The organism is uncultured Marivita sp. (assembly GCF_947488135.1).
Lineage (GTDB): Bacteria > Pseudomonadota > Alphaproteobacteria > Rhodobacterales > Rhodobacteraceae > Marivita.
The window spans coordinates 167,661-222,777 of record NZ_CANKYW010000005.1; the positions used below are offsets into that span (position 1 = coordinate 167,661).

At 63.8% G+C, this 55,117-nt stretch carries 57 protein-coding genes, 5 pseudogenes and 1 other annotated feature (2 of these 63 only partly in view); of the genes and pseudogenes, 28 read left to right on the plus strand and 34 right to left on the minus strand.

From position 1 onward, the window contains the following. The 4 genes in view from Q1B16_RS14990 to Q1B16_RS15005 are tightly spaced (each overlapping or abutting the next) and all read right to left on the minus strand, a layout consistent with a single transcriptional unit that may run on beyond the window. Positions 1-209, minus strand: the 5' portion of a protein-coding gene (locus tag Q1B16_RS14990; RefSeq protein WP_299790413.1) for a CoA transferase. Its footprint begins 1,006 nt before the window's first position; the window shows 209 of its 1,215 coding nt (coding positions 1-209); it begins with the start codon at positions 207-209; its stop codon lies beyond the left edge, outside the window. Further along, complete coding sequence (locus Q1B16_RS14995) at positions 206-991, minus strand: IclR family transcriptional regulator (protein ID WP_299790415.1); 786 nt, start codon at positions 989-991, stop codon at positions 206-208. The genes Q1B16_RS14990 and Q1B16_RS14995 overlap by 4 nt, the downstream gene beginning before the upstream one ends. Beyond that, positions 988-2,136 carry a thiolase family protein gene (locus tag Q1B16_RS15000; RefSeq protein ID WP_299790418.1) on the minus strand — a complete coding sequence of 383 codons (1,149 nt, stop codon included), beginning with the start codon at positions 2,134-2,136 and terminating at the stop codon, positions 988-990. The genes Q1B16_RS14995 and Q1B16_RS15000 overlap by 4 nt, the downstream gene beginning before the upstream one ends. Continuing rightward, entirely contained in the window at positions 2,133-2,552 is a 420-nt protein-coding gene (locus tag Q1B16_RS15005; RefSeq protein ID WP_299790421.1) for an OB-fold domain-containing protein, read from the minus strand. The genes Q1B16_RS15000 and Q1B16_RS15005 overlap by 4 nt, the downstream gene beginning before the upstream one ends. A gap of 178 nt (positions 2,553-2,730) precedes the next feature. On the opposite strand from Q1B16_RS15005, the gene Q1B16_RS15010 reads away from it, so the two are divergent. From Q1B16_RS15010 to Q1B16_RS15040, 7 genes are all read left to right on the plus strand, one after another. Beyond that, the gene (locus Q1B16_RS15010; RefSeq protein WP_299790424.1) at positions 2,731-3,786 is read left to right on the plus strand and encodes a C4-dicarboxylate ABC transporter; all 1,056 of its coding nucleotides are present in this window, start codon (positions 2,731-2,733) and stop codon (positions 3,784-3,786) included. Positions 3,787-3,849: 63 nt separating this feature from the next. Continuing rightward, a complete protein-coding gene (locus Q1B16_RS15015) occupies positions 3,850-4,407 on the plus strand; it encodes a TRAP transporter small permease subunit (protein ID WP_299790427.1) in 558 nt (185 codons plus the stop codon). Then, positions 4,400-5,854, plus strand: coding sequence for a TRAP transporter large permease subunit (locus Q1B16_RS15020; RefSeq protein ID WP_299790430.1), 1,455 nt, complete (start codon positions 4,400-4,402; stop codon positions 5,852-5,854). Before Q1B16_RS15015 ends, Q1B16_RS15020 begins: the two co-directional genes overlap by 8 nt. A gap of 8 nt (positions 5,855-5,862) precedes the next feature. Continuing rightward, entirely contained in the window at positions 5,863-6,624 is a 762-nt protein-coding gene (locus Q1B16_RS15025; RefSeq protein ID WP_299790433.1) for an alpha/beta hydrolase, read from the plus strand. Further along, positions 6,621-7,367, plus strand: a complete 747-nt coding sequence (locus Q1B16_RS15030) for a glucose 1-dehydrogenase (RefSeq protein ID WP_299790436.1) — start codon at positions 6,621-6,623, stop codon at positions 7,365-7,367. The genes Q1B16_RS15025 and Q1B16_RS15030 overlap by 4 nt, the downstream gene beginning before the upstream one ends. Beyond that, the gene (locus tag Q1B16_RS15035; protein ID WP_299790439.1) at positions 7,367-8,083 is read left to right on the plus strand and encodes an SDR family oxidoreductase; all 717 of its coding nucleotides are present in this window, start codon (positions 7,367-7,369) and stop codon (positions 8,081-8,083) included. Before Q1B16_RS15030 ends, Q1B16_RS15035 begins: the two co-directional genes overlap by 1 nt. Continuing rightward, entirely contained in the window at positions 8,080-8,826 is a 747-nt protein-coding gene (locus tag Q1B16_RS15040) for an SDR family NAD(P)-dependent oxidoreductase (RefSeq protein ID WP_299790442.1), read from the plus strand. Before Q1B16_RS15035 ends, Q1B16_RS15040 begins: the two co-directional genes overlap by 4 nt. Here the strand turns inward: Q1B16_RS15040 and Q1B16_RS15045 are convergent. Genes Q1B16_RS15045 through Q1B16_RS15075 form a run of 7 tightly spaced genes read right to left on the minus strand, consistent with a single transcriptional unit; the run spans position 8,765 to position 15,881 of the window. Then, on the minus strand, positions 8,765-9,625 hold the full coding sequence (locus Q1B16_RS15045) for an aldolase/citrate lyase family protein (RefSeq protein ID WP_299790445.1): 861 nt from the start codon (positions 9,623-9,625) through the stop codon (positions 8,765-8,767). The genes Q1B16_RS15040 and Q1B16_RS15045 overlap by 62 nt on opposite strands. Beyond that, a complete protein-coding gene (locus tag Q1B16_RS15050; RefSeq protein WP_299790448.1) occupies positions 9,622-10,026 on the minus strand; it encodes a RidA family protein in 405 nt (134 codons plus the stop codon). Before Q1B16_RS15050 ends, Q1B16_RS15045 begins: the two co-directional genes overlap by 4 nt. 5 nt (positions 10,027-10,031) lie before the next feature. Beyond that, positions 10,032-12,059 carry a dehydrogenase E1 component subunit alpha/beta gene (locus Q1B16_RS15055; RefSeq protein ID WP_299790451.1) on the minus strand — a complete coding sequence of 676 codons (2,028 nt, stop codon included), beginning with the start codon at positions 12,057-12,059 and terminating at the stop codon, positions 10,032-10,034. A 5-nt stretch (positions 12,060-12,064) separates the two neighbouring features. Continuing rightward, positions 12,065-13,381, minus strand: coding sequence for a TRAP transporter large permease subunit (locus tag Q1B16_RS15060; protein ID WP_299790454.1), 1,317 nt, complete (start codon positions 13,379-13,381; stop codon positions 12,065-12,067). Continuing rightward, the gene (locus tag Q1B16_RS15065) at positions 13,381-13,887 is read right to left on the minus strand and encodes a TRAP transporter small permease (RefSeq protein WP_299790457.1); all 507 of its coding nucleotides are present in this window, start codon (positions 13,885-13,887) and stop codon (positions 13,381-13,383) included. Before Q1B16_RS15065 ends, Q1B16_RS15060 begins: the two co-directional genes overlap by 1 nt. Positions 13,888-13,942: 55 nt before the next feature. Continuing rightward, positions 13,943-14,950, minus strand: a complete 1,008-nt coding sequence (dctP, locus tag Q1B16_RS15070; RefSeq protein WP_299790461.1) for a TRAP transporter substrate-binding protein DctP — start codon at positions 14,948-14,950, stop codon at positions 13,943-13,945. A 31-nt stretch (positions 14,951-14,981) separates the two neighbouring features. Then, positions 14,982-15,881: a 3-keto-5-aminohexanoate cleavage protein gene (locus tag Q1B16_RS15075; protein ID WP_299790464.1), complete on the minus strand. Its 900-nt coding sequence runs from the start codon at positions 15,879-15,881 to the stop codon at positions 14,982-14,984. Between the two features lie 115 nt (positions 15,882-15,996). On the opposite strand from Q1B16_RS15075, the gene Q1B16_RS15080 reads away from it, so the two are divergent. The 6 genes from Q1B16_RS15080 to Q1B16_RS15105 all read left to right on the plus strand — a co-directional run bounded on the left by Q1B16_RS15080 (position 15,997) and on the right by Q1B16_RS15105 (position 20,422). Continuing rightward, positions 15,997-16,860: a LuxR C-terminal-related transcriptional regulator gene (locus Q1B16_RS15080; RefSeq protein ID WP_299790467.1), complete on the plus strand. Its 864-nt coding sequence runs from the start codon at positions 15,997-15,999 to the stop codon at positions 16,858-16,860. 271 nt (positions 16,861-17,131) lie between these two features. After that, positions 17,132-17,356, plus strand: a complete 225-nt coding sequence (locus Q1B16_RS15085; RefSeq protein ID WP_299790469.1) for a hypothetical protein — start codon at positions 17,132-17,134, stop codon at positions 17,354-17,356. 79 nt (positions 17,357-17,435) lie between these two features. Next, positions 17,436-17,606, plus strand: coding sequence for a hypothetical protein (locus Q1B16_RS15090; RefSeq protein ID WP_299790472.1), 171 nt, complete (start codon positions 17,436-17,438; stop codon positions 17,604-17,606). Beyond that, entirely contained in the window at positions 17,607-18,869 is a 1,263-nt protein-coding gene (locus Q1B16_RS15095) for an ISKra4 family transposase (RefSeq protein ID WP_299790475.1), read from the plus strand. It begins immediately after the preceding gene. After that, complete coding sequence (locus Q1B16_RS15100; protein WP_299790477.1) at positions 18,790-19,173, plus strand: MarR family winged helix-turn-helix transcriptional regulator; 384 nt, start codon at positions 18,790-18,792, stop codon at positions 19,171-19,173. Before Q1B16_RS15095 ends, Q1B16_RS15100 begins: the two co-directional genes overlap by 80 nt. Positions 19,174-20,182: 1,009 nt before the next feature. Continuing rightward, on the plus strand, positions 20,183-20,422 hold the full coding sequence (locus tag Q1B16_RS15105; protein WP_299790480.1) for a hypothetical protein: 240 nt from the start codon (positions 20,183-20,185) through the stop codon (positions 20,420-20,422). On the opposite strand, the gene Q1B16_RS15110 is transcribed toward Q1B16_RS15105, so the two are convergent. After that, a protein-coding gene (locus Q1B16_RS15110) for an IS3 family transposase (protein ID WP_299790483.1) occupies positions 20,423-21,657 on the minus strand; the annotation gives its coding sequence in 2 pieces (ribosomal slippage) (positions 20,423-21,357 and positions 21,357-21,657; 1,236 coding nt in all). It lies immediately after the preceding gene. Continuing rightward, positions 21,254-21,370, minus strand: a sequence feature (AL1L pseudoknot). Its footprint overlaps the gene before it by 117 nt. Positions 21,658-21,673: 16 nt before the next feature. On the opposite strand from Q1B16_RS15110, the gene dctP (Q1B16_RS15115) reads away from it, so the two are divergent. The 4 genes from dctP (Q1B16_RS15115) (at position 21,674) to Q1B16_RS15130 (ending at position 25,831) form a co-directional block, all read left to right on the plus strand. Further along, positions 21,674-22,525: a TRAP transporter substrate-binding protein DctP gene (gene dctP / locus Q1B16_RS15115; RefSeq protein ID WP_299790486.1), complete on the plus strand. Its 852-nt coding sequence runs from the start codon at positions 21,674-21,676 to the stop codon at positions 22,523-22,525. Positions 22,526-22,586: 61 nt separating this feature from the next. Next, complete coding sequence (locus Q1B16_RS15120) at positions 22,587-23,132, plus strand: TRAP transporter small permease subunit (RefSeq protein ID WP_299790489.1); 546 nt, start codon at positions 22,587-22,589, stop codon at positions 23,130-23,132. After that, positions 23,129-24,427 carry a TRAP transporter large permease gene (locus Q1B16_RS15125; protein ID WP_299790492.1) on the plus strand — a complete coding sequence of 433 codons (1,299 nt, stop codon included), beginning with the start codon at positions 23,129-23,131 and terminating at the stop codon, positions 24,425-24,427. Before Q1B16_RS15120 ends, Q1B16_RS15125 begins: the two co-directional genes overlap by 4 nt. 3 nt (positions 24,428-24,430) lie before the next feature. Next, the gene (locus Q1B16_RS15130; RefSeq protein ID WP_299790495.1) at positions 24,431-25,831 is read left to right on the plus strand and encodes a DUF4038 domain-containing protein; all 1,401 of its coding nucleotides are present in this window, start codon (positions 24,431-24,433) and stop codon (positions 25,829-25,831) included. Positions 25,832-25,872: 41 nt separating this feature from the next. Here Q1B16_RS15130 and Q1B16_RS15135 read toward each other — a convergent pair whose 3' ends face one another. Both Q1B16_RS15135 and Q1B16_RS15140 read right to left on the minus strand, forming a co-directional pair. Beyond that, entirely contained in the window at positions 25,873-26,367 is a 495-nt protein-coding gene (locus Q1B16_RS15135) for an aldo/keto reductase (RefSeq protein ID WP_299790498.1), read from the minus strand. Next, positions 26,274-27,631, minus strand: a pseudogene (locus Q1B16_RS15140) (ISKra4 family transposase). Before Q1B16_RS15140 ends, Q1B16_RS15135 begins: the two are co-directional and overlap by 94 nt. Before the next feature lie 171 nt (positions 27,632-27,802). On the opposite strand from Q1B16_RS15140, the gene Q1B16_RS15145 reads away from it, so the two are divergent. Next, positions 27,803-28,123, plus strand: a complete 321-nt coding sequence (locus tag Q1B16_RS15145; RefSeq protein WP_299790501.1) for a hypothetical protein — start codon at positions 27,803-27,805, stop codon at positions 28,121-28,123. A 37-nt stretch (positions 28,124-28,160) separates the two neighbouring features. Here the strand turns inward: Q1B16_RS15145 and Q1B16_RS15150 are convergent. Together Q1B16_RS15150 and Q1B16_RS15155 are read right to left on the minus strand one after the other, a co-directional pair. Continuing rightward, positions 28,161-28,612, minus strand: a pseudogene (locus Q1B16_RS15150) (integrase core domain-containing protein); the annotation flags it as partial. 461 nt (positions 28,613-29,073) lie between these two features. After that, positions 29,074-29,214, minus strand: a pseudogene (locus Q1B16_RS15155) (integrase core domain-containing protein); the annotation flags it as partial. Positions 29,215-29,358: 144 nt separating this feature from the next. Between Q1B16_RS15155 and Q1B16_RS15160 the strand changes: the two are divergent. Further along, positions 29,359-29,511: pseudogene (locus Q1B16_RS15160) on the plus strand (IS110 family transposase); the annotation flags it as partial. 12 nt (positions 29,512-29,523) lie between these two features. Here Q1B16_RS15160 and Q1B16_RS15165 read toward each other — a convergent pair. The 17 genes from Q1B16_RS15165 to Q1B16_RS15245 are packed head-to-tail and all read right to left on the minus strand — an operon-like array spanning position 29,524 to position 45,122. Beyond that, positions 29,524-29,886, minus strand: coding sequence for a Rid family hydrolase (locus tag Q1B16_RS15165; protein ID WP_299790504.1), 363 nt, complete (start codon positions 29,884-29,886; stop codon positions 29,524-29,526). Next, positions 29,879-30,640 carry an MBL fold metallo-hydrolase gene (locus Q1B16_RS15170; RefSeq protein ID WP_299790507.1) on the minus strand — a complete coding sequence of 254 codons (762 nt, stop codon included), beginning with the start codon at positions 30,638-30,640 and terminating at the stop codon, positions 29,879-29,881. The genes Q1B16_RS15165 and Q1B16_RS15170 overlap by 8 nt, the downstream gene beginning before the upstream one ends. Continuing rightward, positions 30,637-32,064: an amidohydrolase family protein gene (locus Q1B16_RS15175; protein WP_299790510.1), complete on the minus strand. Its 1,428-nt coding sequence runs from the start codon at positions 32,062-32,064 to the stop codon at positions 30,637-30,639. Before Q1B16_RS15175 ends, Q1B16_RS15170 begins: the two co-directional genes overlap by 4 nt. Before the next feature lie 2 nt (positions 32,065-32,066). Next, the gene (locus Q1B16_RS15180) at positions 32,067-32,798 is read right to left on the minus strand and encodes an amidohydrolase family protein (protein WP_299790513.1); all 732 of its coding nucleotides are present in this window, start codon (positions 32,796-32,798) and stop codon (positions 32,067-32,069) included. Between the two features lie 22 nt (positions 32,799-32,820). After that, entirely contained in the window at positions 32,821-33,798 is a 978-nt protein-coding gene (locus tag Q1B16_RS15185) for an ABC transporter ATP-binding protein (protein WP_299790516.1), read from the minus strand. After that, positions 33,795-34,766 (minus strand): ABC transporter ATP-binding protein, encoded by a 972-nt coding sequence (locus Q1B16_RS15190; protein WP_299790519.1) that lies wholly within the window; start codon positions 34,764-34,766, stop codon positions 33,795-33,797. Before Q1B16_RS15190 ends, Q1B16_RS15185 begins: the two co-directional genes overlap by 4 nt. Continuing rightward, positions 34,763-35,773 (minus strand): ABC transporter permease, encoded by a 1,011-nt coding sequence (locus Q1B16_RS15195; RefSeq protein WP_299790522.1) that lies wholly within the window; start codon positions 35,771-35,773, stop codon positions 34,763-34,765. Before Q1B16_RS15195 ends, Q1B16_RS15190 begins: the two co-directional genes overlap by 4 nt. Next, the gene (locus Q1B16_RS15200) at positions 35,773-36,612 is read right to left on the minus strand and encodes an ABC transporter permease (protein WP_299790525.1); all 840 of its coding nucleotides are present in this window, start codon (positions 36,610-36,612) and stop codon (positions 35,773-35,775) included. Before Q1B16_RS15200 ends, Q1B16_RS15195 begins: the two co-directional genes overlap by 1 nt. A 56-nt stretch (positions 36,613-36,668) precedes the next feature. Beyond that, positions 36,669-38,252, minus strand: coding sequence for an ABC transporter substrate-binding protein (locus Q1B16_RS15205; protein WP_299790528.1), 1,584 nt, complete (start codon positions 38,250-38,252; stop codon positions 36,669-36,671). A gap of 38 nt (positions 38,253-38,290) precedes the next feature. Continuing rightward, positions 38,291-38,692, minus strand: a complete 402-nt coding sequence (hpxZ, locus tag Q1B16_RS15210; RefSeq protein WP_299790542.1) for an oxalurate catabolism protein HpxZ — start codon at positions 38,690-38,692, stop codon at positions 38,291-38,293. Next, entirely contained in the window at positions 38,685-40,031 is a 1,347-nt protein-coding gene (locus Q1B16_RS15215; protein ID WP_299790545.1) for an AtzE family amidohydrolase, read from the minus strand. Before Q1B16_RS15215 ends, hpxZ begins: the two co-directional genes overlap by 8 nt. Next, positions 40,028-40,249, minus strand: a complete 222-nt coding sequence (locus Q1B16_RS15220; RefSeq protein WP_299790547.1) for an AtzG-like protein — start codon at positions 40,247-40,249, stop codon at positions 40,028-40,030. Before Q1B16_RS15220 ends, Q1B16_RS15215 begins: the two co-directional genes overlap by 4 nt. Then, the gene (locus Q1B16_RS15225) at positions 40,246-41,997 is read right to left on the minus strand and encodes a gamma-glutamyltransferase (protein ID WP_299790549.1); all 1,752 of its coding nucleotides are present in this window, start codon (positions 41,995-41,997) and stop codon (positions 40,246-40,248) included. The genes Q1B16_RS15220 and Q1B16_RS15225 overlap by 4 nt, the downstream gene beginning before the upstream one ends. Then, entirely contained in the window at positions 41,997-42,716 is a 720-nt protein-coding gene (locus Q1B16_RS15230; RefSeq protein WP_299790551.1) for an SDR family oxidoreductase, read from the minus strand. The genes Q1B16_RS15225 and Q1B16_RS15230 overlap by 1 nt, the downstream gene beginning before the upstream one ends. Next, on the minus strand, positions 42,713-43,723 hold the full coding sequence (locus Q1B16_RS15235) for a transketolase C-terminal domain-containing protein (RefSeq protein ID WP_299790553.1): 1,011 nt from the start codon (positions 43,721-43,723) through the stop codon (positions 42,713-42,715). Before Q1B16_RS15235 ends, Q1B16_RS15230 begins: the two co-directional genes overlap by 4 nt. Continuing rightward, complete coding sequence (locus Q1B16_RS15240; RefSeq protein ID WP_299790555.1) at positions 43,720-44,688, minus strand: thiamine pyrophosphate-dependent dehydrogenase E1 component subunit alpha; 969 nt, start codon at positions 44,686-44,688, stop codon at positions 43,720-43,722. The genes Q1B16_RS15235 and Q1B16_RS15240 overlap by 4 nt, the downstream gene beginning before the upstream one ends. After that, positions 44,685-45,122 (minus strand): VOC family protein, encoded by a 438-nt coding sequence (locus Q1B16_RS15245; RefSeq protein WP_299790557.1) that lies wholly within the window; start codon positions 45,120-45,122, stop codon positions 44,685-44,687. The genes Q1B16_RS15240 and Q1B16_RS15245 overlap by 4 nt, the downstream gene beginning before the upstream one ends. Before the next feature lie 130 nt (positions 45,123-45,252). Between Q1B16_RS15245 and Q1B16_RS15250 the strand changes: the two genes are divergently transcribed. From Q1B16_RS15250 to mobQ, 3 genes and pseudogenes are all read left to right on the plus strand, one after another. Beyond that, on the plus strand, positions 45,253-45,909 hold the full coding sequence (locus tag Q1B16_RS15250) for a GntR family transcriptional regulator (RefSeq protein ID WP_299790559.1): 657 nt from the start codon (positions 45,253-45,255) through the stop codon (positions 45,907-45,909). A gap of 219 nt (positions 45,910-46,128) precedes the next feature. Next, a pseudogene (locus tag Q1B16_RS15255) lies at positions 46,129-46,767 on the plus strand (IS6 family transposase); the annotation flags it as partial. A gap of 431 nt (positions 46,768-47,198) precedes the next feature. Then, positions 47,199-48,500 carry a MobQ family relaxase gene (gene mobQ / locus Q1B16_RS15260; RefSeq protein ID WP_299790561.1) on the plus strand — a complete coding sequence of 434 codons (1,302 nt, stop codon included), beginning with the start codon at positions 47,199-47,201 and terminating at the stop codon, positions 48,498-48,500. Positions 48,501-48,699: 199 nt separating this feature from the next. Here the strand turns inward: mobQ and Q1B16_RS15265 are convergent, their stop codons facing one another. Further along, the gene (locus tag Q1B16_RS15265) at positions 48,700-49,407 is read right to left on the minus strand and encodes an SDR family NAD(P)-dependent oxidoreductase (RefSeq protein WP_299790563.1); all 708 of its coding nucleotides are present in this window, start codon (positions 49,405-49,407) and stop codon (positions 48,700-48,702) included. A 192-nt stretch (positions 49,408-49,599) separates the two neighbouring features. Here Q1B16_RS15265 and Q1B16_RS15270 point away from each other — a divergent pair, with 192 nt between their 5' ends. The 6 genes in view from Q1B16_RS15270 to Q1B16_RS15295 are tightly spaced (at most 3 nt apart) and all read left to right on the plus strand, a layout consistent with a single transcriptional unit that may run on beyond the window. Continuing rightward, complete coding sequence (locus Q1B16_RS15270; RefSeq protein WP_299790565.1) at positions 49,600-50,664, plus strand: substrate-binding domain-containing protein; 1,065 nt, start codon at positions 49,600-49,602, stop codon at positions 50,662-50,664. Further along, entirely contained in the window at positions 50,665-52,167 is a 1,503-nt protein-coding gene (locus Q1B16_RS15275; protein WP_299790567.1) for a sugar ABC transporter ATP-binding protein, read from the plus strand. Beyond that, the gene (locus tag Q1B16_RS15280) at positions 52,164-53,135 is read left to right on the plus strand and encodes an ABC transporter permease (RefSeq protein ID WP_299790569.1); all 972 of its coding nucleotides are present in this window, start codon (positions 52,164-52,166) and stop codon (positions 53,133-53,135) included. Before Q1B16_RS15275 ends, Q1B16_RS15280 begins: the two co-directional genes overlap by 4 nt. Before the next feature lie 2 nt (positions 53,136-53,137). Further along, positions 53,138-53,998: an amidohydrolase family protein gene (locus tag Q1B16_RS15285; protein ID WP_299790571.1), complete on the plus strand. Its 861-nt coding sequence runs from the start codon at positions 53,138-53,140 to the stop codon at positions 53,996-53,998. A gap of 3 nt (positions 53,999-54,001) precedes the next feature. Further along, positions 54,002-55,090, plus strand: coding sequence for an Ldh family oxidoreductase (locus tag Q1B16_RS15290; protein ID WP_299790573.1), 1,089 nt, complete (start codon positions 54,002-54,004; stop codon positions 55,088-55,090). Continuing rightward, positions 55,083-55,117, plus strand: the 5' end (the start) of a protein-coding gene (locus tag Q1B16_RS15295) for an alpha/beta hydrolase (RefSeq protein ID WP_299790575.1). 907 nt of this gene lie beyond the right edge of the window; 35 of the gene's 942 nt are visible here — the first part of the coding sequence; the start codon lies at positions 55,083-55,085; its stop codon lies beyond the right edge, outside the window. Before Q1B16_RS15290 ends, Q1B16_RS15295 begins: the two co-directional genes overlap by 8 nt.

The following is a 55,117-nucleotide window of genomic DNA, read 5'->3' on the forward strand; positions in this document are numbered from 1 at the left end:
TTGTTGGCGAGGAAATAGGCACTGTCCTCGCCCACGAAATGCGGCGGGATGTGGCGTGAACTGTCGCCCGCGGGCGGCTCCACCTTCACGACCTCGGCGCCCAGATCGGCCAGAACCTGCGTGCAGAACGGACCCGACAGGAAGGTCGTCAGGTCGAGCACCCGGATCCCGTGAAGCGGCGGTGCGTCTTTCGCGGCGGTCTCGGTCATGGTGCATGTCCCCCCAGCTGTGAGGTCAGATCGGCCGCCGTGGCGGCGACCTCCGTTCCCAGGGCGCGCACGGGAATCTCGGGCGCGCGGGTTCTGGGCATCGTCATGCAGATGGTCCCGATCACCCGGCCCGGGCCGAAGACCGGCGCGGCGATACCCAGCGCGTCGGGCAGCTTTTCGCCATGACTGATGCAATATCCATCGGCCCGGATACGGGCCAGCTCTTCCGCCAGGGCGGCGGTATCGGGCAGCTCGGCTCCGGTCGCGGGCGACGCGCCCTCGGCGGCAAGGATGCGCGCGATGTCGGCCTCGGGCAGGTAAGCCAGCGCCGCCTTGCCGCTGGCGCCCCAGACCAGGCTCAGCGGAGTCTGCATGTCGATCCGGTAGAGCAGTTTCTTCTGCCCGTCGGCGCGTTCCATGAAGGCGATCCGGCCTTCAGGCATCAGGACCATGCCGTAAAGCACGGTTTCGTCGTAACGCTCGGCCAGGTCGGCGATCACACCGCGTGCCACCTGCGCGGGGGTCGTGCGCGCCGCCAGTCGATGCGCGACACGGTAGAATTCCGGCCCGATCCCGTAAGCCTGTCCGCGCGATTCGTATTGCGCGAACCCGCCCTCGACCAGAAGGTTCAACAGCCGATGCGTGGTCGAGGGCGCAAGCCCAAGCTCGTCGGCCACGTGCCGGACCGATACCGGCCCGTCGGCATCCGCGAGACAGGCGATCAGGGTCATCACCCGGTGCGCGGTGCCGGTTCCGGTCTTGCTGGTCGCCGGGTCGCTCACGCCGCGGCCTCGAGGATATGGATAGTGCAGGCGCCGTGATCCATGCCCGAGATGCCGCCACCGGTCACATGCGTCAGCGCCCGCCTTGCACCGTCGATCTGGCGCGCGCCGGCCTGGCCGGTCAGGTGCCAGAATGCCTCGACCGCCTGGGCCATGCCCGAGGCGCCCACCGGGTGCCCCTTGGCCAAAAGCCCGCCCGAGGGGTTCACGACCAGCCGCCCGCCATAGCTGGTAGCGCCGTCGCACAGCAGCTTCACGCTGTCGCCCCGGGGGCAAAGCCCCAGCGCCTCGTAATAGATCAGCTCGGCGATGGAAAAGGCATCGTGCAGCTCGACCATGTCGAGCGCGTCCGCGCCCATGCCGGCCTGCTCATAAGCCTCGGCGGCGGAATGAAAGGTGATCTCGGGTGTCAGCATGTCGCGAAACCCGGTGGTGGCCTTTCCCGAATGCAGAACCGAGGCGCGAATGGCGGCGCCCGGCAGGCCCAGCTCGCGGCGCTTGCGCTCCGAGACGACCACCGCCGCGGCGGCGCCGTCGCCCGTGGGGCAGCATTGCAGCAGCGTCAGCGGCTCGGCGATGGGGCGCGAGGCCATGACCTCCTCGACGGTGGTTTCCTTGCGGAACTGCGCGAAGGGATTGGCGGCGCCGTGGCGCCGGGCTTTGACCGATACCCCGGCCAGAAGCTCGGGCGTTTCGCCGCGTTCGTGCAGGTAGCGTCGCGCGCGCATGGCATAAAGCGCCGGCATGACCATGCCGCGCGCGACCTCGGGGTCTTCCTCGACCAGCGGCAGTGTGCCGCCGCCGAACTGGGTCAGCTTGTCCACCCCGATGGCCAGCACGATGTCTGCGCGGCCCTCCGCGATATCGCGCGTCGCCAGGTGCAGCGCCGTGGCCCCGCCCGAACAGGCGTTGTCGGTGTTGACGACCGGCACGCCGCCGATGCCGATCTCCTTCACGATGCGTTGCCCGGTCAGCATGCCGCCGAAGGCATGGCCGCAGGTGACCGTCTGGATATCGCCCGGTTTCAGCCCGCAGGCGCGCAGCGCGGCGCGCACCGCCGGCACCGCCAGCCCGACATAGGAAGAGGTCTTGTGCTTGCCCATCGGAATCATGCCCGCGCCGATGATTGTGCCCAGATCGCTCATGCCGGTTCGACCCACCACTCGGACCCTTCGGCGCGCAGCACCACCGGCAGGTCACAGGCCAGCGCGTCGGCGGGTGCACGGACATGCGCAAAGGCGCGCAATCCCGAGGGGAAATCGACATATCCCAGCGTGTAGGGCGTGGGTCGCGTGGCCGAGACGTGAATGGTCGAGAAGGAATACAGCACCGCCTCGGGGCCGAAAAGCGCGGGCTCCATGTCATAAGCGCCCGTCTCGGGACAGATGGGACGGGCCGGGAACGCCTCGACGCCCGAAGAGGCCGAGCGCGCGCCCCGCAGCATCACGGCGCCGTCCCGAACCACGAAATCGCCCTCGGGATCGGGCGCCAGATCGTCCATCGGCAGCACGGCGTCGTTCACCGCGTCGCCGGCCGGGGCTTGGGTCGGATCGTCCGTCATGGGCCTTCCTCGATCTTTGGCATCCTTGATTGTTCCGTTAATCGGAACGCCATTCCATTTTGGTTGACAGCTTTTCCGGAGTCAAGCTAGCGTTTGGCATTCGACCCAGAGAACGGGTCACCGGCCCGGCCGCAATCGCGCGATGCCGGGCCGGATCAAAATGGATGGGAGGACCGAAATGGCCGGATACGGAATCAGCAGAACACTTGCGGCATTGGGCGCCGCGGTGACGATCGCCTGCGCGGCGAACGCACAGGACGCGGAGGAGGTCGAACTGAACCTCGCGGCGTTCTACCCCTCGACCCTGACGCAGCTGGGCGAGGGCGCCAAGCTCTTCGCCGACAGGGTCAACCTGATCGGGCAGGGCTCGGTGCAGGTCAATTTCTTCGAGCCGGGCGCTCTGGTGCCCTCGCTGGAGATCTTCGACGCGGTGGCATCGGGCTCGGTGGACATGGGCCATGCCTCTTCGGGGCTCTGGGCGTCCAAGAACTCAGCCCTGGTGCTGTGGAACGCGTTTCCCTTCGGCCCCGCGGCGGGCGAATACCTCGCTTGGCTGCGCTATGGCGGCGGCGAGGAGCTGCGCAACGAACTCTATCACCCGCTGGGCGTGCACGGCATCACCTGCGGTATCATCGCGCCCGAGGCGTCTGGCTGGTTCCGCGAGGAAATCACCGATCTTTCCCAGCTGGAAGGCATCAAGATGCGCTTTTTTGGACTGGGTGGAAAGGTGATGGAAAAACTGGGCGTCGAGGTGCAGCTTCTGGCCGGCGGCGACATCTATCCCGCGCTAGAACGCGGCACGATCGACGCTACCGAGTTCTCGATGCCTGCCATCGACCAAGGCGCGGGCCTCTACCAGATCGCCAAGCACTATTACTTTCCCGGATGGCACCAGCAAGCGACGCCGCATGACCTGATCGTCAATCTCGACGTGTGGAACGGACTGAGCGAGCAGCAGCAGGGGATCCTGGAGACCACCTGTGACGCGGTGACCGCCATTGAGTTCGCGCAGGGCGAGGCGATCCAGTTCGACGCGCTCCAAGAGATGCAGGAAGAAGGCGTCGAGTTGCACCAGTGGACCGACGCGCAACTGACCACCTTCGAAGAGAAGTGGCAGGAAGTGCTGGAAGAGGAAATCGCGGCGAACCCCGATTTCGAGCGGGCCTGGGAGAGCATCTCGGAGTTTCGCGAAAACTACGAGATCTGGTCCGAATACGGCTATCTCGACCGCTGACGACACGCCTGCCGCGCCTCGGTTCCGGGGCGCGGAACCCCAACTGACAAACGGCAGGCCCCCATGACACTCGCCTTGCGCCTGAGCCGGCTGATCGACCGGCTTCTCGCCTTCTTCGCCGCCCTGGGCGGCTGGTGCATCGTCGCGCTGACGCTGGTGGTCTGCTACGATGTGGTGACCCGCTATTTCGGCGTGCCGAAAATCTTCGGCCTCACCTCCACCATCCTCCAGGAAGGCGAGTACTGGCTGCACAGCTATGCCATCGTGCTGGCCGTGGGCGCGGCCTATATCCGCCAGCAGCACGTGCGCATCGACCTGATCCGCGAAGGCCGGACGGACAAGACGAAATACTGGATCGAGGCGATCGGCTGCGCGGTCATGCTGATCCCCTACGCGATCCTGGGGGCCTGGCTGTCCTACCCTTACGCCTACCGCGCCTTTTCCATCGGCGAGGGGTCGCGGTCGGGCAACGGCATCGACCAGGTCTGGGTGCTGAAATCGGGCCTCGTAATCCTGTTCGTCCTGATCGGGCTGGCCGGGCTGTCGGTCTTCATCAAGGCGGTTGCCGGCATCGCCGGCCGCCTGCCGCAGTCGCAGCGCCACGAGGTCATCGATGGCTGATCTTCTGCCCGTCTTCATGTTCGGCGCGCTCGCCCTGCTGCTGTTCACCGGCTATCCGGTCGCCTGGGTGCTGGGCGGCGTGGGCCTGGTCTTTGGCCTGATCGGCATCGCCGCGGGCGAATTCATGTTCATCCAGTTCTCGACGCTGCCCAGCCGCATCTATGGCGGCATCATGGAAAGCCTGATCCTGACCGCCGTGCCGACCTTCGTGTTCATGGGCATGATGCTGGAGAAATCCGGCGTCGCGCGGGACCTGCTGAATTGCCTCACCGTGCTGCTGCGGCGGGTGCCGGGCGGGCTGGCGCTGTCGGTGACGGTGATGGGCACGGTCCTGGCCGCGACCACGGGCATCATCGGCGCCTCGGTGGTGATGATGACGCTGCTGGCGCTTCCGGTGATGATGGAGCGCAACTATTCCCCCGAGCTTGCCACCGGCACCATCGCCTCGTCGGGCTGCCTTGGGATCCTGATCCCGCCCTCCATCATGCTGGTCATCATGGCCGACCTGCTGTCGCGCTCGGTGGGCACGCTGTTCATGGCCGCGGTCATGCCGGGGCTGCTGCTGGCGGGGCTCTATGCGGTCTACATCATCGTGCGCTGCACGCTGAACCCGTCGCTGGCACCGCCGCTGCCCGATCATATCGGCCCGCGCGGCGCGCTGCCGGTCGCCAAGATGGTGCTGCGCAGCTTCATCCCGCCGGTGATCCTGATCGTGCTGGTGCTGGGCTCGATCATCTTCGGGTTCGCAACGCCCACCGAGGCGGCGGGCGTCGGCGCGCTCGGGGCGACGCTGCTGGCCTTCCTCAACCTCGTGGTGCTGCCCGGTTTCGGCGCCCACGGGGTCGAGATCGCCACCGAGGCGGGACCGGCCGCCACCGCCGCCCCGGCATCCACGGGCCAGCGGTTGCGCGCATTCCGCAAGACGTTCGGCGAGGTGATGGACAAAACCGTCATGACCAACGCCATGATCTTCGGCATCTTCGTGGGCGCGACGCTGTTTTCCTATATCTTTCGCGCCCTGGGCGGCGACGAGCTCATCATCGGTTTCGTCGATGCGTTGGGTCTCGGCAGCTGGGGGTTGCTGATCCTGATCCTCGGGCTGGTCTTCGTGCTGGGGTTCTTCTTCGACTGGATCGAGATCACGCTGATCGTGCTGCCGGTCTTCGCGCCGATCATCGGGCAGATGGACTTCGGCGATCACCTGCCGGCGCGCGACATCACCTACTGGCTGGCGATCCTGATCGCGATGAACCTGCAAACCTCGTTTCTGACGCCACCCTTCGGCTTCGCGCTGTTCTTTCTCAAGGCGGTGGCGCCGCCGGGGGTGAAGCTCCAACAGATCTATCGCGGGATCATCCCATTCGTGGCGCTTCAGCTCATCGCCCTGGCGCTGGTCGTGGCCTTCCCGCAGATCGCGCTCTGGCTGCCGCGGGGGATTCTGGATTGAGGGTGACGATGCAGGACGGGGCCGGGATCGCCTGCCGCCGCGCGGGCCGGGGTGCGCCGGTACTGATGCTGCATTCACTGTTCTTCGACGGCACGATGTTCGACGCGGTGATGCCGCAGGGCTACGACATCATCCGCCCCGATCACCGCGGGCAGGGGCAAAGCAGCCTGGGCGATGCGCGGCCGACTGCGGAGCGGCTGGCCGCCGACATGGATACGTTGCTGGACGCGCTGAAGATCCGGTGTCCCGTGCATGTCGTGGGATCCTCCATGGGCGCCTACGTGGCGCTGGAGATGCTGGCCGCCAACCCCGGGCGGGTGGCCTCGCTGACGCTGTCCTGCTGCACATGCCGGGCGGAGCCGGAGCCCGGGCGTTTCGCCAAGCTTGCCGACCGGATCGCCGCGGCGCAGGGCAGGGGCTTGGGCGCCGAGATTGCTGCGCTGATGTTCGCGGAGGGCTTCCGCGGGTCCGCGCGCTCCCGCTGGCAAGCGCATTTCGACGCGCTGCCGCCCGCCACGCCGCAGGTCGTGCGCGCCATTTTCGCCCATCGCGGCTGGGTCGAACTGATCCGCGGCTGGGGCGGACCGATCCTGGCGATCTCGGGCGCGCGGGACCGGGCGAAATCGCCCGCCGACCTGGCCTGGATCGCCGATGAGCGGCTGGGCCGGCACATCGTCATTCCCGAGGCCGGCCATAGCCCGGCCGTCGAGACCACGGCGGCCTTTGCCGCCACGCTACATCCATTCCTCGCTGAAAAGGCCAACGCATGAACCGTTTCGCAAACAAGACCGTCATCGTCACCGGCGCGGGCCAGGGGATCGGCCGCGCCTATGCCCACGCCTTCGCGGGTGAAGGCGCACGCGTTGTGGTGGCCGATCTGGACCGCACGCGGGCCGAGGCGGTCGCGGACGAGATCGCGGGCGCGATGGGCGTCGAGGTCGACGTGGCGTCCCGCGCCTCGGCCGGGGCCATGGTCGAGGCCGTGCTGGCCGAGACGGGCGCCATCGACGTGCTGGTCAACAACGCGGCGATCTTTTCCACGCTCAAGATGAAACCATTCGAGGAGATCGATGCGGCGGAATTCGACCGGGTAATGGCCGTCAACGCGCGCGGGGTCTTCAACTGCTGCCAGGCCGTGGTGCCGGCGATGAAACGGCAGGGCGCGGGCAAGATCGTCAATATCTCGTCGTCGGTCGTGCTGACCGGGCGCCCGTTCTATGCGCATTACGTGGCCTCGAAAGGGGCGGTCGTGGCGCTGACCCGGGCGCTGGCCTCCGAACTGGGTGCGGCGGGCATCAACGTCAACGCGATCAGCCCGCATGGCATTGTCACCGAGGTCTCGCGGGAGACGATCCGCGAAGACCAGTGGGATGCGATCATCGCCGAACAGGCGCTGAAGCGGAAAGGGTCGGTCGACGACATGATCGGCACGACACTCTTCCTGGCCTCGTCCGACAGCGACTACATGACCGGCCAGACCCTGAATCTCGACGCCGGGCTGAGGTTCGTCTGATGGGCCGGGCGCTCGTTACTGGGGGCGCGCGCGGACTGGGCGCCGCCATCGTCGACGCGCTGCGGGCGGCGGGCCACGCGGTGACGCCGCTCGATCGCGATGCGGACGCGTTGGCGGCGGTCGGCGGCGGCATCGCCTGCGACGTGACGGACCGCGCACAGGTGGCGGAGATCGTCGAGCAGGTCCGGCCGGGCATCCTCGTCAACAATGCGGGTGTCAGCGTCGTGCGCCCCATGCTCGATCTTACGCTCGAAGACTGGGAAAGCGTCCTGCGGGTCAACCTGACCGGCGCCTTCCTGATGTCCCAAGCCGCCGCGAGCCACATGGCCGGACAGGGTGGCGGCCGTATCGTCAACATCACCTCCATCTCCGGCCAGCGAGGCGGCACGGGACGCGCGGCCTATGCGGCCTCGAAGGGCGGCCTGGAGATTCTCACGAAAGTCATGGCGGTGGAGCTGGCCCCGATGGGCATCACCGTGAACGCCGTCGCGCCCGGCCCGGTCGAGACGGACCTCGTCGCCGCCACCCATACGGACGCGACCCGCTCGGCCTATCTGGCGGCGGTTCCGATGCGCCGCTACGGAGCCCCGGCCGAGATAGCCGCGGCCGTCGCATTCCTCGCCTCCGACGCGGCGAGCTACGTCACCGGTCACGTTCTGAATGCCGATGGCGGCTTCGGCGCGGCCGGTGTGATCTACGACGCGGGGGCGAAATGAAGACCGCGTTCGTCACTGGCGCCACGGCCGGAATCGGCGCCGCGACCGTCCGCGCGCTCCATTCCGGCGGCTGGCGGGTGATCGCGACGGGCCGCCGGACGGAGCGGCTCACCGCGCTCGCGGAAGAGCTGGACGGATCCGTGCTGCCGCTGACACTCGACATTACGGATGCCGGGGCGCTTGCCGCGCTACCCGAAAGCCTGCCGGAAGGCTGGCGAGAGATCGACCTTTTGGTCAACAACGCCGGCCTGGCAATCGGTCAGGCGCCGGCGCAGGAGGCGCAGCTTGCCGACTGGGAGGCGACCATCGCCGTCAACGTGCTGGGCACGATGCGCCTGATCCACGCAGTGCTGCCGGGCATGGTCGCGCGCCGCCGGGGCCGGATCATCACTGTCGGCTCGGTCGCTGCCGATTACCCTTATCCCGGAGGCAATGCCTATGCCGCTTCCAAAGGTTTCGAGCATGTGCTGATGGCGAACCTCAAGGCCGATCTGATCGGCACCGGCGTGCATTCCACCATCATTTCGCCCGGCCTCGTCGGCGACACCGAGTTCAGCGATGTCCGCTTCGGTGGCGACGCCGAACGTGCGGCCGCCGTGTACGCGGATCTCGATCATCTCACACCCGGCGACGTCGCCGAGGCAATCGCGTGGGTTGCGGCCCGGCCGGACCATGTGAACATCAACCATCTGGAGTTGATGCCGAACTGTCAGGCGCCCGGCCCGCTCGTTTTTCGAAGGTAAGGTCGCGCAAGGACTCCGTCTTGTGGCCCAGGGCCCCGGTCCAGGACGCGAACGCATCCGCGACGATGATCTTGTCCGATCCGATGACGAAGCACGTGACGCCGTGGCCGCGCCACCTTTCGATGAGCGCGACACACTCGTCCTTGGTCGGGGCGAAGACCGGCATGATGGCGGGGAGTTTCGAGGCGCGTGCGGCCTCGAGCATCGCGGTGACCGCCGCGATGACGGGTCCGGCCCGCCAGTTTCCTTCGAACCCCATCGACACGGCCAGGTCGAATGGCCCGACCATCAGCGCGGTCAGGCCTTCCGTGGCGCAGATCGCCTCGATGTTTCGGTAGCCTTCACCGGTTTCGACGAGGGCGATGGCTCCGACGCGGGCCGCTTCGGCGGCAACGTAATCTTGCCAGTTGCGGATGTAATGCCCGCCCGATCGGCAGCACGGGCAGGCGCCGCGCAGCCCGTGCGGGCCGAAACGGGTGGCAGCGACGGCGGCGGCGGCGGCCCCGGCTGTCTCGATGTTCGGCACGACCACGTGCCGGATACCGGCGTCGAGCGCCTTCATGATCTCGACCGGATCATTCCGCGACACGCGCAACGCCACCGCGATGTCATTGGCATCCGCCGCCCGCGCGAGGTTCTCGGCGGTTTCGATGCCGAAGGGGCCGTGCTGGCAGTCGATTATGGTAAAGGAAAACCCGTTCAGGCCGATCAGGTCGACCATCTCGGGCGCGGCGATCTGCGTCCAGGTCCCGAGCGTCGTTGCCTCGCTGCGCAGCAGTTTCTTCAGGTCGCGGCTCATGCGTCCGCCAGTCCGAGGACGGCCTTGCACTTGATCTCGACCAGGATGCCGGGCATCGAAAAGCCCTTGACGGCGAAGCCCGTCCAGGTCGGGTAGCGGTTCGTGAAGTAGCGGTCCTTGACCTCCAGGAAGAGCTTCAGGTCGGCCATGCTTTCGGTGAACCAGGTCTCGAGCTCGACCACGTCGTCGAAGGTTGCTCCCGCGGCATCCAGCACCTTCCTGACGTTCTCGAAGGCCTGCACGAATTGCGCCTCGGCGCCTTCGACCACTTGCAGGTTCTCATCGCGGCCCACCTGGCCCGACAGGTAAAGCGTGTCGTCCACCTGTATCGCGGGGGCGTAGTGGTAGGTGTCGTGGATGTTCTCCATCCCTTCGGGAATGATCACTTTGCGGGTCGGCATGGCGGTCAGCTCCTGTAGCAAACGGATTTCACGGCTTCGATGATCTGCGCCGCGCCCGGCAAGTAGGCGCGTTCCAGCCGGTCATTGTAGGGCACCGGCATTTCCGGGGCGCCCACCCGGGCGACGGGCGCGTCGAGATAGTCGAAGGCCTGTTCCTGGATGGTCGCGGCGATCTCGCCGCCGAAGCCCCCGAAGAGCGGGGCTTCGTGCACGACGACCGCGCGGTTGGTCTTGCGCACGCTCTCGCAGATCAGGTCGGTATCGAGCGGCTTGATCGTGCGCGGGTCGATCACCTCGACCTCGATCCCCTCTCGCCTGAGCCTCTCGGCGGCCTGCACCGCGCGGTCGACCATCGCGAGCGTCGCGATCACCGTACAGTCGGCACCCGGCCGCACGACACGCCCCTTGCCGGGCTCGATATGATAGCGCGCCTCGGGCACCGGCTCTTCGCCGCCCAGATAGAGCAGCTTGTGTTCGAGGAAGACGACCGGGCCATCTTGTGCGATCGCCGTGGCCATCAACCCCTTGGCGTCATAGGCGCTGGCGGGCGCATAGACCTGGAGGCCCGGCACGTTGGCGAACAGCATCTCCAGCGACTGGCAGTGCTGCGCGGCCAGGCGGATGCCGGCCCCCTGCGGGCCGCGGAACACGACAGGAACCTTCGCCTTCCCACCCAGCATGAAGCGGGCCTTCGCGGCCTGGTTCACGATGGCGTCCATCATCAGGGTGACGAAGTCCCAGAGCTGAGCCTCCACGACGACGCGCTTGCCGCTCATGGCGGCGCCGACGCCACAGGTCGAGATCACCCCCTCCGAAATCGGTGTGTCGCGCACCCGCTCCGCGCCGAAGCGGTCGTAAAGGCCGGGAGTCAGGCCGAAGATGCCGCCGGTCTCGCCCACGTCCTCACCGAGGATGATGACGTTCTCGTCCGCCTCCATCTCCAGCGCGAAAGCCTCGTTGATGGCCTGGCGATAGGTTGTCGGGCGATCGCCGGTTTCCGGTTCGGCATAAGTCAGCCGGGTTTCGGCCATGACGTTCGACAGGGCAAGGTCCATGTCCGGCTCGGCCTGCTCCGTCGCCCAGGTGATGGCCTCCTCGACCTCCGTCTTCACGGCCGCGACGGTCTCGTCGTATTCCTCTTCGCCAAGCGCGCCGCTCGAAACGAGATGGTCCCGAAGCCGCCGAAGCGGATCGCGCCCCTTCCAGTCGTCCTGTTCCGCATCCGTCCGGTAGGCGGGCAGGTTCGCGCGCATCGAATGGTCGTCCCAGCGGTAGGTCAGCGCCTCGATAAGCGTCGGACCGTCGCCCGCGCGGGCGCGCAGGGCGGCACGCTCGACCGCTTCGAAGACGGCGGCGACATCGTTGCCGTCGATCCGTTCGTTCGGCACGCCGTAACTGTCGCCGCGCGCCGCGATGGACGGCCCGGCCGTCACGGCCTCTGTGGCCGTGGTCAGGCCGTACTGGTTGTTCTCGCAAAAGAAGATCAGCGGCAGTTTCCAGATCGCCGAAAGGTTCATCGCCTCGTGGAAGATGCCCTCGTTTGCCGCGCCGTCACCGAAGAAGGTGATGCCGATATTGCCCGTCCCGTTCAACTGCTCGGCCAGCGCCGCGCCGGTGCCGAGGCCCATGCCGGCGCCGACGATCCCGTTCGCGCCCAGGATCTTGCGGTCGAAATCCGCGATATGCATCGACCCGCCCAGCCCCGCGCAATAGCCCGGGGCGCGGCCCATCAGTTCGGCGAACATCAGCTTCATGTCCGACCCCTTGGCGATCGTGTGCCCGTGCCCGCGGTGGTGGGTCAGCAGGAAATCCTCGGGTCCCAGCGCCGCGCAGGCCCCCGCCGCAATCGCCTCCTGCCCGACGCTGGAATGGGCGGTGCCCTTGATCACGCCGCCCAGGAACAGCTCTTTCGCGCGCGTTTCGAATTGCCGGATGCGCAGCATCAGCCTCAGGGCGCCGCGCAGCTCGTCAGGACCCATCCGGTTGCCGGTGGCCTTGCGCGCGACGGTATCGAGTATGTGGACCTGCGCCATGAGCGTCACCCGTAAACGAGCCGCGGCAGCCAGAGCGACAGCTCGGGCCACGTCACGACGATGATAAGTGCGAGGATTTGCAGGCCGATGAACGGCCATTGCGCGGCGAAGATTTCCGAAAGGCCCAGGCTGTCGCCCGCCGCCCCCTTCAAGTAGAAGCAGGCCGGCCCGAAGGGCGGTGTCAGGTAGGCGATCTGCATCGACAGGTTGAAGACGATGCCGAACCAGATCGGGTCGTAGCCGAGCTGCGTCAGAACCGGCAGGAAGATCGGCATCGTCAGGAACAGGATGCCGATCCAGTCGATGAAGAAGCCCAGCAGGATGAAGACGCCGATCATGACCGCGAGAATGATCGCCGGCTCCTGGCTGACCCCTGCCAGCGTGTTCGAGGCAAAGGTGATCCCGCCCATCAGGTTGTAGACCCCGATCAGCGCGTTGGTGCCGAAGACCAGCCAGAACACCATGCCGCAGGTGCGCAGCGCCTGGACCAGAACCTCGTTCAGCATCGCGAAACTGAAGGAATTGCGCACCCATGCCGCGATGGCCGCGCCGAAGGCTCCGAGCGCCGCGCTTTCGGTGATCGACGCGAAACCGGCGTAGATCGACACCAGCACACCGCCCGCCACGGCCATCGGCAGCGCGACCCCCTTGAACAGCGCCAGTTTTTCCGACAGCGGCATGTCGCGTTCTTCGGGCGGAAGCGGCGGGCCGAGGCTCGGGTTCAGGCCGCAGCGCAGAAGGATGTAGCCGACATAGAAGGTGGCCAGCATCAGCCCCGGCATCAGCGTGGCGAGGAAAAGGTGCGAGATCGAAACCTCCGCCGTCAGCCCGTAGAAGATCAGGATGATCGAGGGCGGGATCATCGTTCCGAGCGAGCCGCCCGCCGTGATCGTGCCGATCGCCAGCTTGCGGTCGTAGTTCAGCTTCAGCATTTGCGGCAGGGCGATCAGCCCTAGGAGCACGATCTCTCCGCCGATGATCCCCGTCGTGGCCCCCAGCAGAACGGCCACGCCCGTCGTCACCACGCCGATACCGCCCCGCACCGATCCGACCCAGACATGGAAGGCCCGGTAGAGGTCCTCGGCGACGCCCGATTTCTCCATGATCGAGGCCATCAGCACGAACATCGGGACCGCGATGAGGGCGAAGCTGTCCAGGAATTCGACCGTGCGCGAGCCGACGATGAACAGCGCGTTCAGCCCGAACTGGGATACCGCCAGCGTAACGGCGATCGCGCCCGACACGAAGGCAAGCGGCACGCCCAGCACCAGCAACAGCGCCATCGTGCCGATGATCAGCAAGGTGATCGTGCCGATGTCCATCAACCGCGCCTTTCGCTGCGGGAGGTGACGAGTTGGAAGGCCTGCCTGAGCACGATCAGCAGGAAAAGCGCGGCCCCGATGAAGAGCAGCGCCTTGAGATAGGACGGCAGAGGCGAATTCAGCGTGCTGCCCGACCGTTCCGGATCCCACGATCCGTTCAGCGAAAAGCGCCAGACGGCCCGCTCGGCCATGCGCCACGCGGCAAAGGTCAGCCCGCCCAGATAGACGGTGCCCGCCAACAGTGACAGGGCATCGGAGAACCGCGCAAAGCCCGGCCGCCGTTCGACCAGCAGCGTGATGCGCATATGCGTGCCCTCGGCCATGCAGAACGCGCCTCCGAAGATGAACCCGAAGCTCGCCAGCAGGATCGAGGTTTCATGTGCCCAGGTCGTCGGCGCGTTGAACGCGTAGCGTGCGACGACCTCGTAAACCATGATCAGGACAATCGCGGCGAAGCACCATGCGGTTATCCGGCCAAGGCCGAGGGCCAAACGGTGAAGGGTCATGTCGGAATCCAGATCGGGTGGGCCGCCAAAGGATGAGGCGACCCACCCGAGGGTGTCAGTTGGTCAGCCCGATCGAGGCGAGAAAGGCCTCGTGGCTGTCGACGATCGCCTGTGCATCGGCGCTCTTCGCGCCCCAGTCCGCCCACACCTCGGTCGTCATGTCGCGGAACGCCTTCGCGTCCTCCGGGCCGAACTCGATGAAGGTCACGCCCATCTCTTCCCTGGCCCGCGCTTCGGCGGCATCGTCTTCGGTGCTCAGCGTCTGCTTGAGACTTTCGGACATCGCGTTGCAGGCGGCCTCGAAGGCGGCCTGGTTCTCGGCCGAGAGGCTGTCCCACTTGGCCTTCGATACGCTCATCTCGGTCACGGCCATCGAATGGCGCGCCAGCACCGAGTATTTCGCCTGGTTATGCATCCCCAACGCGACGTTGAGCGCGACATTGGCGAGGTCGGTGGCATCCAGCACGCCGGTCTCCATCGCCGTCACGCTCTCACCGACACCCATCGTGACCAGCGACGCGCCGGCCCGGCTCAGCAGATCGGAGGCAAGCCCCCCCGGCGCGCGCATCTTCAGCCCTTCGAGGTCGGCGACACCGTTGATCTCGACTTTCGAGGGGATCTGCTCGGGCGGCCAGTATATCGGGCAAACCATGTGCATGTCGTACTTGTCGTAGAGCGCGCGGGCGAGTTCGAGCCCGCCGCCTTCGGTGAACCAGCGGTCGCGCGTGGCGCTGTCGGGGTAGGCGGCAAGCGTATCGCCCAGCACGCCCATCGCGGGATCCTTGCCGGCGAAATAGCTCGGCGCGGTGTATTGACCGTCAAGCAGCCCGTTCTGGATCGCCTCGATGGTCTCACCCGCGCCCACGACGGCACCGCCGGGAAGAACCTCGATCTGGATCGCACCGTCCGTGTCGGCGGCCAATTGCTCCGCCATCGCCTCGAACGCCTTGGTCGTTGACGCATTGGCGCCGAGAAACGTCTGCATCTTGAAGCTCTCCGCACTGGCCCCTCCGGCCAGAAGTGCTGCGGCGGCAATGCCCGCGAGTGAGTGGTGAAGTTTCATTTTTTCCTCCCTTTGGTCTTTTTCGTTCGAGTCAGGAAGCGACCTTTACTTTCTGCATGTCGAGAATGGTTCGCGTCTCGGCCACGGTGGCCGGCTCGCGCCCCAGCGCGCGGGCCTGTGCGGCCACCTTGGCGATCACCTCGGCATTGGTCAGATGGCGCGCGCCGTCCATGTAGGCGTAGTCCCCCAGCCCGATCGAGATATGTCCGCCCTCGCGAATGATCTTCTCGGTCAGCTCGAAAAGGTCGCCCTTGTAGTTCACGACCGTCCAGACAGAATCGAAACCGGCGGGCAGAAACGCGGTGTGCGCATCCAATCCCGCAACCGTGCCGGGATGACCGGCAAAGATGATCTCGTCGGTCATGCAGAAACAGATATAGGCGGGTCCCGTAAGCACGCCCATCTTCAGGAACTGCTCGATCTGGCGGGTGAAGCTGACGTTCCAGCTCACCAGGTACGGCTTCAGCCCGTGATGCTCGATGCGCTCGGCAAAGTGCATCAGCGTGCCGGTCGAGTTCTTGTAGATCAGCTCGGTCGTGTCGTATTTGCCCTCTTCGGGGTTCCACCAGTCGACATTCACACTGCCGGTGTCCATCGGTGCGAAATCGGGCGCGGTGTCGGCCGATTTCATCATTTCCTCGATGGCGGCGAAGCGGCCCATCGCATCCGTGTCGTTCGCCACGTAGCCGAGCGTCGGGTGGATCAGGATGTCCGATTGCGCGCGAATGCCCGCATTGGTTTCGAGATAGAAGCCAGGATCATGGTCCGGCGCGCCATCCGCTGTGCGGCCGTGATAGTGGAAAACCGAAGCGCCTTCGTCATAGCAGGCCTTCGCGTCCGCGATGATCTCCTTCGGCAGGAACGGCACATTCGGATTGCCGCGCCGCGTCGCCAGCTCGTTCACCCGAGCCTCGATGATGATCTTGTCCAAATTGTCCTCCCTCCGGCATGCCGGACGAAGGAAGGCATACACGCACTTCGTCAAAAGTCATAGGAAAAGTTATATATCTCTTGCAAATCGGTGTCGTTAATATAACTTTGTATATATGAGCGCATTCCTGTCTTCCACGGGGCTTACCCCCGATGTGGCCGACCTGCTGGCCGATCAGTTTCCGGGTCACACCATGCAGCGCATGCGCACTCCGGACGGGAAATACCGTTACAGATACGTGAGTTCCGGGGTGCGAAAATCCTTCGGGCTCGACCCCGAGGAGCTCATGCAGGCCGACGCGGTCGATCATGACTGGGTGCATCCGGATGACCACGCGCGTTTCGTCGGCGCGCTGGAGGACTCGGCGCGCGATCTGCAGCCTCTCGATATCGAGATTCGCGTCGAATCGCTTGGCGGCGGCTATCGTTGGGTGCGCTCGCTGGGTCAGCCCCGGCGCGAGGCGGACGGCACGGTGATCTGGGATGGCGTTGCCCTGGACATCACCGATCGGCGCGAGGCGCTCGACGCCCTCGAACGCGCCCTGTCCGGGGCGCGCCGCAGCGAGGTCGCCGAGGGCCGGTTCAGCTATATCGCCGCACAGGACCTCGCCGAGCCTCTCGCCGCCCTGCGCGATAGCGTCAGCGTCATGGAGAATATCGACTGCGGCGACAAGGCGGCGGTCGAGGGCGAAATCGCGCGGCTCGCACAGCGGTTTGCCGCTTTCGAAGGCGCGCTTCGGGCGACCCGGGGGCTCATGAAGAACGCCGCCGGCACCGCGCCGCCGCCCGAAGCGCAACCGGGCTCCGTGCTGACCCGGCGCCAATCCGAAATCCTCGGGCTGGTTCAGCAAGGCGCATCAAATCGTGACATCGCCGACCGGCTCGACATCTCCGAAGGCACCGTGAAGCTGCATGTCAGTGCCATCCTCAAGCGGCTGGGTGTGAGGAACAGGACCGAGGCAGCCCGAAAGCACGTCTGACGGCATCCGGCTTCCGGGCGCCTTTCGAGGCTTGCTGAAAGAATCCTCCGCTTCGAGTGCCAAGTGTCTGAAACAGCAGCGCATTTTCGGATCGGCCCCCGGAATGAAAACCTCCGCAAGTTGACGTGGGGTAAGCGAGTTTCCGCCCAAGAACGCCGCGTCCGGTTTTCGCGATTGCACGAATCAACCTGTGCGGGAGGCTTGGGGGGCGGATTGTTGCGGGTTCATTGTTTCCGGGCCGCGTTTGGCTCTCATTTCCAATAGGTGATTTATGGCGGAACATTCTTCCGACACCGGGCGGGGTGCGCCCACCGAAAGCGACAAGACCACTGTTCTGGGCTGGGCCCCCGTGCGGCCCGGGGCGATGTCCGGAGCCATTTTCGAACGCGCGCCGATGCTGGCGCAGGCGAACCTGACCGGCCTCGAATTCGCCACGGACGGGCAGCCGGTCCGCGACGAACAGCCCGCCGAGGCCGACATCGTGACGGGCCGGTAGGGACCGTTCAAAACCACGGGGTAAAAGCCAGAATAAGAGATAATCTTGGTCTCCATAGATCATTGCTGTGGAGGCGCAAATGCATTGGCGCATTACTTTGGAAGCCGTTGACCCGATTGGGGATGAATATCGCAAGGAGTTCATGATCGAGAAGAATCTTGACGGCCTGGCTGGCGGGAAGCTGGGCTGCTCGATTGAAGACGGTAAGGCGATCATGAAAGAGGTTCAGAAGATCATTGTCGAGCGGTAGTTGGACCTTTGGGTTCGCTTCTGCCGGGCGTGTCCAACCTGCGAGGGACTGCTGCCGATCAAGGATTACAACCAGAGAAATATACTAACTGTCTTTGGTGAAATACCTGTGCGCTTCCCTCGCTTGATGGTCTGCCAGAAGTGCAATCCGGCATGTTGTTTCACCTTTTCCCCTGCGGCCGATATTTGCAAGGACCGCGCCACGCCCGAACTGTTGGAGCTTTCCGCAAAACTGGGCGCGAAATTCTCATATCGTGAAGCATCAGACCTGTTGGCAACGTTCTTGCCCGATCAATCGGCGCGAACCTTCACTACGCTTCGCAACCGAACCTTGGCTATGGGCAAGCGGATCGAAGAGGCTGAAAGGCATCAGAGCTGGTTCGAAAACCTGAACTATCCGGATCGAACGCAGTACGAGCTTGCGCTTGTGGGCGATCCGGCACGTGAATTTGTTTTCAATGTGGATACGGCGCACATTCCAATGCTCAAGCGGTATGGTGGTCGAACGTTTGAAGCCGTTGTAGGCCACTGTGGGCGCGGCGGAAGAGGTGATCCGCCGGGACCCATCTTTGCTTTTGAAGGTACGCATCCAAGGGAATTAAGGGCGATGGCGGCTCTGGCACTCAAAAGGCAAGGCTACGCTGACCAGGGTGAAATCACCGTCATTTCGGACGGGGCAGAATGTCTGAAGTGCTTAACGGGCATGCTTCCACAACCGGTGAACCACATCCTCGACTGGTTTCACATTTCAATGAAGATACAGCCGCTGGTCCAGCTCGGAGCAACGGCCCCGAAGCACCTCTTGAGCTTCGAGGGGCGTATGGAACGAATACGGTGGCGATTGTGGAACGGGCAAGCTGGTCGAGCCTTGTCCTTGATCGCAACGGTTCGACGAGATTTGTCCAGAGACCCGGTGCCAAGCATTTGGGCGCACCGCGCCGACAAATTGCTCGAAACCCTGCAAATCTACATAACAAGAAACAAGGGATCGGTGGTCAACTATGCCGAGCGGTATCGCGATGGGAAGCGCGTTTCGACCGCACCGGCTGAGGCGAGCGTCAACAGGCTTGTCGCCAAGCGATTTGTGAAAAAGCAACAAATGCGATGGTCACGCACCGGAGCGCATTACCTGCTGAAAGTCCGGGCATCAGTGCTGAACGGAGATCTGTCTGACCGAACGAAATATGAAGCGCCAAAACAGCCTATCCCGGGCAACATTGCGAGATTTATTAGCCCTACACCACCCTTGCTCAAGGTGGCCTGACCCCACAGTTTTGAACGGTCCCGGCGAGGTCGCTCCGTTTCTCGCGATGGATCGCACGACACTGACCGCCGCGCTCAAGCCACTGACGCGGAAGGGTCTGGTGGAGATCGTGCCGGACAAGACGGACGCGCGGGCGCGCCGCCTCGCGCTGACCGAGAAGGGGCATGCGCTGTTGACCGCGTCGCTGCCGGTCTGGCGTGCCGAACACGATGCCGTCGATGCGCTGCTTCTCGCGCTCGAAGGCGCGCTTGATCTCGACGATCTGAGGGAGGGAATCGGCAATACAGCTATACCGGTGCTCTAATGGCTCTCGTGCAATCGCTGGACGACGAAACGTTCCTTGGCAACCAGTCCGGCTGAGGTCCTGCGGCACCGCAACCCGCAAAAGGATGAGTTCTCGTGTCCAGAAAAGACGGCGCTCAAAGAAAGGTACGCCGCCACATTTCAGTCCCTGGCTGCGGAAATCGCGGACGTTTCGCCGTAATGCGTCCCTTGGCAGCGGAAAATTGGTGGGTAGCGCGATTGAGTTGACCGATTACGACACATGGAAGTCGTTCCGATCTGGGGTGATATTACCGATTGGACGCTTCAAGAGCTCGGCGAATATCCGGGACCGACTTTCCGGCAAATGCCATTGGTAGATCCACCTTGAACCTGAAGCCGCGTTTCGACTCTCCGCGGAACCGCGGTCGGGGATTTCGCAGGACAGAAGCGCGGCCTGCATTTTCTGGGTCGCTCCGGCATTCGAAGCCGTTCAGTCGATCTATCTGGGCAGGACCTTCGAATTCACAGACGCGATCATGAGCGACGGGTGTCACCAAGAGCCGCAGCCTGTTTCCAGGCTGCCCGACGATGTGAGCCGGCTTGAGCGGCTGCCGGACTGTATCGCAGGCTGTTCAGGCCCCGTGGAGTTATGGAGATCGGCAGCTGCGCGAACTTGCTCGATAACTCGCTCTATGCATTGCGCCATCTTGTTCAACATTTTGAAATCAATTCGGTCGATCCCCCACCGCGCGTCGGTAACGTGACAGCGTCCGGTACGCTGGAAATGGCTGACCAGTCGGGCCGCGGACCAGGTGTGGCGCGCCTAGGTCGCAAATACCGCATCGTCGAAAGTCGACCCGCGCTTCGTCTAGCGATTCTTCGGTCTCAACTCCCCAGTCCATTGTCGTAGGCACCTAGCCATACAACGCACATCATTCTGTGTTCCACTCAATGGAACAATGTTCCGAAAGTGTTGACAGGTCTTTCACCGTGTGACGTACTGAGTTCCAGTCAACGCCAAAAGAAGGCGAACCAATGGGAGGAAGAAAATGACGAAGACAGCACTTTCGGTTGCGTTCGTTGCGGGTGCGGTTCTTGCAACGGCAGCATCGGCGCAGTCCGCCGAAGAACCGATGGAATTGACGTTTCACACAATCATGGTTGCCGAGGATCCGATCGCGCAATGCGCACGGACCGTGCTCGCCCCCGAAATCGAGTCCCGTTCCGGGGGCGCCATGACCGTCACCGTGAACCGCCCCGGGTTTACCGGAGAGTTTGTGGTTCAATAGTTATGCCGCTTTCTCACCGGCGCTCAAGTCTGCGAAGAATGCCTCCTCTTTCTCTTGTGGCGTGACATATCCGATGGCGCTGTGCAGGCGTTCGGAATTGTACCAGTCGACCCATTTCAGCGTCTCCCACTCGAGCTGGTTCACTGACTTCCAGGGTCCGAGGAAGTTGATTACTTCGGTCTTGAACAGGCCGATGATGCTTTCGGCGAGGGCGTTGTCATAAGAATCTCCGACGCTGCCGACAGACGTGTCTATGCCGGCTTCGGCCAGCCGCTCGGTGTACTTGATCGACAGGTATTGGCTGCCGCGATCGCTGTGATGGATCAGCTTGTCTGCCTCGGACGGTGCCCGCTGACAGATCGCCTGGTTCAGGGCATCCAGCACGAAACCGGTGGTCATCGAGGTAGAGACGCGCCAGCCGACGATCCTGCGAGCGAAGACGTCGATGACGAAGGCGACGTAAACCATACCCTGCCAGCTTGAGACATATGTGAAATCCGACACCCAGAGCTGGTTCGGAAGCTTGGCTACGAAAGCCCGGTTCACCTTGTCGTCGGGGCACGGCTGGGCCGTATCGGGATTAGTGGTGACCACCTTCTTGCCCCTGACAACGCCTTGTATTTGCAAGACCTGCATCAATCGTTCCACCGTACAGCGGGCGATGTCGCGCCCTTCCCGGCGCAGGACATGCCAGACCTTGCGGGCGCCATAGCGGCCCCGGCTGGCCTCAAAGACGCGCTTGATGGCATCTTTGTCCGACAGGTCGCGCTTTGCCCGTGCCGAAGCCCGATCCGGATCACGCTCGACAGCTTTATGCGCATAGAAGGTCGAAGGTGCGATCCCCAGAACCCGGCAGATCGGCCCGACACCGAAGACCCCTCCATGATCATCGATAAACGCAATCATCGCTTGAACGGGCGGTCGAGCTCCGCCGCGGCGAAATATGCGCTGGCTTTCTTCAGGATCTCATTGGCAGTCCGAAGCTCACGGTTCTCCCGCTCCAAATCCTTGATCCTGTCCTTCTCCGCGCTCGTCAGCCCGGCCCGCTGTCCGGCGTCGCGTTCGGCCTGCTGGCACCAGGCGCGCAGACTGTCCGGCGAACAGCCAAGCTTCGGTGCAATCGCCCGGTAGGCTGCCGTATCGCTGGTGTCATCTGCACGGTTCTCTCGAAACAGCCGAACACCGCGTTCGCGTAGTTCAGCCGGATAGGCGGGCGTGAATCGTCTCTTCGTCATAGGGCTCATCCTTTGAGTGTTTTACTCTCCGGTAAACCCGGGGCGGTTCACCGTTTACGACAGTGCCCAGCTATTTCCGCAGGGATCGAACAGCGATGCGCTTGCGCAGGGTCAGATCGACCTCGAAGTCACTGCGGTCTCCACGCATGAGGACATGATCCCTTACGCTAGCATGTTTACCTCGGCCTATATCTTCGAAAGCGTGGATCACGCCCAGAGATTCTGGTCGAGCCCCGAAGGTCAGAGGGTCATGGACGATGTCGCGGAAGCGACGAACATTCGTCCGCTGTCGGGAATGATGTTCTACGGAACGCGGCAGCTTTCGCTGACCGATGCCGTCGACCAAGAGGTCCGCACACCGGAGGATCTGGAAGGCGTAAAGTTGCGCATGGCGAACTTTCCCTCGTGGATCGCGCTGGGCCGTGCGCTTGGGGCGGACCCGACACCTGTCGCGTTCAACGAGACCTATCTGGCGTTGCAGTCGGGCGTTGTCGACGGTCAGGACAACGGACTGACCGTGAGCCGTGCGATGGGCTTTCACGAGCAGACCTCGCAGCTCGTCCTGACCGATCATCTGATCTGGAACTTGCACTTCGCGATCAACGAGGACCGGTGGCAGTCGCTCAGCGACGAGCAAAAGGGCTGGGTTCAGGGGGCGGCGGATGCGGCGCATGCCTGCGTGACGGACAGGATCCTGCAAGGCGAGGAGGAGCTGATCGAGACCTACCGGTCCGAAGGCGTCACTATCGTGGAGCCCGACAAGGACGCCTTCATCGAGCATGCCCGCGCTTTCTACGAAACCGAGCCTCTCGCTCAGCGGTGGGATCGTGAACTGTACGACCGCGTCGTGGAAATGGCCGACGAATGAGGATCACTGTGCGGGAGATGCGCTCAGCGCTCTCCCGTCCTCATTGCTCAGGGTGCCTTCAATGACCTTCTTGTCACTCCCTCGCGCAAGGTCGGCGGGCCGACTTCTGCTCGACATCGTCGAGTACCACTTGCCGGCAGCAATGATGATCACACTCGTTGCGGTCTTCCTGCTTCAGATTACGTTTCGCTACTTTTTTACGCCCCTGATCTGGCCTGATGAGCTCCTGGGATTTCTGTTTCTCTGGATCGTCCTCTTCGCGGTCGGATATGCAGAGCGCAATCACGGTCTGATCCGGTTCAGCGTCCTGCGGGACGCGTCGCCGCCACGCGTGCGGAGGCTGATGGACATTGTCGGTCACGCGATCCTGCTCGGCGCCTTCGTCGCACTTATCGTGCCGACACTGAATTACCTGGTCTTCGTCGACCGCAGGATGAACCCGGTGCTTCCAATGCGTATGAGCTGGGCCTACGCGCCCTTCATGGTGTTTCTTTTGTCTCTTGTCGTCCGTTTCGGCTGGCGGCTGCGTGACGACATCGTTGGCCTGATCCGGGGGACACCCCCTACGGACGACGCCGCGGACCGATTTGCGGAGGGCGACCTGTGAGCCTTGAACTGATAGTGTTCTTCGGCGTCTTCATCCTGTGCTTCATGATTGGGCAGCCCATCGCGCTCGGCATGATTGCGTCTTCGATCCTCTACTTCGCGATCGCACCTGGACCAGCCACGCCCATCTCTATGGCGGCCAGCCAGTTCGTCAGCCAGATGCACGTAAAGTTCGTCCTTATCGCCGTACCGTTGTTCATTTTCGCTGCCAAACTAATGAATGACGGCGGGATTACTGACCTAATCTTCCGCTGGGCGTCGACGATCGTCGGCCGCTTCAAGGGCGGTCTCGGCCATGTAAACGTAATGGCATCGCTCATCTTCTCTGGCATGTCCGGCGCCGCGACGGCCGATGCCGCTGGGCTTGGGATGATGGAGATCAAGGCGATGCGGAAGGCCGGCTACGACGACGGCTTCGCTTGCGCAATCACCGCCGCATCGGCGACGATCGGGCCCATTTTTCCACCGTCGATCCCGATGATCCTCTATGCCACGCTTTCGGGGGCAAGCGTGGGGGCGCTGTTTCTCGGCGGTATTATACCCGGCGTGCTACTCGCCCTGTTCCTTATGGCTTATGTCGCCCTTGTTGCACAACGACGCGACTATCCGCGTGAGCACATTCGGATGAACGTTGGTGCATGGGCGCTTCTGACTCTGCGCGCGGCGCCCGCTCTCGTGACACCTGCGATCCTACTAATCGGCATCTATACGGGCATCTTTACGCCGACCGAAGGCGGTGCCATCGCCGCTGGCTGGGCGCTTATCGTTGGCATGCTGATCTACCGGACCTTGGGACTGAGGCAGCTCTGGAGCGTCGCGGCGGACGCTGCGACGACCACAGCGATCATCGGCGTCAAGGTCGGAGCCGCCTTCGCCTTCTCGTTTGTGATTTCGTACGAACAGCTCGCGGTTGCGCTTTCGGGCTGGATCCTCGACGTATCGACCACGCGCTGGATACTTTTACTCGTAATCAACCTGGTTTTCTTGCTGCTCGGCATGTTCGTCGACACCATTGTCATGTTGATCGTGTTCGTCCCGCTCGTCATTCCGCTGGCGCGCGATCTCGGACTTGACCCGACCCATTTCGGTGTAGTGCTGGTGCTCAACATGATGATCGGGCTCTCGACGCCGCCGATGGGTGGGCTCTTGTTCATTACGTCGGCCGTCTCCGGAGTTCCGATCCACCGGATCATGCGGGAGATCCTTCCAATGGTCGCGGTAATGATCGTGGTGCTTCTGATCATCACGTTCATTCCCGAGATCGTTCTGTTCATTCCTTCGCTCGCGGGGTTCTGACCTATGCCACATCCGCTTTCACTATCTGTCTCGCCATGCGGACACTGGTTCCGCGACGGCAACGACAAGCCGTTTTTTCTTCTGGGAGACACTGCTTGGGTCCTGTTCGGAAAACTTCGCGAAGAGGAAATCGAGCGCTACTTTGAGAATCGCGCCACCAAGGGCTTCAATGCCATTCAGGCCTGTGTCTTCCGTGACCTCCACGATTCCAATACGCCGAACGCCTACGGCGACCGCCCGTTCGCCAGCGACGCCGACATGAAGGCGGTGAGGCTCAATCCGAAATGGATGGACTTCGTTCGCCGGATGGTGAAACGCGCCGAGGCGCACGGGCTGATCGTCTCGCTCCTGCCCACTTGGGGCGACAAGTGGAACCGGCATTCCAACTCTGCGGGGCCCGTCATCATGGACGCCCGGTCGGGCCGGGACTACTGCCGGTACCTGTCGGACGCGCTCAGCGACTGCCCGAACCTCGTCTGGGTCTTGGGCGGCGACAGCCCGATCCTCGAGCAGGCACACGCCGACACGATCCGCGCCATGGCCGAGGGCTTGCGCGCCGGTGCGTCCGGAAATCGGCCGATCACCTTCTACCCGCGCGGCCTCGAAACCTCCGCGATCTTTCATTCCGAGCCCTGGCTCGACTTCAATGCTTTGCAGAGCAGCCACTACAAACCAAACGTTCCTGGATACCTACACGTCGAACGCTTCTTTCGGACCTCGCCCGCAAAGCCCATCGTCGACATGGAGCCCAACTACGAAGCCGCTGGAATGTTCGTAATGGGCGAGCGCAACGACCGGCACTGCTTTTCGAGCAAGCATCTCGAATGGCTTCCGCGTTTCTCCGCGTGGGACGTGCGCAAAGCGTTCTGGCGAACCGCTCTCGCGGGTGCGGCCGGGTTCACCTACGGTCACGAAGCCATCCGGCAGGTCCATCGCAAGGGCGACCGGGTGCATGCATGGGACGACGAGACCAGCGAGGTGTGGTCCGACTGCCTTGACGCGCCGGGCGCCCGTCAAGTGGCCTGGGCGGCGGCGTGGCTGACGACGCTCGACCGCGAGGCGTTGCGACCCGCGCAGGAGCTGTTTCTGCCTCTGAATTCCGAGGGCGCCTGGCCCGACCGGCTCAATGTAGGGATTCCTTTCGCCGGGCAAAGAAACGATGATCCGGCTGTTCGAGTATCCGTGGCCAAGAGCGAGCAAGGCAATTGGATCGTCGCGCACACGCCGGTGCGCGCAATTGTGACGCTGGATACTTCGGCGATTCCCGGCAACCAGCTGGAAGTCGTGATTGTAGATCCCGAAACCTGTACCGAAACGAGGCGGTTCCGGCAGGAAAATGCGGGGCAGGTAAGGATTGCGCCTGATCGCGATCTGGATTCGGTGATTCTCGTTCTGGCAGCTTGAGATCGCGGGAGGGCCTTCCGCAGAACCACAACCGACTTGCGCTAACCTTGCAGAAAATGTGCTCGGTAAGCGCCTTGTCGCTCGAGCATCCAACCCGGATACTCGTTCGGAAGACGTGACACCTTGTCGAGTTCTCCAAGGTCGCAGGTAGACAGCGGCACAGCGGCCGCGCCGATGTTGTCCAGTAACTGCTCGGGCCGCGTTGCACCGAGGATTGCGCTGGTGACGGTAGGCTGGTGCAGAAGCCAGGAAATCGCCACCCGTGCGACGGTGCACCCCTTGTTGGATGCGATCATGCGCATTCTGTCGATCACATCGTAGGCCCGGTCTTTGTCGACCGGTGGGAAATCGAACTCGGCTCGTCTTCCATCTGCGGTTCGTCCCTCGCGATCGAACTTTCCCGAAAGAAAATCACCCGCGGGGAGTGGGCAAAAACTGGGGGTCAGGCAGCCTCCCTGCGGTATGCGCTGGTCAACCTTCCATCGAGAACGGCAGCTCGTACGATAGCGACGCTGTGCGCGCCCTTGAGTGACCATGTCATGCGTCGTCGTTTTCCCATGCGTGTGTTCCGATGTCGTCCACGCAGCCTCCTGCACGAGACGAAGAGATTGGAAGACAATTGCGATATCGCCGCACATAGTCGGTGAGGCTATCCATATTGTCTGCCAGATAGGTGTAGAGTTCCCGGCAACGCGCTTGTACACGCGCAGCCGCGTCGCGCACTTCGGGGTCATCTTTGCAAAGCCGCTCGCAATCGGTGATCGGCCACTGAAGGCTCGTGGTGCCCACTCGAACCTTTCCATGCCAAAGATACCATCGTGACCGCTCTGCGGGGCGTTCGAACAACACAGGTATGCTTGAAAAACTCTTGGTCTGCAGTAGTCCCCTTACGGCGTTCTCGACATGTTTGACCTGCATCGAGATGTGCCACCAATCGAAGATATGACGAACTGGCCCGCCGACGGCGTAGCGCAGGAGATTGGGCAATGCGGGTTCTCCATCCGAAAGCACGGTAACTGGGCTCTCACCGTCCCAGCCAGTGTCTTGAAGGTCTTGCCGTACTTGCCTCGATGGAGATTGAGCCGCTTGCTGTACAAGCCCGAAACGACGGAACATTTGCGCGCTCTCGATCTTACCCACCACAACATCGAGATGCCGCTTCTGGTATTCCGGTCTGCTCCGAATATGCGCACCGTCCAGAAAGAATGTCACCGGAGCTGCGGTCTTTTCTGCTGACGAGACAACCGGTTCCGCATACTCGCTATCGCTGATTTCCCTGGCAGTTTTGCCGAGGCGATTACGTACCGAGGTTTTCGCCTGCTTGGCGCATGGCAGAAAAATCTCTATGATACGCGCTGCTTCCCGAAACGAATGTCGCGCTCTGAGTTCAGCTTGAAGGCGTCGCAATTCAGGTGTTGATCGGTCCGGGAAGAAACGGGCAAGGGGAGAGAGTGGTCCACCCAGTGTGACCTCAGACTTGGCGTTGCAGGCGCAACGGCGAATGCGTGGCGTCTTGACGTGAAACCGACCGAACAAAGTGTCCAGAAACTTGGGTCGATAGTCATGGATGGCCCTGACGTTGTTGCAGTCAGGACAGACCCTACTCGCCTCAGAGATCTCCTCGATCTGGTCAAGGAGGATCGCTTGCTGCAATTGCCAAAGCAAGGATTTCGCATCTTCGAGCAGCAGCCCGAAGCCCTCGGGCTGAGTACTTCGAAATGGGCGGGAAAGGCGTCCGAGGCGCCGCGTCTTCGTGGTTCCGTTCTCAAATGTCGTCTCGACGATGATCCGCACATCCATGGCAATTCCTCAACTGTGAAACCGCCATCATAGACAAAGACCCCCAGTTTTTGCCCACTCCCGCAGTGCTTGACAGTCGACTAACCGGCGCTTACCAGAGAGCAGCCGCATAACCCCCAAGTTTTGCCCACTCCCCACGCCGACGCAATCGCCTTTCTGATGGATTGTCCGATGGACGTTTTCGCTGCTGCCGCTCTCGACCGGCTCGACCATTTGGAGCGCCCGCTAGATGGGGACCCGGGCCTCGCCAACGCGCGTTTCAGAACCGTTCGGACGGGACCGCAAGAAACCCTCCCCAATGATTGGGCGACGCCGCTATGGTTTGCAGCGGTTAACGGCAGGGCCGGCGTCATTAGCTACCTTCTGAACAGCGGAGCCGATCGAGCTGTCTCCGACCCCGAAGGGAAGTCGATTGCTGAGCATGCGCGAGATCAGGGCCGCGCCGAGATTGCCGATCTGCTCGAGGCGAATAAAAGCGGGGAGGGACGATAATGGCCCGCCCTATCCGCTTATCAGAATCTGGGCGGCCCTAGGTGTTCAGTCCCGGCATCTGGTGGATCGGATTTAGGATGAATCGATCTGGTTCTGATGTCCAGATTTTGCAGATGTATTCATATGGGGTGAGCCCGCTGAGCGTCTTCAATCTGCGGGCAAAGTTGTAGGCATCGAGGAAGTCGGCGAGATGGCTGCTCAACTGCTCGTGGCTGTCGTAGTGGTAGCGTTTCACCGTCGCATCCTTGATGGTGCGGTTCATGCGCTCGACCTGGCCGTTAGTCCATGGATGGTTCGGTTTGGTCAGACGATGCTCGATACTGTTGGCATCGCAGATCATGTCGAACCGCATCTGCCGTGAATATGCAGTATTCCGGTTGCGGGGCTGCTCGGCGAACTGGATGCCGTTGTCAGTGAGGATCGTGTGAATGCGAATTTGCTGGTCCGGTCAATACCAACGAAGAGGTAGAGCTTGCCCTCTTCGGTCCTATCGATCCTCTGCACGGGGGTCGCGCTTCTGGTCTATTTTCGGCTGGTACGCACACTCGGGTCCATGGGAGTCGCAAGCCAGAGCTATCTGCGAGCAGGCATCGGTGTCATTCTCGGCCTCGTGTTCCTAGGCGAAACATTCACTCTCCCAGTCGCGGCCGGGCTTTGCGCCGCAATTGCAGGGGTCGCTTTGATCAACTGGCCCCAAAAAAAAGAAAGCTGCATCATAACACTTCGGCCGTCTTCGAAGCATTAATGCCAGAAAGGGCGGTAGTTTGCGACACGGCGATAACCGGAGGACTGCACCATGTGCCGTATCCTGCTCGCACTGTTACGTTGAACCTGCCATCTCGGGCATGTAGACAGCGACTGTCTGCATCGCTCGAACCCAACGCATGATGTCATCACACCTGAAAGCTTTGGGCACTGACAAAGAGCCTCGGGTCAGCCGCTCGCCGGGCCAGGAAGTAGCTTTCCGAGAGAACACGGTTCTTCATGGTCTGATGCCAGCGCTCGATCTTGCCCTGCGTCTGAGGATGGTGTGGCGCACCGCGCACATGATCCATGCCTTTGCCTTCGAGATACTCGGCAAGATCGACCGCGGAGCCGTAGCACCTCGGGAAGGTGCGCTTGTTTGAGGTTATAGCCACGCGCGCAGCCCCCAAATAGCGCAGTGGGTGGCCATAACCGGGTCTCAGGTCGCAACAGTAGTTTTTGCACAAGCTTCACCGCTGAGGAGACCGGCTATGACCGCCACCGATACTACCGCCTCGACCTTGTTGGTCGCCATCGACATTTCCAAGCACCGCCTTGAGGTGTTGATCGGCGTCCCCGGCAAGAAGCGCCGCCGTCGCATGACGATTACCAACACGCTCGACGACTTCCAGCGCTTGAGTGGCGCTTGGTGTCATCTAGGCGACAGCGCAGCGCGCGATGCAACTCACGGCGACGGAAAAGGAGGGGTCGACCATCGGCGTCTGGACTGCCACCCGTGCAGGGGGCGCGGCGCCGTTGAGCCAGTAGGTCCAGACGTCGTTAAACCGGGGCATCAACGCCAGATCGACAATGTGAACGGTGACATGCAGAAGAGCCCCGCGATGGCTTTCGACACGGGCGAGCAGGACATCGGCGGCGGCGAGCGCCGCGCGCGCCTCATGCTCGAAGCTCGGATGGGGGCCGGGTGCGCCGATCTGGCCCGCAAGCCAGGCGATGCCGTTCGCGATCGTGGCCTGTGACATCAGGGGGCCGGGGTCGATACGGGCAAGGTCACTCATCGGGGATCTCCGTCGCCGGGATCGCGCCGCCATGAGCGCACAGAAGCGTTGCGCCGGTTTTGCGCGCCCGGCGGATGAATGCCCGGCGAGTGGCGACGGCGGCCTCGCAATCCATGTCCCATATGCTGGCAATTTCCGGGCGCCAGAGCTGGAGCGGAGCGAGATGCAGGATATCGCCCACGGCGAGCAGATCCGACTCTTCGAAAGCCCAGGCCGTGTGTCCCGGAGTATGGCCGACAGCGTCGATTGCCCGTGCAGCGCCGACGAGATCTTCGGGGCTGACCGGATCGACGCGATCACCATAGGGATGCAGGGCGCGCCTGGCGTCCTCCGCGATCTGGCCCATTTCGGGCGGAACATGGGGGCCGAACCAGAAGGCCCGCTCGGCCTCGGGTAAGGCCACCCGCGCGGCAGGAAAGGCAGCGGATTCCTCGGAATCCAGAAGCCCGCCGCAATGATCTCCATGAAGATGGGTCAGATAGATGCGCGTAATATCGCCCGCGTTGATCCCGGCGGCGTTCAGCGCGGTGTGCACGCCGCCAAAGCCCGCACCCATCATGGCGCCGCCGCCGGTATCGACCAGCGACCAGCCGCGCGCGTCTTGGATGGCGAAGGCCCATACGGGGATATCGAAATGGGACGGAAAGGGCGCGCCGATCAGGGCTGTGGCCTCTTCTGGCTGGGAGGCGAGTGCGGGAAACAGGCTCTGTTCCATTGCAAAACCGCCATCATGAAGGGGAATGACAATGCTCATGATGTGCCGCCGTAATGGCGGATCGTGGCGGCGCGAGCGCGAGCGATCCAGTCTCCCGGCGGGGAAGCTGCCCGCGCGGCGCGGGCCTGTGCTGCAAGCTCGCGGCGGGCGGCAGACAGGTCGAGGCCGGTCAGCTCTCCATCCCGCACGATCTCGCATCCGCCGGAGACGACGCGGGCAACCGTATGTCGCGTGGAGCGGCCAAGCGCGAGGGCTGCAAGGGTCGCCGCGCTGTCCTCGACCCGGTCATGGGCCAGCCGATCCAGCGACAGCGCGACCATATCGGCAGGCGCGCCGTGGACGAGACCGGGGGCATCCTTGCCATCGAGCGCTCGGGCACCGGTGGCGAAGGCGGCGCGAAGGATTGCCCGCTGTTGCAGGCCGCCTCCGTCCACACCGCGTGGCCCGAGCAGCGTCTGCGCCAATCGCAGCTCACGCCAGATATCGGCATCGTCGTCGAGTGCCAGTCCGTCGAGACCAATGCCGAGGGTGAGGCCGCTCTGAGCCATCAGCGCGCCATCGACCTGCCCCGAGCGCAGACGCATGTTTGACGAGGTGTTGAGCGCGAGGACCGCGCCGGCATCTGCCAGCGCCACCATCTCGCGCGCGGTCAGGTGAACCCCGTGGGCGATTGTCAATCGGTCGCAGAGCACGCCGGCGGCGGTAAGGAAAGCATCGGCACCGCCGGGCTCTTCGGTGTCGAGCCAGTGGCGCTGGGGCAGAGTTTCGAGTAGATGTGTATGCACCCGCCGTCCGTCTTCCGCAGCTGCCGCGCCCACCATCGCCCAGCCCTCGCGCGAAAGCCACTGGGGGCCGGGGGGACCATATTGCGTGACGGTGCCGGAGCCGTCGATAGCAATGGCGATCTCGCGAACCAAGGCGATCTGTTCGGCCACCGGCGGCATCGCATGGGTGGTCTCGACGGCGGCGCGCTCATCTCCAGTCAGCGGGGCCAAAGCGGCGGCGCCTCCATCATAGCCTGCGAGGTTGCGGTCGATGATCGGCACTACAAAACCCAGCCGCAGCCCCACATCCCGCGCCGCCTGCGCCACCTCGCGGGCCTCGGCGACAAGGTCTTTCCCCTGCGGCAGATGGTTGTGGATCACGGTTGAGATCCCCGACAGCGCCATCTCGCCGAAGGCCACCACATGAGACAGGTAGACATCGACGCCGGGCGCGCGGCGCAGATCCCAGAGCCAGGGTTCGAGCGGGGCGTCGGAGGCGCCATAGGCCAGCGGCGACAAACCGCGCCCATGGTCATGGGCGTTTATCAGACCCGGAAACCAAAGCAGATCACCCGACGCCGCGCCGTCTTCCACCGACGATATGTGACCCTGTTTCACTACGATCCGCCCGCCCGAGGCGGGCAGCCCCTCCCAAGGACGGGGCCAGATCGCGGCGGCATCAAAGGTCGCTTGCGCCACGGTCAGAGGCCCAAGAGCTTTGCGAAGTTGCCACCCTCGACCATCTTGCGGTGCTCCGGATCGCTGATCGCCTTGGAGATCTTCATCCGCTCCAGCTCGAAATCACTGCCCGGCCAGTCGGTGCCCATGATGATCTTTTCGGGACCAAGACCCTTGTAGGCCATCTGCACCTCTATGAGCTGGGTCGACGAGGTCTCCAGATAGATATTCGGCGTGCGCTTGGCCACGAGAATCGCCTCGCTCACGTTCCAGACCGTGCCCATATGCGCGATGAGTGTCGGCACTTCCGGATAGTGCTTGGCAATCTCCTCGATGCCGAGCGGATGAATGAACGCATCGTCGAGCGCATTGAAAAGCACGATGATCCCCCGCTCGTGGCAGGCCTCGAAGACCGGGTCGAGCAACCCATGATCAACGACGTGATAGCCGTGCATCACCGGGTGCAACTTCAGCCCCTTGAACCCATGAGCATCATGGTCACGGCGGATCTGGTCGGCGGCGTCGATGTCGCGGGCGTTGACCTGGGTGAAGGGGATGATCCGGTCGGGGTATTTCTGGCCCACGCTGGCGGTATAATCGTTGTCGATCATCTGGCCCAGCGAGCAGCCCACGGCCATGTCGACCCCCGCATGGTCCATGTCGCGCAGCATCATTTCCACCGAATAGGTATTGGCGGTGAGGTAGTCGGAGTTCTGCTGGGCGGTCCAGATATTGTTGTAGGCGTCGATGATCATTGGGTGCTCCGGTCTGTTTCGGTCAATCGGTGTTCAGCGGGTGGTGACAGGCGACAAGGCCGCCTGCGGGATGGGGATGCAGCGCCGGGGGCGTCTCGCGACATGAGGCGCTGGCATGGCCGCATCGGGGCGCAAAGGGGCAGCCTCTTGGCGGATCCATGAGGCTCGGAAGCTCCACCGCGCCCGTCTGCGCCGCCGCCTCCAGCGTCGCGCGCGCGGCGGCAACGGAGGGCGGCGGCATGCTGTCGTTGAGCAGGGCGGTATAGGGGTGGGCGGGGCTGCGGGAGAGCCGCGCCGCAGGGCCGATCTCCACCAGCCGCCCGAAATACATCACACCGATGCGGTCCGCGATGGCCGAGACAAGGCCGAGATCATGGGAGATGAACACCATGGTCAGCCCGCGTTCGGCCTTGAGGTCGAGCAGTAGATTGACCACCTGCGCCTGCACCGACACGTCAAGCGCGCTCACCGGCTCGTCGGCGACGACAAGATCGGGGCCTGTCGCAAGCGCGCGGGCGATTGCGATGCGCTGGCGCTGCCCGCCGGAAAAGGCGCGCGGCAGGCGCGGATAGGCGTCCGCGCCCAGACCCACCTGGGACAAAAGCTCCTCGGCTCGCGCCCGACGCTCGGCGCGCGGGATGCCGACATGGGCCAGAACCTCGCTCAGCGTGCGACCAACGGTCTTTTGCGGGTTGAGCGAGGAATAGGGATCCTGAAAGATCATCTGCATCCGACTGCGCATCTGCGCCAGCTCGCGGCGCCCCAGCCCGATGATTTCGGTCCCGTCAAAGTGGATCGCGCCCTCCGCCGGTATCAGGCGAAGCATGGCGCGGCCCAGTGTCGTCTTGCCCGAGCCGCTTTCGCCCACGATGGCCAGAAGCTCGCCGCGCTGCACCTCCAGATTGGTGGGCGCAAGACCCAGAACGCCGCGCGCGCCGAGGCCACCGCCAAGTGGGTAGCGCACGGTGAGGTTTTCGATTTGCACGAGCGGCCCGGTCATGCGTCGTCCAGCGGATGAAAACAGGCCCGGCGCCGCGTCCCGTGCGGCTCAAGCGAGGGCAGGGCAGCTCGGCATTGATTCGACGCGCGCGCGCAGCGCGGCGCATAGGCGCAGCTCTCGCCCACATCGCCAGAATGCGGCGGACGACCGGGGATCGTCGCGAGCCGCCCTCCGGCATCGAGCGCCACCGAGGCTGCCGTGATCATGTCGCCGCTATAGGGATGATGCGGCGCATCGAAGAATTCGGCCACCGGCGCGGCCTCGACGATCCGGCCCGCATACATCACCAGCACCTGATCGGCGAGCGCGGCAACCACGCCGAGGTCATGGGTGATCAGGATCAACCCCATGTCACGGCGCGCGACGATGGATTTTAGCAAGGCGAGGATCTGCCCCTGCACGGTCACGTCGAGCGCGGTTGTCGGTTCGTCGGCGATGAGCAGTGCCGGATCACAGGCAAGGCCAAGCGCGATCATCGCACGCTGCCGCTGACCGCCCGACATCTCATGCGGATAAAGCCCCGCGCGGCGGGCAGGCTCGGGCATGCCGACCTCGCCCAGAAGCTCGATTGCATGGGCGCGCGCGGCGCGCCAGTCTCGCGCCTTGTGCACGACCATGGCCTCGGCGATCTGGTCGCCGATGGTCTCGCAGGGGTTGAGCGCGGCGGCGGCATCCTGAAACACCATCGCGATGCCTTGCCCGCGCAAGCTGCGCAGTGCCCGGCTGTTTAGCGACAGCACGTCCATGCCATCGAACCGGACCTCGCCCGAGAACGCGCCCTGCGGCCCCTCGTTGAGGCGCGCCAGCGCCATGGCGGCGGTGGATTTGCCAGAGCCGCTCTCGCCCACGATGGCCGTGATCTCGCCGCGCCGCACGTCGAAATCGACTGCGCGCAGCGCCGTGACCCGCTGGGCACCGGAGCCAAGCTCGGCCGTCAGCCCGCGCACGGAGAGCAGCGGCGCGCTCATCGCCCGCCCCGGCGCAGGCGCGGATCGGCCCAGCGGTAGGACAGGTCCGTTGCGAGGTTGATCAGCACGTAAAACGCGGCGATCACGATGGCGCCGCCCTGGGCCACCGCATAGTCGCGATTGAGCACCGCATCGACGGTCATCCGCCCGATGCCGGGATAGCCAAAGACCACCTCGGCAATCACCGATCCCCCCAGCATCGCGCCGAATTGCACCCCGATTACCGTCAGGATCCCCAGCGCAACATTGCGCAGTATATGCCGGAAGAAGACCCGCGGGCCCGGCACGCCCTTCATCCGGGCGGTGCGTATGTAGTCGGTCTTGGCCGTCTCGATCACGCCCACGCGGGTCAGACGCATCAGCACGCCCGAAGTGGTCAGCCCCACGGTGAGCGCGGGCAGCGTGACATGCTTGAGCCATGGCACGACAAGATCGAAGCGCCCCAGGATGATCGCGTCGATCAGAACGAAATTCGTCACCGCCTCGTAATCGACCGAGGAGGGCAGCCGTCCGAAGGCGGGAAACCACCCGAGCCAGAGTACAAAGACGATGATGAGCACGATCCCGAACCAGAACCATGGCAGCGAGAAGAGCAGGACAGAGACCGTGCGCAACAGCCCGTCGGCCAGCGTTCCTGGAAAGGCCCCGGCCAAAAGGCCCATGCCGATCCCCGCAATCGTCATTACCACCAGGGAGGCCACCGCAAGCTCGATCGTCACCGGCAAGGTTTCGCCCACCATGGAGCTCACATCCTTGCCGGTCAGAAAGGAGCGCCCGAGATCGAAGCGGACAAGCTCGCCGAGGAAAATCCCGTATTGCTCCCATATCGACTTGTCGAGGCCCAAATCGGCGATCAACTGCTCCTTGAGCCCCGCCGTGGTGAATTGCGAGCCCAGAAGCTCGATGGAGGAGCCGGGCAGGGCGCGGAGCGCGAGAAACACGAGCGTTGCCACGAAAAACAGTGTGACGGGCAGGAAAATCAGCCTGCGAAAGACCTCGCCGCCCATCAGCCGCCCTCCCGCTCATTGAGCTGATCGCCGCAGAAGGAGATGGCCAGAACGAATATCGCGATGACGAGGCCGGGCAGGATGGTCTGTTCCGGCGCGATGAAGATCAACTCCTGCCCCTCCTTGACCATGTATCCCAGATCGGGTTCGGGCGGGCGCGCGCCCATGCCGAGATAGGACAGCGCCGCGGCGGTCAGCGCGGCCACGGCCACCACGGAGGTGGCCTGCACCAGAAGCGGGCGCAGGATATTGGGTGCGACCTCGCTCACCATCACATGCAGCATGCCAAAGCCCGAGGCCCGCGCCGCCATAACGTAATCACGCACCACCTCGCCCGCGGCCAGCGCACGGGTCAGCCGGGCAAAGATCGGGATCTGGCTGATGGCGACGGCCAGCATGAGATTGAATGTCGAGGCTCCGAGCGCCACGAGAACGAGGATCGCCGCGAGGATCAGCGGAAAGGACATCAGAATATCGACCGCGCGCATGATCATCCAGTCGAGCCAGCCACCCATGACGCCGGAAATCAGCCCCACAGCACCGCCGACAGCGACCGCCAGCGCCACGGCACCCACAGATACGAACATCATCGGTCCCAGCCCATGCAGGATCCGGCTAAATTGATCGCGACCGAAGCCATCGGTGCCAAACGGATGACCGGGCGAAAACGGCGCCAACATTGGCGAGCCGACATTCTTGATCGGGTCATAAGGCGCAATGAGCGGCGCCGCGATAGCGGCAAAAATCAAGAGCCCGACTACGAGCCACGGCAACAGCCGCAGCGCACCCGTCAGGGTGGGCAGGCGAAAGCGGTGCTGGTCGGCGCGGGTTGTGGGCATGATCAACCTGTGAAAGAGGATGCCGCGGGCCGAGTTTCAACCCGCGGCTGGGGCCATTAGTTGGCAGGCGCGGCATTCTCAAGGAATGTCCGGTAGGTGCCGAGGGCATTGGCATTCACCCCTTGGATGTCGTCCGACACGGCCACAGGCAGGAAGGTATTCACCAGCGCCGCAACCGGCATCATCTGCTCGGCCATGAAGGTGTTCAACTCGACATATAGGCGGCCCCGCGCCTCCGGATCGCTCTCCGCGTTGGCCGCCGCGATCCGCGCATCAAGCTCTGCCTGCTCAGGCAGGCTCGTCTGGGCCGTGATCTCCTGCGCCGCACTGGTCGAGGAGCCATAGAGCGGCGAAAAGCGACCGTCGGGATCAGGGAAGAAGGCCGAGCGCTGCACGAATGCAAGCTCGTGCGCCGTCTTGTCGAAAAGCTGCGCGTTGAATGTGCCGGTGTCGAGATATTCGACCGTGACAACAAAGCCCGCCTCGTTGAGACTTCGCTCAACCACTTGACCCAGACGCGGCCAGAAGCCTTGGTTTTCCGAAATCAGCGTTAGCTCCGTGCCGACCGCACCCGCCTCCTCAAGAAGCGCGCGCGCGGCTTCGGTATCCGAGCGGCTCAGTTCCATATGCTCTGGCGCGTAGCCCTGCTCGGCGGCGGGGGTGATATAGCCCGGCATCTCGGCCTTGCCGAAGAACACCTCGTCGATGATTGCCTGCCGATCCACCGCAAGGCTCACTGCGCGGCGCACATTGATATTGGACAGCGCCTCCACCTCGACATTCATCGCAAGCGTGAGCGAAATGAACGCCGCCGATTGCTCGATGCGAATGCCGGGCATTGCCTCGAGGCGGTCGACATTGGAATGCGGGATAAGGTTCGTCACATCCAGATCGCCACTGGCCAGCGAGGTCATCTGCGCGACCGGCTCGGGGATGACCTGCATAACCACCCGCTCGATGGCGGGCTTGCCGCCGTAGAAATTGTCGAATGCCTCTAGAACGGCGCGCTCGTTTGGCGTGACGCTGCTGATCTTGTAAGGGCCGCAGGAGACGAAATTGAGGCCTATCTCTTTGCCGTGCTGTTCTAGTGCGGTGGGCGATATGATGATCATGTCGGGTCGAGTGAGACGACCGAGGATTGCTGCATCCGGAGCGTTGAGCATAATGCGGAAGGTCATGTCGTCGGGCGTGTCGAAGCCTTTGACATTCGCGCCGCCGAGGTTGTCGGCGGCAAAGGATGCATCGGGGCGCGTCGGATCGGTCTCGTCGAACATTCGGTCGAATGTGCGCTTGACCGCCGCCGCGTCGATGGGTGTGTCGTCGTGGAAGGTGAGGCCTGGACGGATGGTGAAATCATAGACCGTGCCATCATCGGAAATCGTCCAGCTTTCGGCCACGGCGGGCTGCGGCAATGGATTGTCGAAATCCATATGAGTGAGGCCACGGGCGACCGTGTCCATCACATGCACCGTATCGCCGAAGCCGACCCAGGTGTGCGGCTCGAAATTGCCCACGAGGCCGGGAAGGGCGAAGACGAGCGTTTTCCCGTCCTGCGCAAAGGCAGGTAGCGACAGGGTGCTGGCAACGGTCGTGCCGCCCATGAGGGCCGCAAACTGGCGGCGGGTGATCGAAGTATTCATTTCGTTTCCTCTCTGTTTTGTGATTGTTTTTCTTCTTGTTATACGGTTTCGCCCAAAAGGCTGACATGGGCCGAGACGATGCGCCAACCCTCAGGCGTGCGCAGCAGCGTCTTGGTCTCGCGCCCCGGCTGGGCATGGCCGGGGCGTTGGTATTCGGCATTGGCCGTGGCGAAATCGGTACCATAGGTCGTGATCACAATGTTCATCAGCGTCCGGGTAAAGGCGCCTGTGGTCCGCGCCCGGCGAAAGGCGCTGATCTCCTCCCAGCCATAGAGATTCTCGCCCACGCCATAGCGGGTGGTCTGGGGCGCGTTGAGGAAAAGCTCCTCCATCACCGGCACGTCATTGCCGGTCAGCGCCGCCTCGTAGCGCTCGAACACTGCGCGCACTTCTGCGACCACTTCCGGGAGATTTATGGGAAGGGGGGTGGCGTCAGACATGGCTCGCCTCCTCTGGCGCAGTGTGAAATCCTGCCGCTTCCAATTTAGCAGCGCTGGCCAGCAACGTCGCCTCCGCGTGCGGTGCGGCAATAAGCTGAACCCCGACAGGCAGACCACTCAACTCGCCCCGCCGCGCCAGCACGATGATCGGCACGCCGGTCAGCGTCAGCGCCTGGGTAAACATGCCGATGCCGAGCCGGATGGGCAGGGCGCTGCCCGCGACCTCATGGGTATCGGTGCCGACCGGAAAGGCGGGGCAGGGAGTTGCCGGGGCGATGAGAATGTCGGCCTGCGCGTGCAGATCCGCCAACTCGACAGAGACCATGCGGCGCAGCTTCTGCGCGCGGGTGGTCCAGATTGCGGGGCTCATGGCGCCGGCGGTGAGGCGGTGGCGCACGAGGGGGCCGTAGCCCTCGGGCCGTGCGGCGAGGCGTGCAAGGTGGGTCTGGCCACCCTCGGAGGTGGTGAGAATGAAACTAGCCGCGCGCGCTTCTTCGGCATGGCGCAGCTCGAGCGTCTCCCGCACATCGAGCGCCGTGCAGGCGGCCTCCATCGCGGTGGCGACATCCTCTTGCAGCGGCGCGGCGAACCAACCACCGAGGCGGGCGACGCGCGGGGCGGCAAGCTCAGCTTGTGGGACGCGAGCGGCGATGGGGTCTGCCGGGTCCGGCTGGTCCATCGCGGCAAAGGCACGGGCGGCATCGGACACATTTGCGGCAAAGATGCCCACATGGTCAAGACTCGGAACGAAAGGAAAGACACCGTTGCGTGAAAGCCTGCCATAGCTGGGCTTGAACCCGATTGCGCCGGACAACGCCGCAGGCACTCGGGCCGAGCCATTGGTATCCGTGCCGAGCGCAAGGGGCACGGCACCGGATGCCACAAGCGCGGCGGATCCCGACGAAGAGCCGCCGGGCGACAGCCTGCGGTCGCGGGGATTGAGCGTATCGCCGTCATGGGCGTTTTCGCCGGAAAAGCCATAGGCGAACTCATCCATATTCGTCGTCGCCACCAGCACCGCGCCCGCCGCTTCGAGAGCGCGGATCACGAAGGCATCCTCGCGCGCGGGGGCGTCGCCATCGGTCGCGGCGCTGCCCGCGCGTGTGGTCTGCCCGGCCACATCGAAGATGTTTTTCACCGCAAATGGCACGCCCGCGAGCGGGCCATTGGTTTCGCCCTGCGCGTCCATCCGGGCGGCGCGTGTGCGGGCGCGGTCGGCAAGCAAGGCCGTCACCGCGTTGCAGCGATCCGCCGCGCAGGCGTCGAGTGCGCGATTGACGCTTTCGGAAATGCTCATGCGCCCTGCGCGCACCGCCTCGGAGATGGCGGCGGCACTCATGGCGCGGGCTCCGCGCGAAAGACCGGCGCAGGCTCCTCCAAGTCGATCTGGGGGATATCGGCCAGCAGTGCGGCAAAGCCCGCCGAACGTTCGAGGTTCATCGCGATCTCCGCCACATCATCCTCGCCCAAGCGCAAACCGATGGCAGGTGCCGTGGCACGCACCAGCGCCTCCGCCTCAAAGCCCTCGGGGGCGGCGAGAAATGTCCGCACGCTCATCGGCCCACCGCATAGGTGATGCGCCGGGGATCGGCGGCGGCGATCAGCCGGGGGCGTCCCCCCTCGGCAAGAATGCGCGTTCCCGCGATGGAGACCCCACCGGCATCGAACTCGAAGGCGGGCCATTGGTGGAGCACATGGCCGCGCGCCGCGAGATCAGCCAGCACCGCCTCGGGAAACCGCGCCTCGAGCGCCATGCGCTTGGGAAAGGTCGGATGCGGATAGAACGAGCCGGGATGCGAGAAGCTCGCGACGCGCGGCGCCTCGACCGCCTGTTGCGGGGTCATGCCGTAGCAGATCATGTCGACCACGCTTTGCACCATCGCCTGCACTATCATATCGCCGCCGGGACAGCCCACGGCCATCGCCTCGCCCGTGGCCGGGTTGGCGATGATGGCGGGGGCGGGGGTGAGCCGGGGGCGTTTTCCGGGGGCAATCGCGGCCGGGTGCGCCGGGTCGAGACGGCTCTGCACGCCGCGCGGCGAGACGAAATAACCAAGGCCGGGCGCAATAGGCGCGCCGTCAATCGTGTCGCTGGGCATCGACGAAAAGATATTTCCGGCGGCATCTGCGGCGGCGATATAGGTTGTGTCGCAACGCGTGGTGCCGCCTGCGGGGGCGGTGCCGGCGCCGACGAGCACCCTGGACGCGTCGATCTCGTCGCGCAGCGCGCCCAGACGCGCCGGATCGAGCAGCGCCTCGATCTGCGTCTCGGCAAAAGTGGGATCGGCATAGTGCCGCTCACGCTCGGCAAAGCCCTGTTTCATCGCCTCGCACATCAGGTGCAGATGATCCGCCGAGCCGCGCGCCAGCTCCTCCAGCGGCAGACCGTCGAGGATGCCAAGCGCCTGAAGCATGACCGGGCCCTGACCCACGATGCCGGGCGTGGACACCTGCCAGCCGCGAAACTCGACGCCGGGCGCAATGCCAACGTCTGGCCGGTAATTCGCGAGATCATCCGTGGTCAGCCAGCCGCCGGTCTCGCGGTGAAAGCTGATCAGCTCTTGCGCCAATTCGCCCTCATAGAACAGAGCCCGCGCAGCGGCGATACCCTCCTCGCGGGAACCCGCGTCGCAGGCCGCCAGCCGCTCCAGCGTGCGGCTCAGATCGGCCTGCACCAGCATCTCGCCGGGCAGCGGCGCGCGGCCCTCGGGCCAGTAGATCGCCTTTGAGGAGGGATAGGCCGCAAAGCCGTTGCCCAGCAATTCCAGCGCCTTCGCCGAGCGCTGGTCGAGCACGATCCCGTTTTGCGCCGCATCGATGGCGGGGGCCACCGCCTCGGTAAAGCGCATCGTGCCGAAGCGCGACAGCGCCGTGCACCAGACATCGAACGCGGCGGGCACCACACCGGGCGGTGATCCCAGTGGCATGTCTCCGTCGTGGCGCTCGAGGAAAGCCTCGAGCGTAACCTCCGCGCCCCAGGGGCCGACGCCGTCGAGCACATGCACGCGCGCGTCTCCGGCCATGCGGATCAGCGTGGGCGCCACGCCGCCGAGGTTGCACATATCGACCTGGACCACGTTGGACAAAAGCCCGCCGACCACACCGGCATCAATCGCTGTCCCGCCCTGTGCCATCACCTCGGCCATCACCTGTGCCACCACGGGATGCCCGGCAGAGACGGTAAAATCACGGCCTACAATCGTTGGCCGCATGGATTCCGGCTCGGGAAAGACCGCAGGCGTCGGTGAGCCCGCGTTGCGCATGCCGCCGGTCTGGTCGGCGCCGGGTTTTGCGGTGTCTGCCATCAGAGAAGGTATCCTGCATCTACGGGTATCGTTGTGCCGGTCACTGCCGAGAACTCGGGCGAGCAGAGCGCCATGCAGACCCGCGCCACCTCACCCGGCTGCACGAGGCGCTGCGCCGCGCCGGTATGGGCGAAGCTCTTCCAGACCTCGGCCTCGTCATCGCCGCCCGCCTTCGCGATGTCGCGGGCCACGGCGCGCAGCATCGGCGTGTCGACATTGCCCGGCGCCACGGCGTTTACCCTTATTTGATGGGGCGTCAGCTCGGCGGCCATGGATTGCACCAGCGCGATCAGCCCGGCCTTTGAGGCAGAATATGCCGACGCCATCGCCTCGCCGCGCACGCCCGCCGCCGAGGAGATGAGAATAATCGCGCCGCCCTTGCCCTCGGTGATCATCGGCCCGGTGAAAGCCGCACAGACATGGGCCGCACCATCGAGATTGACCGCCATGATCCGCCGCCAAACGGCGGGATCGGTCCGGGCGATGGGCATGGTGGCCACGATACCGGCGGCATAGATCACCGCGTCGACCGGGCCGGTCCTTTCTGCTAGCGCGGTGCAAGCCTCGGGGTTGGTAACATCGAGAATGTGGCTCTCTGCCCCGCCTGGTGCCTCGGTGAGATCGGCGGCGATTACATGCCAGCCAGCGCCCGCCATGAGGCCCACACAGGCCTGCCCGATACCGCCCGCCGCGCCGATGATGAGAACCCGCTCGCTCATGCACCGTTGGCCATCTTGCGCAGGCGCTCGACGATCATCTCTTTTCCGGGAACGACCGCCTTTTCAAGCGTCAATGCTGCCGGGATCGGCACATCCGGAACCGCCAGCCGCTCCACCTGTTTCAACGTGCCGTGGCCTATGGTGTCGAGCACCCGCAGGGTCAGTTCCGCGCTTAGCCCGAAGCTCTGGTAATCCTCGTCCACCACCAACAGTCGCCCGGTCTTTTCCGCAGAGCGCGCCACAGTATCACTGTCGAGCGGCACCACCGAGCGCAGGTCGACCACCTCTACCGACAGACCTTCGCCCGCAAGCTTCGCCGCCGCCGCAAGTGCGTGTTCAACCGTGGCGCTGAGCGTGGCCAGCGTCACGTCGGAGCCTTCGCGTACCACCGCCGCCTCGCCAATCGGCACGGTATAGGCCTCTTCCGGCACCTCGGCCCCATGGGCAAAATCGCGGCATTTGCGCAGTAATAGTGCCTTATGTTCGATAAACACCACCGGATCGTCACTGCGCAGCGCGGCGGCCATCAGCCCCTTGTGATCATGGGGCGAGCAGGGCGCCACCACCTTCAGCCCCGGCAGATGCGCGAAGAGGCCCCAGAGACATTGCGAATGCTGCGCCGCGGAGCCGATGCAGCCGCCAGCGGTCTTGAAGACAATCGGCATCTTCTGCCGTCCACCGGACATATAGGGGATCTTGCCCGCGGCGTTATAAACCTGTTCGAGACAGACCCCGATGAAATCGACGAACATGATCTCGATCAGCGGGCGCATTCCGGCCTGCGCCAGCCCGACGCCCATGCCGGTAAAGGCCATCTCGGCAATGGGTGCATCCACCACGCGGCCCTTGCCAAACCGCTCCTGAAGCCCGCGCGTGGCGCCGAAAACGCCGCCCGCGCGGCCAATATCCTCGCCGATGGCCAAAATGGTCTCGTCGCGCGCCATCTCCTGACCGATGGCCTCGGAGATGATCATCGGAAGCGGCAGCGCCGTGCGATCCTGGGTCATGCCGCGCCCTCACCTGCGAAAACATAATCAAGCGCGCCCGAGGCGTCGGGCATCGGCATCTCCAGCACTTCGGCAAGGATCGCTTTCATCTCCGCTGTCGCGGCCTTGCGGATCGCGTCCATCTCCTCGGCGGCGGCCTCGCCCATCTTGGCCTCGTAGATCAGGAGCGGGTCGCGCTCCTTGCGTTGGCGATTGCGCTCGGCGCGGTCGCGGTAATGCTCAGGATCGCCCTCGAAATGGCCGCGAAAGCGGAAACATGTCGCTTCGATGAGGACTGGACCGTGACCGGCGCGCGCGTGGTCCATCGCTTCGGCAAAGGCCGGGGCGACGATGTCGGGGTCGGTCCCCTCCACACGCAGGCTCTTGGCGCCATAGGCCGAGGCGCGCTCGGCCACGGTTTCGGTGGGCGAGACCTCCCCGAAATCGACCGAGATCGCCAGAGTGTTGTTCTCGACCAACACGACAAGCGGAAGTTTTGCGGCGCCCGCCATCACCATTGTTTCGTGAAAGCCGCCGGTATGCGATCCGCCATCGCCCGAGACGCCCACGGCAACCGCGTCATCGCCGCGCAGACGGAAAGCATGGGCATAGCCAAGCGCCACGGGCAGCGAAGCGCCGACGATGCCGGTGGCCGAAAAGTTCGTCTTCGGGTCAAACGGATGCATATGCCCGCCGTGCCCCCGGCACAGCCCGGCCTCGCGCTCGCAGATTTCGGCCATCAGCGCCTTGGGCTCCACCCCCTTGGCCAGCCCGTGAAAATGATTGCGATGGGTGGAGACGACCGCATCGGCGGCGCGCAGACTCTCGGCCATGCCTGCGCCCACGGCCTCCTGGCCGATGCCGATATGCAGCTCGCCATGGATCGCCTTGCGCTTCAGCGCCTCGAGGCAGGCCTCGTCGAAAGCGCGCATTTCGCACATGCGGCGATAGCGCGTGGTCTGGGCATTGCTCAATGTCGGGCTCACTCGAAAAGCTCCTCTAGTTCGACAACGAGATCGCCGGGCGCACGTATATAGGCGGAGCGGCCCTCGTTGAATGTGGTGATCTCGCCAACGGAGCTTGCGCCCCCCTGCGTCGCGCACTTCATGGCGGTGGCGAGGTCAGGCACGATGAAGGAAATATGGGCAGAGGGCAGGCGCGCGTCGGCGACTAGTGATGCGGTTCTGTTGGCGCAGGAAATCAGCTCGATCCGCTGGCCGCTCGCCGGATCCGTGAGCTGCATCAGCCGCGTTGCGACCTGCTCCGATCCGGTCATCCGTGCAAACTCGGCGGCAATCTCCACCGGGCCGAAAGCGGGCAAAAAGCCGAAAACGGTGACTAGAAATCCGGCGGCAGCATCGAGATCCCGAACCATGAGCGAGGTGTGATCGAGCCGTGCATTGGCGATACGGTCGCTCATAAAGCCTCATCCCCCGACGGATTGTCAAATTGTATCCAATCAGTATTTGTGGCCAATTCAAGGTTGTCAACCCACTTGTGTTGAGTGCACCATGAAGATATCGGACGTGCCGCACCGAGGACGGAAGACGATGAACAAATATGCAGCCGTGCAAGATCAACACCGCTCCGCCCAGAGCCGCGTAGCCGAATATCTGCGCCAGGAGATTCGCTCTGGCCGGATGGCGGGCGGGACGCCCGTGGTCGCGGCGCCCATCGCCGAGCATCTCGGCGTCAGCCGCATGCCCGTGCGTGAGGCGATCCAACAGCTTGCCAATGACGGTTTCGTCACTATCCGCTCAAATCGAAGCGCAGTGGTGACCGAGTTTGGCCCCGGGGATATTGCCGATCTTTACGAGATGCGCGCGGCGCTCGAGGGCTATGCGATGCGCCATGTCGCGCAGAACATCGACGCGCGCGGCATACAGGAGGCTGAGCTTGCCCTAATGCGGCTCGATCAGGCGCGAGAGGACGTCAACTGGTTCGTCTCGGCCCATGACATCTATCATGATGCGTTGTTGGCATATTGCCCGCGCGCACAGATGGTCGAGGAGATCCGGCGTATCCGGCACGTGACAGAGCCATATCTGCGGCTCAATCTGCGCGCGGGGCTAACGGCATTCGCCAATACCACGGATGAGCACAGCGAGTTGCTCGATGCGGTGAGGAGTGGCGAGCCGGATCGGGCAGAGGACGAGATGAGGCGGCACATTCTACGCTTTGACGTGCGCGAAATCTTTCCGGCCTGAGGCAGGTTGCCCGGCAGCGGCCATTCGCACCTGGCTTTTGTGTCTCCGGGCTTGACCTCTCACTCGGAAGACCAGGTAAGAAATCGCCTGATTGTGCGAATGAATAAAGGGATATCGCCCAGTCGCTGTGAGAGCGGCTTTAGAGTTGTTGCCGACCGCGAGCTGCGCAACTGGGATTGCCAACTTGTTTGCGGTGCGGCGCTTGGTTTGGCGTTGGGTATGAATATACCATTCTCCATGCCGCGCTTGAAAGGCCACCGTTTGCCTCGTGAAATCGCTGCATATGCCGTCTGGGTCTACCATCGCTTCGCGATCAGCACGGTGCATGTCGAGGATCTTCTTGCTGATCGGGGTGTGATCGTCAGCCGGGAAACGACCGGAAAATGGGTGAAGTGCTTTGGCCGCCACTTTGCCAATTGCATCAGGCGCGACAGACTGGCCGCCGGCGACATTGGCACCTGGGTGAGGTCGTCATCCCAATCAACCTGAAAGTACTGGCTCTGGCGGGCCGTCGACGCTATCGGCGACGTCCGTGATATTCTCGTTCAGCCAAAGCGCAACGCCAAGGCTGCAAGACGTTTTCTGGCAGGGCTGATTGAGCGGCTCGGAGATCCCCGTGTCGTCATCACGGACAAGTTACGCAGTTTTTTCAGGCCGATCCGGGACTTGGCGCAGGATGCAGAACATCGCGCATTCAAGGGCTTGAACAAACGGATCGAAGGATCACAGAGGCCAACACGAAAACGCGGGAAGTTGATGGGGCGGTTCAAATCGCCCCGGCAGGCACAAAGATTCCTGGCTGCGTATGACCAGATCAACATCGTTTTTCGCCCACGACGCCATTAACTCTCCGCCGTCTGATACCGCCACGCAAGGTCCGATGCTTTCAACCTCTGGCGAGGCTATTCTGCCGAAATGATCGTCTGACAGGTAGAGTTCTCGCCCCTCCCAAATAGGCTAAAAAAGTTGGCAGTCCCTTCTCGGTTTCCGTTACCCTATAACGGGTAGCTGATAGGCGGTCAGGGCGGCAACTATAATGGCCCACCTTATGGCCCTTCCAGAATCTCGGCGCCCCGAAGGGCCCACCTTATGGCCCTTCCAGAATCTCGGCGCCCCGAAGGGCGCACTTATGCAAAGCCGATTCCTGCGGCGTCGAGATTTGCCGAAATCGGCTCCAAAGCAAGCCCCGCTGAAAAGACGGCTGACCCGGTGGCCCATGTCGGGGCATGGGCCGGGGTCAGCAGCGGCGTGCGTCTGCATCGTCTGTGTCATGGGGCGGGGTAGGGCGGATGGCCAGCTACCACCTCTCCGTGAAGACGATCAAACGCAGCGCCGGGCGCTCTGCCACGGCAGCCGCCGCCTACCGTGTCGGGGAGCGCATCGAGTGCCAGCGCGAAGGTCGCGTCCACGATTACACCCGTAAGCGGGGTATCGAGGAGACCTTCATCCTGACCCCGAAGGACGCGCCGGACTGGGCCACGGATCGGTCCCGCCTCTGGAACGAGGTCGAGGCCAGCGAGACCCGCCGCAATTCCGTCACCGCCCGAGAGTGGGAGCTGGCCCTGCCGTCCGAGATCAGCGCCGAGGACCGATCCCAGATCACGCGCGACTTCGCCCAGGAGCTGGTCAGCCGCTATGGCGTCGCCGTCGATGTGGCGATCCACGCGCCGCACCGTGACGGCGATCAACGCAACCACCATGCCCATGTGCTGACCTCGACCCGCAAGCTGGAACCGGAGGGCTTCACCGACAAGACCCGCGTGCTCGATTCCGCGAAGACCGGCGGCGTCGAGATCGAGCAGATGCGCGGCAGCTGGGCCGAGTTGCAGAACCGCGCGCTGGAGCGGGCAGGAGAGGTGGAGCGTGTTGATCACCGGTCGCTCGACGCGCAGCGGGAAGCTGCGGTGGAGCGCGGTGATCAGCTTTCCGCAGAGGGGCTGGACCGCGACCCGGAGCTGAAGCTGGGACCGGCAGCGAACTCGATGGAGCGGCGCGAGAAGGCGGCAGCGGAGCGCGAGGGCCGGGAATACGTCCCTGTCACCGAACGCGGGGCCGTGGTCCATGCCGCCCGTCAGGCGCGCGCCGCCTTCCGCGAGCTGCGCGAACGGTTCGACATCGCACGGGAGACCTATGGGGCCGAGCGGGACGCGGGGCAGGGGCGTGTCTCCGCCGGTCTGGCAGCGCTCAGGGCGGCGGCCGCGAAAGAGCGCGGCGGGCGGGCCGGGCCGGAGGACATGAAGGAACGTCTGGCGCGCGTCGTGGGTCGGTCAGAGGACCGGGACGACGCGCCGAAGCCGGAACGCCGCAACTACGCGCGGGAGCGCCTGAAGGAGATCATGGAGAAGGACGCCGGGCGCGACGGCCAGGCGGCCATTCACAAGCTGGACGGGCACAGCGATCCCGAGCTTGGCGAAGACACCGGGCGCGAGGCCCGCAAGCCGTCCGTGAACGAACGCCTGAAGGACGTGCTGAACAAGCCGCGCGAGAAGCTGGAGATTGAGGGCGACCGTGACCAGGCGAAGGATCAGGAGGTCGAGAACGACCGCGAGATTGATCGGGACATAGACCGTGATCCGGGCCTCAGTCACTGACGAGACGGTGTGAGGTCTTTTCTCCGTTCTTCATTGGGATGCTCGCCTGAGAGAACTCAACGCCGATCAGGAAGGAAATCACCCCGATTGTAGTTTATCATCTTGCTCCACCCTGCTCATGAGGCGAAGCCTCCTGCAAATTCAGTGCCTTTGGATAAATACCAGGCACACCTTCTGACCTCATGCGAGAAAAACTTGGCTAGGGTGCCATGTAAACCCCACCGTTTACGTCGATTACGGTGCCCGTAATGTAACCAGCACCGGGGCTGCACAAAAAAGCGATGGGTGCTGCGACTTCCTCTGCCCGTCCCATGCGTTGCATAGGCACGTTGCGGGTATCGACGGTCTGGCCGGACATCATCGGTGTCTCAATCGAGGCGGGAGCAACCACGTTCACAGTAATGCCATTTGCCGCCTCGCGCTTGGCGAGCCACTTAGAAAAGGCGTTCAGCCCGCCCTTGGAAGCGACGTAGTGTGCGCCTGCGACCAGCCCGCCATGGCGACCGGCCAGTGAACTGACCAGAACGACGCGCCCGCCCTTACCTTCCGCCCGCATCCGACCGCAGGCCGCGCGGCAAAGGTATATGACTCCTTTGAGATTGACGTCCAGCACCCGGTCCATCACCGAGTCCCAGTCCGCATCTTGCCAATCGTCCCAAGGACAAAGGGCAGCACTGACGACTACCGCGTCAAGTCGGTCCAACTCAGCGATCAACTTTGCCATCGCTTCGCTATCCGCCATGTCGCAGGCCACCGCGCGGGCCTTACCGCCACCCGCCTCGATTTCCGACGCCAGAGCGTCCGGTGCCATCAGGTCCGCCAGAACGGCCGTTGCACCCATCGAGGCGACCAGGCGTGCGCTGGCGGCACCGATTCCGCTGCCTGCCCCTATCAGAAATATTGTCATACCAGAAAGCGAAAAAGACTCCATATTGTCCGATAACCTCCAAATATGCCGCTATATAAGGCCTTATTTGGCCATCCTTCTAACGCATAGCAGAAAATACTTGTCATACCAAATGGAATCTGTAGTCTTCTGCGTCATCGGCGATTTGCCGACATTGGGAGGAGATCACAAATGACACGCAGACTACTGACATTGGCGACCTGTCTGACGCTGGGTGCCGCGCCGTTGTATGCGGACATCGTGGAGGACGCGCGCGCTAATATCGAGAAATGGGCAGGGCCGCAGACTACATGGGAAGGCCCTGAAAGTGCGCCAAAGCCCGAACCAGGCAAGAAAATCGCCTACCTCAGCAACGACGAAAACAACGATGCCTCTCGTGCCTGGGGTGAGGCCATCAAGGCTGCGGGCGAAAAGATTGGATGGGAGGTTACCATCATCGACGGACAGGCATCGCCCATTGGCTGGGCTCGTGGCTTCAATCAGGCAGTGGCCCTTGGCGTCGACGGCATCATTATGTCGACAGACGCAGCCAGCCTCGCCGAGCCCATCGGGAACGCCAAGGCGGCGGGCATCCCGGTCGTCGGCATTCACTCAGGCCCGTTCCCCGGCCCGAGCGAAGAACTGGGACTCTTCACCAATATTCAGCAGGACCCCCGCGAGATCGGGCAGGCGCAGGCCGACTGGATCATCGCGGATTCGGACGGAAAGGCGCGGGTCGTTGTGACCAGCCACAACGAGTTTGCCATCGCCGAAGCAAAAAGTCGTGCGACCGAGGAGCGCCTAAAGGCATGCGAAGGCTGCGAGGTGCTGGACTATGTTAATTCTCCCATCGCCGAGGTCGCGCAGCGCCAGCCGCAGCTTGTCACCTCGTGGGTTCAGAAATACGGAACACCGCTCTATGTCACGGCGGTGGCGGATTACACGCTCGACTTCCAGGTGCCCGCGCTACGCAGTGCTGCTGTGCCCGAGGGCGATGTGAAACTGGTGGGCGCCGATGGACAAGACAGCGCTTATGCTCGCATCCGGCGTGGCGAATATCAGGTTGTCACCGTATCCGAGCCAGTGGACATGCAGGGTTATCAGGCAATTGATGAAATAAACCGCGCGCTGCATGGTCAGCCGCCCAGCGGTTTCGTTCAGGCACCTTATGTCGTGACCATCGACAACGTCGATGCTGAAGGAGGCGACACGAATGCCTTTGTGCCATCCAACGACTACGCGGCGAAATACCTCGAACTCTGGGGAGTGGTCGAATAAATGGCCCTGCCCGCAGAATCCTCCCCGGCACCCGGTGGCGTTCTCTTGGACGTCGCCGGGCTGACGAAACGGTTTGGTGGGACACTGGCGCTGGACCGGGTGGATTTCCGGGTGGAAACTGGCACCGTTCATGCCTTTCTGGGGGAAAATGGCGCGGGCAAATCGACGCTTATAAAGGTGTTGGCGGGCGTGCATCTACCGGACGGCGGGCAAGTCAGCGGCCCTGCGGGTTCTTTGCGCCCAGGCCAGCCGCTGACGGGCGTAGCCTTTGTTCATCAGGACCTTGGCCTGGTTGATACGCTGAGCGTGGCCGAGAACATCGCACTCGGTATAGGATTTCCTCGCCGTTTTGGCTTGATTGATTGGCGTGCGGCGCAGACGCGTGCTGGCGAGGTGCTGCGCGGGATGGAGCTCGATTTTGAGCCCGATGAACCGGTCGGTCGGCTGGGTGCTGCTGAAAAGTCGATGGTGGCCATCGCCCGCGCCGTCGCGGCCGATGCACAGGTGCTGATCCTGGACGAACCTACCGCCACACTGCCGACACAGGACGTGGAGGCGCTGCACCACGCCATCCGCCGCCTGACCGCGCGCGGTATGGGTATCGTCTATGTCACGCACCGGCTGGACGAGGTATTCCAGATCGCCGACCAGGTGACGGTGCTGCGCGACGGGCGGTGCTGCCACACCGGCGCCGTGGCGGATTGCTCGTCCGAGGAACTTGTCGCTCATATCATCGGTCGCGGGGCCGGATCGATGTTCCCCACTCTGCTGGAACCGGGCCGGAACGAGGTTCTGGACGTGCACGACCTGCGGTCCAAGACGGTCGGGCCGGTGTCATTCAAGCTGCACGCGGCAGAGGTGCTGGGGCTGGTCGGGTTGCGCAACTCCGGACAGGACACTGCCGGTCGGCTGATCGCCGGGGCGCTGATGCCGCGCGGCGGATCGGTGCAGATCGCTGGAAAGGCGGTGCCGCCGGGCGATCTGCGTGCGGCCATCGCCGCCGGGCTTGGCTTCGTATCGTCCAAACGGGTGGAAGAAAGCCTCGCGATGGGCATGAACATCCGCGAGAACTTGTTCCTCGACCCCGGACTGCTGGAACTGAAACGCATCAATACGCGGCACGAGGCACAACTCGCGCACGGCCTACTGGACCGCTTCGGCGTGCGCCCGCCGCAGCCCGAACGGCTGATCTCTACCCTTTCGGGCGGCAACCAGCAGAAAGTCGTGCTGGGCCGCTGGCTCGAAACCGGTCGCCGGGTGCTGGTGCTTGAGGAACCCACGATCGGGGTGGACGTCGGCGCAAGGTCCGACATCTACGCGCTTCTCAACGAAGCGCAGGAACTAGGCATGGGCGTCATCGTGATTTCCTCGGACTTCGAGGAGATCGCGGGCCTGTGCCACCGCGCGCTGGTCTTCGACCGGGGCCGCGTCGTGCGCGAACTGGCCCGCGACGAACTGACCGTTGACCGTCTGGCCAAGGTAACCGGGAGGCAGGAGAAATGAAATCGACACTGATGCGGCTGGGCGCCGTCTGGGGGCTTGGCCTTCTGCTGATTGTGCTGCTGATCACCTTCTCGGTGCTGTTGCCCGACACCTTCCCAACGGCCTTCACCTTTTCGTCGCTGGCCTCCAGCCGGTCGATCTATGCCATGGCCGCCCTTGCGGTGATGATCCCGCTGATCGCCAACCAGTTCGACCTGTCGGTCGCGGGTGTCATAGGGCTCAGCCAGATCCTCGCCATCGGGCTCCAGACGCAATCGGGCATTTCCTGGCCGACGACCTGCGCGATCGTGCTGGCCATCGGTATGTGCGTTGGCGCGGTCAACGCCTGGCTGGTGGCCTACGTGCGCATCCATTCCTTCGTGGCAACGCTGGGTGTCGGGTCGGTGCTGATCGGCCTGCTGCAATGGTACACCCAGGGGCGCCAGGTGGTCGGCGACCTGCCCGAAGCCTACATCGCGCTGGCCTCTCGCCTTCCTGGCACGCTGATCCCGATGCCGATGATCTATGCGCTAGTGCTGGCGCTGATCTTGTGGATCATATTCGAATACTCGCCCTTCGGCCGACATCTCTACGTGATCGGGGACAATCCGCGCGCGGCGCAACTGAATGGTATCCCCGAACAGCGCTACACCGCCTATGCCTTTATCGCCGCCGGTTTCGTCGCGGCGCTGACAGGCATCATCCTGCAGGCACAACTGCGGATCGGACAGTCGACCGTGGGGCAGGAATTCCTGCTTCCCGCCTTCTCGGCGGCACTGCTGGGTGCCACCACAATCAAGCCGGGGCGGGTCAACGTCTGGGGCACGATGATCGCTGTCGCTGTGCTGGCCGTCACGGTCGGCGGGCTGAACCAGCTGGGCGCGCCCTTCTTCGTTGAACCGCTCTTCAACGGGCTGATGCTAACCATAGCAGTGGGCCTGTCGGTGACCGCCGCGCGCCGCCGCGAAGCCGCCGTGACGGAGAAATAGCCATGCCCGATTTCCCGATCATCGACGCACACGTCCACATCTTCGATCCCGGCAGGCTGCGCTATGCTTGGATGGAAGTGGTTCCTGCGCTTCAGGAAAAGCACGATCTCGACCGGTTCTTCTCCAGTACGGGCGCAGTGCAGGTCGATGCGGCGGTGTTTGTCGAGGTGGATGTGGACCAGGTCCAGCAGGGCGACGAGATCGACATGGTGCACCAGGCGGCACGCGCCGACGCGCGGCTCAAGGGCATGGTCGCATCGCTGCCGCTGGAGCAGGGCGACGCCGCCCTGCCAATGCTGGAAGCCTATGCCGCACGCCCCCTCGCCCGCGGCGTGCGGCGGTTGATCGAGCGGCGGCACGATCAGCCCGGCTGGTGCCTTCAGGCCCCGCTACTCGAAAACCTGCGCCGTCTACCCGAGCGCGGCATGACCTTTGATCTGTGCCTTTACAACGGGCAATTGCCGGAAGTGACCGAAATGGTCGACGCCTGCCCCGACACGGCCTTCATCGTCGATCACTTTGCCAAGCCGGATGCCAAAAACGGGGTGTTTCAACCCTGGGCCGACAACCTGCGCAAACTCGCCGAGCGGCCCAACGTGATGTGCAAGTTCTCGGGCCTCACCACCGAGGCGGACCACGCGACCTGGACCGAGGCGCAACTGAAACCCTATATCGCGCACGCGCTCGACTGTTTCGGGATCGACCGGGCCTTGTTCGGCGGCGACTGGCCGGTCAGCGAACTGGCCGGACCCTATGACCGCTGGGTGGCGCTTCTGGACGATGTGCTGAGCGGCGAAAGCGACGATGCACTGCGCCAATTCTATCGCGGCAATGCCGCGCGTTTCTACCGACTAGAGGTGTAATCAATGGCCTTCTATCCCAAGACCGAAACCGATCTGTCGATCGAGAAAGACCGGCTTCTGAACACGGTCACCGCCGTCTTTGCCGCCTGCGGTATGCCAGACACCGACGCCGCCACACTCGCCGGCACCTTGGTACATTCCGACATGCGCGGGGTGCATTCGCATGGCGTTCTGCGGGTGCCCGACTATGTGGGCAAGATGACCCGCGAGGGAGTCAACCCGGCGGCGAACCCCAAGGTGATCTCTCAAAAGGGCGGTGCGTTGGTGGTCGATGCCGATAACGGCATGGGCCAGATTGGGGGCACCTTCGCCATGGACCGAGCGATCAGTGCCGCGCGTGAACACGGGCTGGCCTATGCGGCGGTTCGCAATTCCAACCATTGCGGCGCGCTCGACTGGTACGCAATGCGCGCCGCCGCAAAGGGCATGGTCGGCATCTGCGGCACCAACGCCCTGCCGACGATGGCTCCTTGGGGCGGCAAGGACAAGATCGTGGGCATCAACCCTCTTTCCGTCGCATGCCCGGCGGAACAGGAAAACGATCTTGTGCTCGATTTCGCCTTTGGCGAAACGGCCCATGGCAAAATCCGGGTCTATCACCAGAAAGGTGAGCCGATTCCCGAAGGCTGGGCCTTTGACGAAGACGGCTTTCCTACGACCGATGCAGGCCGGGCGCTAACCGGCCTTATTCAACCGATTGGAGCGCATAAGGGCATCGGGCTGGGCATGATGGTCGGCATACTGTCGAGCCTCTTGTCGGGCGCGGGCTACGGGTTGGAGACAGGCAACATGGTCCACGGGCCGACTGCGGGCAAAGACGGGCAGTTCTATCTGGCCATCGACATCGCCGCCTTTGTCGACCCCGCCGAGTTCCGCCGCCGCATCGACGGGATCGTGGCGCAGGTTCACGGTTCGGCCAGGCGCGACGGTGTCGAACGGCTCTATGTTCCGGGCGAGATCGAGGCCGGGTTCGAAGCACACTACGCCGCCGAGGGCATCACGCTGGCGCGCACCACGGTTGAGGATATCAACGCCGCCGTCGACAGCCTGGGCGTTGCCGCAAGTCACGCGCTGCCCCTCGCCGATGAGTGAGGCCGGCACACCGCTCCGCTCTTCGCC

Coding starts and splice junctions, on each gene's coding strand:
- Q1B16_RS15265 (WP_299790563.1), bottom strand. CDS start 49,407: ATGACAATATTTCTGATAGGGGCAGGCAGCGGAATCGGTGCCGCCAGC.
- Q1B16_RS15280 (WP_299790569.1), top strand. CDS start 52,164: ATGAAATCGACACTGATGCGGCTGGGCGCCGTCTGGGGGCTTGGCCTT.
- Q1B16_RS15050 (WP_299790448.1), bottom strand. CDS start 10,026: ATGCCGACCCGCAAAGTGATCATTCCCGAAGGGATGGAGAACATCCAC.
- mobQ (WP_299790561.1), top strand. CDS start 47,199: ATGGCCAGCTACCACCTCTCCGTGAAGACGATCAAACGCAGCGCCGGG.
- Q1B16_RS15020 (WP_299790430.1), top strand. CDS start 4,400: ATGGCTGATCTTCTGCCCGTCTTCATGTTCGGCGCGCTCGCCCTGCTG.
- Q1B16_RS15170 (WP_299790507.1), bottom strand. CDS start 30,640: ATGAGCATTGTCATTCCCCTTCATGATGGCGGTTTTGCAATGGAACAG.
- Q1B16_RS15195 (WP_299790522.1), bottom strand. CDS start 35,773: ATGGGCGGCGAGGTCTTTCGCAGGCTGATTTTCCTGCCCGTCACACTG.
- Q1B16_RS15250 (WP_299790559.1), top strand. CDS start 45,253: ATGAACAAATATGCAGCCGTGCAAGATCAACACCGCTCCGCCCAGAGC.
- Q1B16_RS15010 (WP_299790424.1), top strand. CDS start 2,731: ATGGCCGGATACGGAATCAGCAGAACACTTGCGGCATTGGGCGCCGCG.
- Q1B16_RS15185 (WP_299790516.1), bottom strand. CDS start 33,798: ATGACCGGGCCGCTCGTGCAAATCGAAAACCTCACCGTGCGCTACCCA.
- Q1B16_RS15105 (WP_299790480.1), top strand. CDS start 20,183: ATGACGAAGACAGCACTTTCGGTTGCGTTCGTTGCGGGTGCGGTTCTT.
- Q1B16_RS15145 (WP_299790501.1), top strand. CDS start 27,803: ATGGACGTTTTCGCTGCTGCCGCTCTCGACCGGCTCGACCATTTGGAG.
- Q1B16_RS15205 (WP_299790528.1), bottom strand. CDS start 38,252: ATGAATACTTCGATCACCCGCCGCCAGTTTGCGGCCCTCATGGGCGGC.
- Q1B16_RS15065 (WP_299790457.1), bottom strand. CDS start 13,887: ATGACCCTTCACCGTTTGGCCCTCGGCCTTGGCCGGATAACCGCATGG.
- Q1B16_RS15165 (WP_299790504.1), bottom strand. CDS start 29,886: ATGAGTGACCTTGCCCGTATCGACCCCGGCCCCCTGATGTCACAGGCC.
- Q1B16_RS15120 (WP_299790489.1), top strand. CDS start 22,587: ATGACCTTCTTGTCACTCCCTCGCGCAAGGTCGGCGGGCCGACTTCTG.
- Q1B16_RS15230 (WP_299790551.1), bottom strand. CDS start 42,716: ATGAGCGAGCGGGTTCTCATCATCGGCGCGGCGGGCGGTATCGGGCAG.
- Q1B16_RS15225 (WP_299790549.1), bottom strand. CDS start 41,997: ATGGCAGACACCGCAAAACCCGGCGCCGACCAGACCGGCGGCATGCGC.
- Q1B16_RS15015 (WP_299790427.1), top strand. CDS start 3,850: ATGACACTCGCCTTGCGCCTGAGCCGGCTGATCGACCGGCTTCTCGCC.
- Q1B16_RS15135 (WP_299790498.1), bottom strand. CDS start 26,367: ATGGTCACTCAAGGGCGCGCACAGCGTCGCTATCGTACGAGCTGCCGT.
- Q1B16_RS15060 (WP_299790454.1), bottom strand. CDS start 13,381: ATGGACATCGGCACGATCACCTTGCTGATCATCGGCACGATGGCGCTG.
- Q1B16_RS15285 (WP_299790571.1), top strand. CDS start 53,138: ATGCCCGATTTCCCGATCATCGACGCACACGTCCACATCTTCGATCCC.
- Q1B16_RS15000 (WP_299790418.1), bottom strand. CDS start 2,136: ATGAGCGATCTGGGCACAATCATCGGCGCGGGCATGATTCCGATGGGC.
- Q1B16_RS15215 (WP_299790545.1), bottom strand. CDS start 40,031: ATGAGTGCCGCCGCCATCTCCGAGGCGGTGCGCGCAGGGCGCATGAGC.
- Q1B16_RS15190 (WP_299790519.1), bottom strand. CDS start 34,766: ATGAGCGCGCCGCTGCTCTCCGTGCGCGGGCTGACGGCCGAGCTTGGC.
- Q1B16_RS15085 (WP_299790469.1), top strand. CDS start 17,132: ATGGCGGAACATTCTTCCGACACCGGGCGGGGTGCGCCCACCGAAAGC.
- Q1B16_RS15275 (WP_299790567.1), top strand. CDS start 50,665: ATGGCCCTGCCCGCAGAATCCTCCCCGGCACCCGGTGGCGTTCTCTTG.
- Q1B16_RS15090 (WP_299790472.1), top strand. CDS start 17,436: ATGCATTGGCGCATTACTTTGGAAGCCGTTGACCCGATTGGGGATGAA.
- Q1B16_RS15200 (WP_299790525.1), bottom strand. CDS start 36,612: ATGCCCACAACCCGCGCCGACCAGCACCGCTTTCGCCTGCCCACCCTG.
- Q1B16_RS15080 (WP_299790467.1), top strand. CDS start 15,997: ATGAGCGCATTCCTGTCTTCCACGGGGCTTACCCCCGATGTGGCCGAC.
- Q1B16_RS15180 (WP_299790513.1), bottom strand. CDS start 32,798: ATGATCATCGACGCCTACAACAATATCTGGACCGCCCAGCAGAACTCC.
- Q1B16_RS15130 (WP_299790495.1), top strand. CDS start 24,431: ATGCCACATCCGCTTTCACTATCTGTCTCGCCATGCGGACACTGGTTC.
- Q1B16_RS15040 (WP_299790442.1), top strand. CDS start 8,080: ATGAAGACCGCGTTCGTCACTGGCGCCACGGCCGGAATCGGCGCCGCG.
- Q1B16_RS15025 (WP_299790433.1), top strand. CDS start 5,863: ATGCAGGACGGGGCCGGGATCGCCTGCCGCCGCGCGGGCCGGGGTGCG.
- Q1B16_RS15100 (WP_299790477.1), top strand. CDS start 18,790: ATGAAGCGCCAAAACAGCCTATCCCGGGCAACATTGCGAGATTTATTA.
- dctP (WP_299790461.1), bottom strand. CDS start 14,950: ATGAAACTTCACCACTCACTCGCGGGCATTGCCGCCGCAGCACTTCTG.
- hpxZ (WP_299790542.1), bottom strand. CDS start 38,692: ATGTCTGACGCCACCCCCCTTCCCATAAATCTCCCGGAAGTGGTCGCA.
- Q1B16_RS15035 (WP_299790439.1), top strand. CDS start 7,367: ATGGGCCGGGCGCTCGTTACTGGGGGCGCGCGCGGACTGGGCGCCGCC.
- Q1B16_RS15245 (WP_299790557.1), bottom strand. CDS start 45,122: ATGAGCGACCGTATCGCCAATGCACGGCTCGATCACACCTCGCTCATG.
- Q1B16_RS15005 (WP_299790421.1), bottom strand. CDS start 2,552: ATGACGGACGATCCGACCCAAGCCCCGGCCGGCGACGCGGTGAACGAC.
- Q1B16_RS15055 (WP_299790451.1), bottom strand. CDS start 12,059: ATGGCGCAGGTCCACATACTCGATACCGTCGCGCGCAAGGCCACCGGC.
- Q1B16_RS15235 (WP_299790553.1), bottom strand. CDS start 43,723: ATGACCCAGGATCGCACGGCGCTGCCGCTTCCGATGATCATCTCCGAG.
- Q1B16_RS15290 (WP_299790573.1), top strand. CDS start 54,002: ATGGCCTTCTATCCCAAGACCGAAACCGATCTGTCGATCGAGAAAGAC.
- Q1B16_RS15220 (WP_299790547.1), bottom strand. CDS start 40,249: ATGAGCGTGCGGACATTTCTCGCCGCCCCCGAGGGCTTTGAGGCGGAG.
- Q1B16_RS15030 (WP_299790436.1), top strand. CDS start 6,621: ATGAACCGTTTCGCAAACAAGACCGTCATCGTCACCGGCGCGGGCCAG.
- Q1B16_RS15045 (WP_299790445.1), bottom strand. CDS start 9,625: ATGAGCCGCGACCTGAAGAAACTGCTGCGCAGCGAGGCAACGACGCTC.